We start from the raw sequence: 57,671 nt of genomic DNA, 5'->3' as shown, positions 1-57,671 counted from the left end.
TATTGGCGTATCGCTGTTTATTGAATATGGAACGATTTATCTTCGCGGTGCACAGCCAGAAGCTTATCCAAGCAATTTAGTACCATTAAAGGACCTAGATGTTTTTGGAGTAAAAATCAGCGGTCAGTCGATCTTGATTTTAGGGACTTCCATTGTCTTAATGATTCTCTTACAATTTATTGTTCACAAAACAAAGATTGGAAAAGCGATGCGTGCCGTATCACATGATATGGATGCTGCTAGATTAATGGGGATTAACGTTAATAACACCATCTCAGCTACCTTTGCGATTGGTTCTGCTTTGGCAGGTGCAGCTGGGGTAATCTTTGGAATGTACTATACAAAAATTGAGCCGTTAATGGGAATTATTCCAGGCTTAAAAGCCTTCGTTGCAGCCGTTTTAGGCGGAATCGGAATTATCCCGGGGGCAATGACCGGCGGATTATTATTAGGTGTGATTGAAGCACTCGTCAGCGCCGCAGGTTACTCATTATGGCGGGATGGCGTTGCGTTTGTAGTCCTTATTTTAATTTTAATTTTCCGTCCAGCAGGATTATTTGGTAAAAATATTAGGGAAAAGGTTTAAGGGGAGGCTTCTACGATGAAAATTTTAGGACAAGCAAAGTTTTTCTGGACATCAGTCGTTTTAGCCGTTGTTTTTGCAGTGGTCATGCAATTTCTAATTGCTGGTGGTTCCATCAACCAGTTTTATGTAAATACATTATTCTTTATTGGAATTAATATTATTCTCGCAGTTAGTCTTCATTTGATTATTGGGATTACCGGACAGTTCTCGATTGGACATGCCGGTTTCCTTGCAGTTGGTGCCTATGCTTCAGCGATTATGACGATGAAATTAAGCATGCCGTTTCCGGTCGCTTTAATTGTCGGTGGTATAGCTGCAGCAGTAGCAGGTCTTATTATTGGGATTCCAACACTTCGTTTAAGAGGTGACTATCTGGCCATTGCAACACTTGGTTTTGGTGAAATTGTGAGAATCGTGTTTTTAAACATTGACTATGTTGGCGGGGCAAGCGGTATGACGGTCTCCCATTTAACAACATGGCCTTGGTTAATCGGCTGTGTATTATTAACAATCATCGTGATTGTTAACTTCACAAATTCAACGCACGGCAGAGCTTGTATTTCAATCCGTGAAAATGAAATAGCAGCCGATGCAATGGGTATTAACACAACTTATTATAAAGTTGCTGCCTTTGCACTTGGTGCCTTTTTTGCCGGTATTGCCGGTGCTTTGTACGCTCATAACTTTTATATTATCCAGCCGACCAACTTCGGATTTTTGAAATCATTTGATATTTTAATTTTTGTTGTTCTTGGCGGCTTAGGCAGTATGTCAGGTGCGGTTATTGCGGCTATTCTTTTAACGATTATTTCAACGTATCTTCAAAGCTATCCGGAACTGCGGATGGTTATCTATAGTTTAGTATTGATAGTAATGATGCTTTACCGCCCACAAGGTTTAATGGGCACAAAAGAAATCACATCATTCTTTAAGGTTGGTAAATCGGCTAAAGGGAGGAATGCAGCATGACACAGTTACTTAAAGTAGAAAATGCCGGAATCCGATTTGGCGGCTTAAAGGCTGTTTCTGATGTGAATTTGGAATTGAAAAAAGGAGAACTTGTCGGCTTAATTGGACCAAATGGTGCCGGGAAAACAACGTTCTTTAATCTGTTAACAGGTGTGTATGTTCCGACAGAAGGAAGTATATCCTTAGACGGTGAAAAACTAAATGGCCTCGCGCCGTTTAAAATAACAAAAAAGGGTATCAGCCGGACATTCCAAAATATTCGTTTATTTAGTGAACTTTCGGTTCTTGACAATGTTAAAGTGGCGTATCATGCGCTTGCGAAGCATTCGATTTTAAGTTCGATCTTCCGCCTCCCTGCTCACTTTTCTGGTGAAAAGGAAATGGAAGAAAAGGCAATTGAATTTTTGAAAATCTTTAAGCTTGATAATGTATTACATGAGAAGGCAAAAAACTTACCATACGGGCAGCAGCGCCGTTTGGAAATTGCCCGGGCCTTAGCTGCGAATCCAAAGCTCCTATTGCTTGATGAACCAGCAGCGGGGATGAACCCACAGGAAACGGAAGAGCTGATGAATTTAATTGCCTTAATCCGCGAAAAATTCAATCTTACCATCCTCTTAATTGAACATGATATGCTTCTAGTCATGGGAGTATGTGAACGAATTTATGTGCTCGACCATGGTCAATTAATTGCCGAGGGTACACCAGAACAAATCAGAAGTAATCCAAAAGTCATCGAAGCGTATCTAGGCGAGGAGGTTTCTTAAATGCTTAAAATCAATAATATAAATGTATATTACGGCAACATCCACGCCTTAAAGGGAGTTTCCCTGGAAATCAATCAAGGGGAAATCGTTACATTGATTGGCGCAAACGGTGCTGGAAAAAGTACACTTCTGCAAACCATTTCTGGATTATTGAAACCAAAAACTGGCGAAATCATATTTGAAAATGAACATGTAGCAGGAAAAGTTGCTCAATCGATCGTAAAACGAGGAATCTCACATGTTCCGGAAGGCCGCCGTGTCTTCGCAAACATGTCAGTAGAGGAAAACCTTGAGCTGGGTGCTTACTTACGTAAAGATAAAAAAGGAATCAAGGAAGATTTTGAAAAGGTCTATCAGTTATTTCCACGTTTGGAGGAGCGCCGTAAGCAGTTATCGGGTACTTTATCCGGCGGGGAGCAGCAAATGCTTGCTATGGGCCGTGCCTTAATGGCGAGACCTCGACTTTTGCTGTTGGACGAGCCTTCCATGGGTCTTGCACCGCTATTAGTAAAAACCATCTTCCAAATTATTGAGGAAATCAATAAAACAGGAACGACCATTCTTCTTGTTGAGCAAAACGCTAATATGGCCCTGTCTATTGCTGATCGTGCCTATGTTATTGAAACGGGAAAAATTGTTGCTTCCGGATCAGCTGAAGAACTGAGCCAGAGTGATCAAATTAGAGCTGCTTATTTAGGCGGCCACTAAATTTTGAAGCTATACCAAAAATGGTATCGGAATAGAATCCGATACCATTTTAATTATTTTATTTTCTGGTATTCTGTATCAAGTTTAAATTGCTGGCGGCGTTTTGGGCTTAAAAAATGCCTGATTTTGTTAACATAATCCTCATATAGCTGTTCGATACCGACCAAAGCGAGAGAAAAAAAGTTAGCGTAATTCTTTTGTACCTCCCACTTCAATTCATTTTTTCCGCAGATACTATATTTATTTAACTCCTCGATTTCTTCCTGAATTCTGGCTAATTTAAACGCTTGCTCATCAGCAGGAAGAGACAGTGCATGGTCAATCTTCTTAATATATTCCTTTGATTTTTCAATTTTCTCCCTGATATCATAGTAGTCCTCTTTATTAATCAAGTTGTACTCTAATTTAAAGTCATTAAGACGTTCAGCTGCTTCGTAAGTGGAATTGACAATATCATCACGTGTCATATCCTTTGTTTCATAGCTTAACATATGCTTCCATGATGGCTGAGTAATCGCCTTGCGGTGGTCCTCAAGAGTGTGGCAATACTTCTTAAGCCCGTGTACTTCTGGATGCTCGAAGGCAGGGCTAGCAGGGTCAAGGAACGGCGCCAGTGGCGCTACAAAGTAAAAGATTCTCGGATCCTTATTACAGGCCAGATGAATGGTTTCACAGAAATCGATATTTTCGACAGCACTTGTGTAGGTCTGCCCTGGGATTCCTACCATGAAGAATAGGTCAATCTTTGCACAATTATGTTTTAAAGCAAAATTAAGGGTATCAATCACCTTTTGATTAGTGCAGCTAAATTTGCCATTATAGCGTCTGATTTTTTCATCATATGTTTCAAGGGTGATCTCAATACTATATTTTGGAACGCTTTCATTTATCATTTTAAAATATTCTTCATCAGTATATTGGAATAATTCAAACACAATTTCATTTTTTAAATGGAGTTCTTTTAACCGGCTGAAAAATTCTCGGACATATTCCCGCCCGCCTTGACGAAGGTCATGCAGGATAAAAATAGGGGCGCGGCTGAAACGTGAAATGAATTGAATATCACTGGCAAGCTTCTTCGGAGAACGTAATGCCAGTGAATTCCGATTACAGTTTTGGTCATATGCCTCTCTCGATCCACCGCAGATTAAGCAGTTTTGGGTACAGCCTCTCGCCGTTAACAAGGCCGTGTTAGGATACTGAAGCCAGCCATTGTATGGCAGCGGATCAAGGAAGTTGCGATATTTAAACACAGATCGAATGGTATAGCGATAGCCTGGAACATCAATGTCATCCAAGTCTCTTGGAACGTAGGTGATGGGGTTGTAACCGCATTCTTTTCCTTTTTTCCAAGTAAGATTAGGAATATCAGCATAATGGGTATTACCTGCTTCGATTTTATTCATGAGTAAAAGCATCAGCTTTTCGGTTGAGTCACCGCGCATAACAAATTCAATAAATGGATATTCGATTAGCTCCTTATGATAATAAGTGGCCGATAAGCCGCCAAAGATAATGGGCGTTTCAGGATGAAGGGTTTTTACAATCCTTGCGAGTTCAATACTTCCGTGTGCATGCGGCAGCCAATGAAGGTCGATTCCGAATGCCTTCGTTTTTATTTTTCGCAGCTTTGCTTCGACATCAAATTTGTCACTCATCAGCATGCGGTTCGCAATATTAATAATTTTTACCTTTAGGCCATACTGTTCTAAATAATCGGCAATACTTGTCAGCCCAATCGGGTACATCTCAAACACGGGTGAGGATGGGACCACATCACTAATGGGACCGGCAAGTAACGAGTTCTTTCTAAAGTCATATACACTAGGGGCATGTAATAACACTAAATCGTATTTCATCGTTTTCACCTCAGTCAATTTATGGGGGAATACTTTTTTTAAATAAAAAATTTGCGCGAGTTAAAGTAAAAATGTGATTGTTTTCACAGGGATATATATGGCTTGGTAGCGGCCATCTGCCCGATCTCAATGTAGTTACGGTATGATCTTAATTTTAGTTTACTATAATAGTTGCTTAATAGAGTGACAAACGGGTGACAGATATTGGATGATTTTGTGTATGTCAAGGTTTTTCAATCCAAAATGGCAAATGATATAATGCCAATATATAAATGGTTTAAAGGATGATGGCGATGGCACAGGCAAAAACAAATGCGATGCGGATACTTGACGCAAAAAAGGTCGAGTATGAAATGCTTACATACAATCATAAAGATGGGAAAATTGACGGAATATCGGTAGCTGAAAAGATTAGAAAGGATCCTAAGGAGGTCTATAAAACCCTTGTGGCCCAAGGTGCTAGTAAAAATATTTTTGTATTTGTCATACCCGTAGCGGAGGAACTGGATTTGAAAAAGGCCGCCAAAGCGGCGGGGGAAAAAAGCATGGAGATGCTGCCCATGAAGGATATACAAAAGTGGACAGGCTATATCCGCGGCGGCTGCTCACCGATTGGCATGAAAAAAGAGTATAGGACATTCCTTGATGAAAGCAGCAGAGGGATGGAATCAATGGTCGTAAGTGCCGGTAAAATTGGTGTTCAGATCGTGCTTGAACCAAATAAATTACAGGAAGTTACAAAGGCTGAATTTATCTCAGTGACTAAATGAACGAAGGACTGACAATCTTCCTTGAGCAATCATGTAAGATAAATTTTTTCATAGGCACTCACCTAAAAAACAAAAAAGCATAAGATAATCTGAAAAGTGAAAGCAACTGCATAAGGGTTGACTTTTAAGCTTTAGATAACCTTTGCTTGTTAGAAAACTAGTCTAATACCTCTTAAGGAAAAGGCGAAGTTGATTTGTTAAAAGGGAGTGTTGATGGGTGGCAGGAAAAATCAAAAATTATTTTGCCGGCGGTAATACTGCCAGAGGTTTTTATAGTCTTTATGACTCCAACCTACAAGGATTAGAGAGATTGTTTATTTTAAAAGGCGGACCGGGAACCGGTAAATCCTCACTTATGAAGAAAATTGGCCAGGAGTGGGTTGAAAAGGGCTACAATATTGAGTTGCTTCATTGTTCTTCTGATAATAACTCGATCGATGGTGTGATCATTCCAGCTTTAAAGGTTGGTATTGTAGACGGTACGGCGCCGCATGTGATTGAGCCTAAGGCACCCGGTGCAGTTGAAGAATATATAAATCTTGGTGAGGCTTGGGACTCCCGCGCCCTGAATGTACAAAAACATGTGATTGTGAAGCTGACCAATCAGATCAGTTACTCCTTTCAGAAGGCCTATGCAACGTTTAATGAAGCATTGGAGATTCATGATGAGTGGGAAACAATTTATATTAACAGTATGGATTTTATAAAAGCGGACCAATTGACAATAAAATTGATTGATTCCTTCTTCGGAAAAATAAAGTTAAATAAGACCCCGGATGTCCGCCATCGCTTTTTAGGGGCTGCTACGCCGCAGGGAGCCGTTGATTTTGTCCCAAATCTAACCGAGGAAATACCAAAACGCTATTTTATCAAAGGGCGTCCAGGCTCAGGGAAATCAACTATGCTGAAAAAGCTGGCAGCTGCAGGTGAAGAGCGCGGCATTGATGTAGAAGTCTATCATTGCGGTTTTGACCCGCACAGCCTTGATATGGTTATTTTCAGGGAGATGGGTGTAGCGATTTTTGACAGTACGGCGCCGCATGAATATTTCCCAAGCAGAGACGGTGATGAGATCATTGATATGTATGAGCTATTGATTGAGCCTGGTACCGATGAGCTATATGCTGATTTTATCAGTAACATTGCCGATAAATATAAAAACAAAATGACGGAAGCAACTAGTTTCTTGGCTAAAGCCAAATCACTGCATGATAAGCTGGAAGAGATTTATGTAGCCGCAATGGATTTCTCGGTTGTTGAAAAAATTCAAGCGAGAATTGCTGAGGAAATAAATGATTTGACTGCGAGTAAGGTTCAATAAAAGGATAATGCCGGGGAAATCCCCGGCATATTATTTATGCGGATTGGTCTTACTTTGCTGTCCTTTATTGCGTTTATTCCCCTTACTGTTATCACCGCTGACGAACTCGGTGCCAAATTCAGCTTCTGAGTGCCCTGCTTGCGGTGAATTTTGATTACGGCTGCCTTTATTAAATTTCTTTGTCATCTATGTATCCCCCCTATCTGCTATTATTGTGTCATCGAAACAGTGGATTATCCGGATAAAATGAAGGGAAAAATGGGAAATAGTAGAACAAGTAATGGAATGGATTTGTGAAAGGATAGATGTTGGTGTTAACAAAGATCACATCATTAACAAAGCTGTTTGAGGAAAATCGCAATGCTGGCAACGCTGAACCCATGCAAAATTATATGAAAGGCCATTTCCCTTTCTTGGGAATTAAGTCCCCGTTACGTAAGGAATTAGAAAAACAATTTTTTAAGGAAACAGGAATCTTAAAAGAGCCTTTTAATAAAGTGCTAATAGAGGAACTTTGGAATAAGCAAGAACGAGAATATCAGTATACGACCTTAACTTATATGGAAAAGTCTTTGAAGAAGCTGCAAAAAAGTGACCTGCCGTTCATGGAATGGCTGATTACGACCAAATCCTGGTGGGATACCGTTGATGCGATTGCTCCCAAACCGGTGGGGAAAATTGCTGATAATTTTCCAGAGGTGATTGAGGAAACGATTGATGGCTGGGCCATTCATGAAAATATGTGGCTGCGGAGGGCCGCGATTCTTTTTCAACTGAAATATAAAGAAAAGACGAATGAAGACCTGCTTTATCGATACATAATGGAAAATGCTGATAGTAAGGAATTTTTTATTCAAAAAGCAATCGGCTGGGCGTTGAGAGAGTATTCAAAAACAAATCCTGCATCTGTAAAGGAATTTATCGAAGCCCATAAGTTAGCTCCCCTAAGTGTTCGCGAAGGCAGTAAGCATTTGGAGTGAGCTTACCATTCTTTAAAGGCTGCTAATCTATGTTAGAATGGCAATATTGTAGGCAGAAAAAATGGAAAAGGTGGACAACATGATTAAATGTATTGCTTCAGACATGGATGGAACATTATTAAATTCAGTTCAACAAATCAGTGAAGAAAATAAACAAGCTATCCTAAAAGCACAGGCTGAAGGAATAGAATTTGTGGTGGCAACAGGCCGGTCCTATCAGGAGGCTTCCTATGTGTTATCACAGGCTGGCTTAACCTGTCCTGTAATTTGTGTGAATGGGGCAGAGGTCCGCTCAAAGGAAGGGGAAGTTTTATCTTCTACCCCGATTAGTAAACCGCTTGCGAGAGCGGTTGCAGCTAAACTGAGCGAACATGATGTCTATTACGAGGTTTATACTGATAAAGGTGCGTACACACTTGATCCAGATAAAGCCGTTTCCATCTTGGTGGACATTGTCGTCAGCGCTAATCCTGAGATGGATCCTGAAGAAATTAGACATGCAGCGGGGGCAAGGATCCGTGATGGCTTAATTCACCAAACCGACGACTATGAGCTTCTTTTTGCGGATGAAAATTATCAAATCTATAAGGTGCTGGCATTTTGCTTTGATCGCAGTAAACTCAAAGCAGCAGGTGAAGACCTTCATGAGTTGTCGGACTTGGATATTACCTCTTCAGGCCACGAGAATCTCGAAATCACCAATAAACAGGCTCAAAAAGGTCTTGCTCTAGAGGCATTTGCAAAAGCTAAAGGAATTGACATGGCTGAGACGATGGCAATAGGCGATAACTTGAATGATGTCTCCATGTTCGAGCGGGCCGGGAGATCGGTTGCAATGGGGAATGCCAGCTATGAAATTAAAGCACTTTGTGATGTGATTACCGATACGAATGATGAACATGGTGTAGCACAGGCGATTATAGAGGTTTTATAGGGAAGGAAGGGACTAATGGGGGATGAAGGACAGATCAGTACGAGTCAGGAGCCGAAGTGTCCTTCATCTGCCTCCCCGTACCCCCATCTCCTAAAGAACCTCTATCTCCAGCGCACTAACTTGTGAAATGAGCAGGTCTTCATACTCTGTTTGGGCCTGATAGTAGAGTTCGTGCTGTCCGGCATTTGGATTTTCCTTTTGGACTTTTTCCATAATGTCCTTTTGGACCTTTTGGGTAAGGACAATTAGCTTATATTGTTCTTGTTCCGTCGCCCAAAACTTATTTTCACCATACTCGCTGATTAACTTCTTCGTTCCTTCATAATGGCTATATTGTTCACGGACTTTATTGACAGCCGCTGCAACCTCAGTATTCGTGACTTTATGCCCCTTTTCCCCGGCAAGCAATGCCATCGAGCGCAGGCGGATGATTTGGGTTAACAATTGGTTTTTTTCATCACTTGCTTTTTCCTGACTTTCCAAATAAGCAAGCTCTTCCTCTAGCTGCTTTCCGCTGTATTTTTGCTTGGCGGCCTCACGGTTCATTACTAGCTGAAGTTGATTAATGATTTTATAAAAGGCAACATCCTCATTGGTAATCCATTCACCATTTATTCTTGCAACCCCTTTAGGTTGAGTCACATTTATATTAATGACTTTTTCAGTCTTCTTCCCATCTTTTTCTAACGTAAAAGCGGCCTCATATTTACCGCTCATTGGCAGTGCCACTTTTCCGTTATAGGTGCCCTTCTTTCCTTCAACGAGTTGGACATCATAGGTTCCATGATCCATAGTGGTCATCATGAATTCCATGGACACCTTTAGGCCTGTAACTGCCTTTTGATTTTCTGTTACTTGAATTTCAAAGGGCATCTTTGTTTCTTTTTGAAAATAAAGTTCCTTTGTGAATTTTACTTGATAATCAGGTTCGGCCTTGCAGCCTGCAAGCATGACAAGCAACAAGGAGAACAACAACCACACTGATTTTTTCATGCCCCGCTACCTCCTAAATGATGGGTATTCAAAAAATCTGCCACCGTATATTTCTCCATTTTTCCATCCTGTAAATAGACAACATGGGAGCAGATCTGTTTAATTTCATCTAAATGATGAGAAGAGAGCAGGATAGTTTTATCATGTAGAGACTTCAGCACTTGTAAGATTTCCTTTCTGCCCATTGGGTCAATCCCACTTGTTGGTTCATCCAAAATGAGAATGTTAGCATCCTGATAAAGAGTAATCGCAAGGCCAAGCCGCTGCAGCATCCCTTTTGAATACTTTTTTACCTGAACATCGCGGTCCTCCCATAAACGAACGGACTTCAAGACTTGCTCGATCTTCTGCAGATCGGCTGTTTTGGATACAGCCTCTGCAAAAAAGCTCATATTCTCCAATCCGGTCAGCATGGGGTAAAGCATAAATTTTTCCGGTAAATAAGCAATCGAACGCTTCCAGTCATTATTTTTTTTCTTGACCTCAATGCCATTAATGGCGATTGAACCTTGCTTTACAGGCAATAGCCCTAAAAGACTATGAATAAATGTGGATTTGCCGGCACCATTCCGGCCGACGAGTGCACAAATCTCATTCTTATTGATTTTAATAGTCACGGAATCTAATATCGTTTTTTTACCAAAGGATTGGTTTAAATGGGTGACCTCAATCATTCGTAGCCCTCCTTCCGATTAAACACGATGGCTGTTCCAACTGAAATCCCAAGCCAAATCAAAAGATTACCGGCTAAAAAGATGATCGGTTTCGTCCACATAAAGGCTTGCATTAATCTCGACATATGGCCAAAGGAATAAACACCCATCCCGGTTTCTAGGAACATTCTTACTGCTTGAAGCGGATTTAAAAAATAAATAAAAGAAAATAGCTTTACATTTTCATGAGTGACATCTGGTAAAAAAGACAGCAAGATAAAATCGTGCAAGAAGAAAAAGTAAAACCACACAAAAATCGTATAGCCAATAATTTGCATCCGTGATCGGCTGAAGCTGCCAATGGCCGCCCCCATTTGCAAGAATACAAGTGACATCACGACCATGGCGAGGACAAAAAGTAAATAGCTTTTTATATCCAGCTGGAAATTAAATTTTATTAGTAATAGATATAGGAAAAACCAGGTTACAAGCGGGACTAACACCACTATAAACAGAGCAAGGCTTTTCTTAAGAAAAAAGCTTGAATAATGGTCCTTCTTGGTTAACAGCATGATTAAGGTTTTTTGTTCTTTTTCTTGAAAAATTGAAAAAGCCCCTATAAATAAACAGAGAATCGGGATGAAGTAGATAAGTGAATCCAATAAATTGATTAAAAGAATATAAAAGCCTTGATCATATGAAAGGGCAGAGGATCGAAACAAAATGCTGATCGTTAGGATGACAATAATACTTAAAGAAAGCCAGAGCCCTTTCCCTCTTAAGTTTTCCTTCCATTCCTTCCAAATGTAATGCATAGCAGATGTCTCCCTTTTAGTAAAATCAAGCCAATCACTAGCCCAAGCCCAACAAATAGAATCGAAGAATCATTACCTTTTTTTGCTGCTAACGGGTGCAGGTCTTGAAACATGATTTCATCGTTTTTCAGCGTCTGATTTATTTTTTCATAGATTGGAATGGCAGGACTTTTTAAAAATAAGCCTGTTAGTTCTTGGTCTTCAATTAGTTGATGGAGGGAAGAATGATAGGTAACCGGGAAGTCTCCAATCCCGTTCTGATTTAAATCTGTCAGTGGAAAGGCTGCACCCCAATCATTGCCTTTTCCATTCTGGCTCCAGGTATTGTGCCCGCCTTGGCCGCCTAAGGTTACAGCTGGAATGGTGTTGTCTGTAATATGGTTTTGCGTAAAGGTTTGCCGGCTGGAGCTCGCCCACAGTTCAATCCCTATTTGGTTTTGGCTAATGTGGTTGCCCTTCAAGGTGTTTCGGGTGGCCTGATCAATGTAGAGGCCGCGCTGGTTCATGTAAAACGTATTATTTGCTATATAATTATCGTTGGCTTGTAAAAGTAAGAGGCCAAACGATTGATTTCCATAGTTAACGATAAATTGATTATCTTCGAGTTTGAGATGATTGGAATTCATGATGGCTGCGCCGCCCGTATTCATCGTAAAGATATTATTCTTAAAACTATTTTCATCGGAAAACATATAATGCAGGCCATAACGGGTATGGCTTATTTTATTTCCAATGCTGTGATTGTTGTTTGCATAGTCGAAGAACATCCCGTCACGGGTGCCTTCAATTGTGTTTTGTTCTAATCGATTGTGATTGGCGTAATAAACATGAATGCCATTTCCCTGCGAGGCAATCTCACCGTTTCCTAAGCCCGTTATCTGGTTAGAACGGATGATATTATGATGTGCCTGGCTTAAATAGATTCCGTGAAAGGAATCACGGATGGTAATATGGTCTACCACATTATGATTGCTATAAATCTTAATCGCCGCATATTCCTCTGACGAGTTCCGGTCCATACTGCTATGGCTGACTGTCAGATGGCTCAGTTTCACATGAGGAGCCTTGATGGAAATCACGTTACCTGTTCCGTCTCCTTTAATCACCGTTCTTTCTGAACCAATAATCTTCATGCTTTTATCAATAACAATATTACCTTCATAGGTTTGATCTTTAAGTTTTAATACCGCTCCCTCTTTCAGGTTGTCAATCATTGCCTGCAGGTTTTCAGCGGCGATATTTTTTTCTGGTTTGATTAGGATCATGAGCGAAAAAACAAGTAGAAAGAGAGAGAACTTTTTCATATTACTTTCGGTCCTTCCATAACGGAATCAACAATAATAAAAAGGCTGCGATCAATAGATAGGAACCTGTGCCAAGAACGCTATTGGTGACAAAATTTGCGACGGTATTATGGCCCAGAATCGGTGGAACAAATGGATCTATTTTAATAGGTGCCTGTGGGCTGAGATTGGTCCCGAAATCATGCAGGGCTTTTCTTAGGTCAAGTACACCGAGGATACCGCCCGCTGCCATAATACTAATCACCCCGTAAAGGACTGATTTTTTTCTCAGGATGGCTGTTAATAGGATGATTGCAGCCAGTCCGCCAACGAGATAGGATAAGTAGGATAATTCCGGGAAATTGGCTTTACTAAAATTAGCCATGCCGATATAGTGGTTAAGCCCGTTTACGATGTCAATTTGCCCTTCCAATTTATTAGGATAAACGATAATGTTTAACCCCTCCGGGTATTGGGGAGCAAAGAAGATCATCTTCCACCATGGGAAAAATAATGAAGCAATAAGCAGCAAGGCAGAGAGAGTAATCAGGAATGAGCTCACAACTGATAATTTTTTCGTTTTAGCATACAAGTTAATCACACCTTTAATAGTGTTTTTTTGGTTGAAGGAGGAGCGGATATCAGTCCATCCGATACCCGTTCCCAATCTCCTCAACTTATTTCTTAATTCTTCGGTTTTACCAGGAAGTAACCGTTCATTTCTTGGTGCAGAGCAGAACAGAAGTTAGTACAATACAGCGGGAACGTACCTGCTTTGTTTGCTGTAAATTCCAATGTATTGGTTTGACCTGGCTGAACTTCCATGTTTAAGTTGTAGCTATTAATCGCAAAACCGTGGGTAATATCCTCATCAAAATCAATATTGGTCAAATGGATAAAGACATGATCTCCTTGGTTGACTTCAATGACGTCAGGACGTTTTGCTTCTGAATCAAAGATAAACTTGGAACGCATCGCAATACCGTAGACATGAACTTCATTGCCTTTACGGACAATTTTCGTATCATCCTTTTTATAGACGGCGTCCTTATTCTTTTCATCTTTAGGGTAGACATTAATGGTCTTGATCTTATCAGCCTTAATCATCTGCGCATAATGCGGCTCAGGATCAACAGGTGCAGATTGGATAACTTTCATCTTGCCGCTGATATCAATTAATTGCATCGATTCAGGATGGGACGGACCGACGGATAAATAGGTGTCCTTGGCAATCTTATTCAAAGCGACGAGCCATTTGCCGTCAGGGGCAACGGTGTCACCTTCAGCAGACACTGAATGTCCTGGAGAATATTGAACTGGTACACGGTCCAATGTTTCGCCCGTTTTTGGATTCCATTTAACGATTTCAGATGAGATGAACATGGTGGTGTAGGCCATGCCTTTATCATCGAATTGCGTATGAAGCGGTCCTAGGGCATTCTCAGGGTTAACTTCTCGTTCCATGACGGATTTGTAGTTAAGAATGGGAATACTGTTGCGTTCTCCGGCAAAATCCTTATTTTCGACGGCTTTAAAGGCTTTTTCAAATGAAAATACAGTCATAGAAGGGGCAAGTTTACCAGAAGCAATAAAGTATTTGCCGTCCGGTGTAACATCTACGCCGTGCGGCGACTTCGCGACAGGGACTAAGTAAATGCCGCCTTTTTGTTTTTCAGGGTAAATCATCTTTTGGCCGCCAACATTCTCGTACTTGCCTTCCTTGACCATTTTCTCAAGCTCTTTCCAGTTAAAAAGAACAATATAATCACGGTCGGCCTGGGAGGCATTTATTTCTTGATTGGTGGTTGCTTCTTCTGTATTGTAGGTGGTCATAACGGCCCAATCGGCTGAACCTTTTTTACCTGCATCTGAAAGATCATAGGACCATGGCGGCAGGGCAACCTGATAGGCAATCCCGAGCTTTTCATTCTTTTCATCAAACGTAACAGCAGACATCACACCGCGGTACTCTTTGCTATAGTTGTCGAGCGATTCATATTTTTGACCAACTGGGACGGCAAACCGGGTTGGCAGGAACATGTACTCTGTATTTTCTGTTACAAATGCAGCGCAGTGCGGCCCTGCGGTATTCGGTACTTGAATGATGTCTTTGGTTGTAAATGTTTTAAGATCGACGACGGCTGCACGGCTGTTACCGACATCTGTGGCAAACATATATTTTCCGTTATAGTCACCGTTTGTTTCAGAGAAGGCTGGATGGTGAAGGTCACCCCATGTATAGTTCCCCAACATTTTCTTTGATTCCTCATCAAAGCCATATCCTGTTGCAGGATCAGGCGAAAAGACAGGGATCGTTCTAATTTTTCGCATGGACGGCACTCCATAAATAAACATTTGCCCTGAATGGCCGCCAGATGCAAATAGGTAATAGTCATCTTTTTCACCAAATGGTACGTAAACCTTTTCGGCATCGCTCTTGTTGCTGGCAGCAGCCTCTGTATTTGTTTTTGCTGAAAAGTCCGCAAACGAAATCGTTGCGGCAACAAAACCAGCAAGTAATCCCGATGCAATCGGAATCCATTTTTTCATTACACTACACCACCTTATAATAATTAGATAAAACAAATAACTTCGATTACTATCCAGTTCCAGCACCTAGCGACTAGTGTATTGGCCCTCTCCTCCTACGATAAGTCAACATCGAATCGACTGGAGCTCCGTGTTTCCTTTATCTCATTCGGAGCGGATCCAATCCATACGTCGCTAAACAGGCGCTTCCACTTATTTGGTTTCTGACGCTTGTTTAAGGAAATCTAATACTTGTTGGCGCTCTTCATCTGTTAATGGGTTTTTACCAATAACACCTGACATGACTGCTGAAGTAGGCGCTTTCAAGAATTCCTCAATCGGCTTGCCATGCTTTCCTTCCACGTTAATGAACGCTTGTGAAAGGTCTGGTCCTACTGCTCCGCCCTTTAAATTAAGCGATTCAACGCTGTGACAGTTGAGGCATCCTTTTTTGTTTAGTATGTTGTCCTCACTGACAGCAGAAGTAGTCGCCGCCGATTCTTTTGTCTCTTTCGATTCTGTTGTGGCTGAGTTTGTAGCATTTGTCTCTGTTTGTGCAACTTGCGGCTGTTTTTCAGAGGCACCCATTATGACACCAAAAACCAGGTAGCCAAGGCCAAACCCAATTAGTGCACAAATAACAAAGCTAATGACTGCTTTTTGCAAGATTTTCCCCCTCCTATTAATCAAATGAACATCTTCATCGTAAATGCAGGGTACAGGGAAAATTGTGACGTGGAGCACATTTTTAAATAAGTTTTTGAACGTTTTGTGAAGTGGTTGAAAAAGATGAGTGATATCGGGCTTCGAGATATTTGAACGTTTTGTGAATTTCATCACTTTTTATGGAGGGAAATTAGGAAACAAAAAAGCCCTTCGAGTGAAGGACTTTTCTTATGAGAATTTATAGGTCCAGAACCGTTCGTTGTTAAGCCAAACCATAAGCTGCGGATCCTGATTTTTTAGTTTTTTCATCGTATCTTTAAACGAATGCTCTGTTTGCGAGCGGTGTGCCTGAATCGCGGCCAGTTTCTTATCAGCTACAGGCGTAATATTATGAATGATGTCGGCTTCGCCAAGTTCATCGATGCAATTTTTGGAGAAGGCTACACAGTGTAAGGTTGGCCGTGCAGCTGCGGGCATTTTTTCAACCGCCCGTACGACCGCCGCACCAGTGGCATCATGGTCAGGATGAACCGAATAACCAGGATAGAAGGTGATAATCAAAGAAGGATTTACCTCATCAATAATGTCTGCAATCCGGTTTGTCAGTTTCTCATCATCTTCAAACTCAATCGTTTTATCACGATATCCAAGCATCCGTAAGTCTTGGATTCCTAATGCTTCCGCAGCAGCCTTTAATTCTTCTTTTCTAATTTTCGGAAGTTCTTCACGATTCGTAAACGGGGGATTTCCCATATTGCGTCCCATTTCCCCTAAGGTTAAGCAGGCATAGGTGACGGGAGTTCCGTTCTCGACATGGGTGGCAATGGTGCCAGATACCCCAAACGCCTCGTCATCCGGATGAGGGAAAACGACTAAAACATGGCGTTGTTTTTCCATAAAATCATTCTCCTTTCATGTAAATTATGAAATGTCTAGCTCCAGCGCCTAGGGGCTCTTAGGTCTAAGCCAATCCGTCAAGGAGGTTAAAGAACAACCTTCTCGCCGGCTCGTCATATGCCTGTCGCCCCTGTTCAAGGCGCTTCCGCTTTTCTATTCAAATGGTACAGCACTAATTTCTAATGCAACGGCAAGCTTTCCGTCATGGTCATGACCGGCAAGTAATAGGTGGTTTTCTTCATCAATCTCAAAATGGGTGATGCCTTCTGCGTAAATCCAGCCGAGGTTTATTTTTAAACCAACCCGATAAGGTCCGCTGCCCGTAATCTTCCCTAGTTCATAACGGACAAGGGCATTGCGAATGTAAGCTCCGGCAGAAAAGAAGGATTGGTCGTTATGGGATGCGTAGGCACCGTTGGTTGTTTCAAGGTGAATATAGACATCCTTATCGGCAAAACGGTTAATCGTTTCTTGAACCTGTTTAACATCAATGGCTTCCAAAAAAATGCTGCCTCCTTTCGCTCTTGAAAAAATGGATGATAACTAATCAGTATTGTTGTTAATAATGTATTTATCATACTAAAATGATTTGAAAAATGCGAAAAGCGTGCTTATCGAAAAAGAAAAGGCCGAACAATTCGTTCGACCTTATTAAATGGGAGTTATTCCTAGCAGTCCTCACAATACTCTGTGACTGCTTTCTTATTGCGGTAGGCACCGTGCCAGGTTGGACCTACATATTCGTTTAAAGGGAAACCTTGCTGGATACCGGCAGAAACAAATCTCTTCGCAACATCGACGGCATCATAAACGGAATTACCTTTAGCAACCTCCGCTGCGACTGCCGCAGAATTCGTACAGCCTGCACCATGGGTATAGTTTGTTTCAATCTTCTCGGATTCGTAAATCTGAAATTCTTTCCCATCAAATAGAAGGTCAATGGACTTTTCTTCTGTTTGAAGCTTGCTGCCGCCTTTAATCAACACGAACTTAGCCCCTTGATCGTGAATTTTTGCAGCTGCTTCTTTCATTTCTTCGATTGTTTTTGGTGTCTTCATTCCTGCTAGCTGACCAGCCTCAAACAGGTTTGGTGTGACCACATAGGCGCGTGGAAGAAGCAGTTCCCTCATAGCGTCAGCGGTTTCCGGATTTAACACTTCATCTTCCCCTTTACAAACCATAACAGGGTCAATGACAACATTCTTTAATTGATGTTCATCAATCTTTCGTGCTACTAGCTCGATGATTTCAACGGTGCCAAGCATACCTGTTTTCATCCCGTCAATCCCAACGGAAAGAATCGTATCCAGCTGCTTTTCCAGGATATTGACATCAATCGGGAACACGTTATGATGCCAGCCCCTTGGGTCCATGGTCACGATACAGGTAATCCCTGTCATTCCGTATACGCCAAGCTCCTGGAATGTTTTTAAATCCGCTTGAAGCCCGGCGCCGCCGCTTGAATCGGAACCAGCTATTGTTAGTACCTTTTTTATAGTCATTATGTAAACCTCCTTTTGAAAAATAACTCCTTCCTTATTATAAATCAAAATAAAAAATATAACATGAATCGACAATGGACAAATCGTTTGCAGTTAATAGTTACAAAAAAATGACAAATAGACCAATAGTACTATTAGAAACCATCCCAAGTGATAAATATTACTTTCAAAATATTGGTAGAGAAGTACGATAAATACAAAAGCAACGTAGTCTAAAAATGTAACCGTTTTCTGAGGTGAATATCATATCTAGCGACAAGAGTTAATTTGTTAGAAATCTGACACAAATAATCACAGTGTGGTAATGCCGGGATTTTTTACGGGAGTCTAAATACTTTTATTACTAATATCTCGCTTTCAATAGGCAGTTCCTCTTAATGCTGTGACTTAAATCGCTGAGTGACATGGGTCCTATTTTTACAATAATAAATACGGAAAATATCCTTGAGGAGGAGGGAATGTATGAACCGTAAGAGCTGTCCCGATGAATATCCAATATCCTTACATCTAAACAGCTGCGAAATAGCTGTTTTTCAATTAACGAAATATGACCTGAAAGATTGGGCATACGGATATTTGTTTTCTGAAGGATTTATTCAGGATGCAAACGATATTGAAGCTGTCAACATAGATGAAAATATGGGAGCAATCCACGTTACCCTTCACTCCCATTTTGATGAAGACCAATTTTTTTCGAAAAAGAAACACTATACGGCCGGATGCGGCAGAGGTGTCACCTTCTTCTCAATGACGGATGTCAAAGGCTTTGCCGAAGTGTCCTCAGGTCAAAAATATGACTTAAGTTATCTATTAAAAAAGAGAAGTGAATTTGCTGGAAAATCGTCTCTTTATCTAGAAACCGGTGGAATGCATGGCGCTTGTATTGTGGAGGAGGATGGCGCAATCACGATCCGTGAGGATATCGGCCGCCATAATGCGGTGGATAAAATTATTGGCTATGCACTAAGAAAGGGTTTACCTCCTGAACGGTTGATTTTACTTACAACTGGAAGGGTTTCATATGAAATGCTCTCAAAGGCGGCGAAATTTGGCTTTCCTGTAATCGGCTCCCGTACGGCCGCTACCAAACAGGCTGTGCAGCTGGCGAAATTTTTAAATATAGAGGTAATCGGCTATTTAAGAGGAAAAATGGCTGTCATTTATACCTCTTCAGGAAGAGTCAAAAATGATATTACCCAAGAAATAGACTTTGAGAGAACCGTTGAAGGGGGGAATTAACAAACAGAGAAAAACTAAAGGCAGAATAATAGAGAGATAAAGCGGTAAGCTGCCAGCCCAAAGGGAGAGGCGCTTTAAGCTTATAGAGGGATGTCTAATCATTTTTGGGAAGGAGAATAGTGATGGTTGAAATGAACTTAAACCGCCGGCAATTCTTAAAACTATCTGGTGCAACGGCTGCTACCCTTGCAGTAGTTGAACTAGGTTTTAATGATAAAAAAGCCTATGCAAAAACAAAAGATTTCAAGATTGCCAAAGCTACTGTAACACCAACCATTTGCTGCTTTTGTGGTGTAGGATGCGGGATACTCGTCCACACCAAAAATAATACCGTGGTTTATACGGAAGGGGATCCGGATAACCCAATTAACGAAGGTAAGCTATGCAGTAAAGGAACGACATTACGCCAAATATATACATCTGAAAAACGGCTGACAAAACCACTATATCGTGCTCCTGGGAGCAATAAGTGGGAAGAAAAAGATTGGGAATGGATGCTTGACACCATTGCCAAACGTACGAAAGATACACGTGATGCTTCATTTGTTGAGAAAGAAGCAGGCATCATCGTAAACAAAACAGAAAAGATTGCCAGCCTTGGCGGCGCGGCACTTGATAACGAAGAAACTTATCTAGTATCAAAATTAATGAGAGGGCTTGGTGTGACTTACTTAGAGCACCAGGCACGAATATGACATAGTTCTACGGTTGCCGGTCTGGCACCTACATTTGGTCGTGGAGCAATGACAAATCACTGGAATGACCTTCAGTGGACAGATTGTGCCCTCATTATGGGAGCAAATCCTGCTGAAAATCATCCAATCAGTTTTAGATGGCTGACAAAGGCGAAAGAAAAAGGCGGAAAAATTATCAGCGTGGATCCACGTTATACACGTACATCTGCGGTATCTGATCTCTATGCCCCGCTTCGTTCTGGAACGGATATTCCGTTTGTTGGCGGTATGATTAAATATGCTATTGAAAACAATCTCATTCATAAAGAGTATGTTGTGAAATATACGAATGCTTCTTTTATCGTGAAGGAGGGCTACGATTTTAAAGATGGTCTTTTCTCCGGTTATGATGAAGCAAAACGAGTTTACGATAAAACAAAATGGGTGATTGAAACCACTCCTGATGGAAAACCGGTGAAGGATGAAACGTTACAGCATCCTCGTTCGGTCTTTCAATTAATGAAACAACACTATTCCCGCTACGATGTGGATACCGTAACAGCCGTAACAGGAACACCAAAAGAAGATTACATGAAGGTTTGTAAAGCCTTTTGTGAAACAGGAAAAGTGGGTAAATCAGGTACGATTCTCTACGCGATGGGGACTACTCAGCATACAGTTGGTTCTCAAAACGTCCGAATCTTTGCCATCCTGCAGCTTCTCTTAGGTAATATTGGGCTGCCAGGCGGAGGAATCAATGCAATGCGCGGCGAATCCAACGTTCAAGGTTCTACCGATTTCGGTTTACTGTGGGATAACTTAACGGGCTACCTTGCTGCGCCAAAAGCAACGGTTCCTGAACATGCTACACTTGCCGGATACTTGAAAAAAGAAACTCCGCCATCAGGCTATTGGAGCAACAAACCTAAATTTGTTGTCAGCCTATTGAAATCTTGGTATGGCACCAATGCAACGAAGGATAATGAGTTTGGGTACCACTTCCTGCCGAAGGGGAATAAGAACTACTCACATATTAACTTATTTAAGGCCATGTACAACAATGAACTTGAGGGTGCGTTCCTTTGGGGCACCAATCCTGTTGTCGGCGGACCGAACGCCGGCAAGGAAAAGGAAGCTCTTGGTAACCTCAAATGGCTGATAGCGGTTGACCTATGGGAGACTGAAACGTCAGCCTTCTGGCAAAAAGAAGCCGGCAATGACCCAGCCAAGATCAATACAGAAGTCTTCCTGCTTCCAGCCTGTTCTTCTTTTGAAAAAGAAGGAAGTATTTCAAACAGCTCCCGCTGGATGCAATACCGCTGGAAAGCGATTGAGCCAAAAGGCGAGTCTCGTCCGGACCTTGATATCGTCCATGAGCTGGCTGTGAAGCTTAAAAAGCTATATGCAAACAGTCCAAAATCTGCTGACAAGCCATTCTTAGCACTTGATTGGAATTATGGCATGGGCGAAGCGCCAGATTTAGACCAAATTGCCAAAGAAATCAATGGCTACGATCTTAAAACTGGCAAATTATTAAAGACCTTTGGTGATTTAAAAGATGATGGCACAACTTCAAGCGGTAACTGGATTTATTCCGGCTTCTATCCCGAAGAGGGAAAAAATCTTTCCCAACGCCGTGATAATAAGGATACAGGCGGCGGAAACTTCTTAAACTGGTCCTTTGCATGGCCGGCAAACCGCCGAATTCTTTACAACCGCGCAGCAGCTGATCCTAGCGGTAAGCCATGGAGCCAGGAAAAAGCAGTGATTTGGTGGGATGCTGCTCAAAAAAAATGGGTCGGAAATGATGTCCCTGACTTTAAAGCAGTTACAGCCCCAACTGATCCAGGCGGAACAGGTGCTTTCATGATGAACAAAGACGGTGTTGCATTATTATTTGCTCCAACTATGAATGACGGCCCATTCCCAGAACACTATGAGCCATATGAAAGCCCAGTACCAAATGCATTCTCATCAGTAGAATATAACCCTGCAATTGTCATTAATGATGGAGATTTTAACAAACGCGGCTTCAAGGTGGACTACCCGATTGTTGCAACCACCTATCGGGTCGAAGCACACTGGCAGTCAGGTTCGATGACACGTAACCAAGAATGGCTGGCAGAGATTGCACGATATATGTATGTGGAAATAAGTGAAGAATTGGCTAAAGAGAAAGGCATCACAAATAAGGACAAAGTCATTGTTACCTCTGCGCGCGGCAAAATTGAAGCCTATGCATTGGTCACAAAGCGCTACAAGCCGTTTACGGTTAAAGGCAAAAAGGTGCATCAAATTGGAATGCCATGGAATTTTGGATACAAAGGGTATGCAACAGGAGCTACAGCCAACCGCCTGACTCCACATATTGGGGATGCCAACACGATGATTCCGGAATATAAAGCATTCCTATGTGACATAAGGAGGGCTTAACGATGGCTGAATACGTAAAATACGTTGACGTTACCAGATGTGATGGCTGTAAGGCCTGTATGGTTGCCTGTAAAAACTGGAATGACCTTCCGGCAGAAGTAACCGCATTCCAAGGAAGTGCTCAATCACATCCAAAGACTAGTGCTGATACATGGAATGTTCTCCAATATGTAGAGCATGAAAACGGAAAAGGCGATTTAGAATACCTCTTCCGTCACTCATCCTGCTTCCATTGTGATACGGCAGCCTGTGAAAAGGTATGTCCTGAGAACGCCATCAGCTACTCAAAATTTGGGTCTGTTGTAATTGACCATGATAAGTGCGTAGGCTGCGGCTATTGCGTACAAAACTGTCCATTTGAAGTCATCTCATTAAAGACTTACAAAGATAAGAAGGGTAAAGAATATCAAAAATCTCAAAAGTGTACGATGTGTACCGATCGTCTTGAAGAAGGTTTGCAGCCTGCCTGTGTAACAACCTGCCATACAGACGCGATGCAGTTTGGCAAAAAAGATGACATGCTTGCCATAGCACAAAAACGCTTAAGTGAAGTGAAAGACCGTTTTCCAAATGCGAATATCTATAATCCGCAGGGTGTTGGCGGCACGCATACGATCTATTTACTAGCTGAAAAACCAAGTGTATATGGCCTTCCGGAAAACCCTAAGGTTCCAACCTCTGCGGTTGTTTGGAAAGACTATGCACAGCCAGTCGGCAAAATGATGCTAGGTGCAACAACCATGGCAATTGTCGGAGCATTTATTACGAATACCATTATCAGTAAAAAAACACAAGGTCATGAAGACGGAGGTGAGGGCCATGAGTAATAATCAGAAGCATCCGAAAGCTAATGAGCAAATTCGCCGCTTCCCAAAGGCATTTGTTTGGGCACATGCCATTAATGGAATTGCCTTCTTTGCCCTATACATCACGGCCCTTCCAATGTATACCGAATTCTTTGACTGGCTGTATCCCGTTTTCGGCGGACCAGCCATGGCACGGCTATTGCACCGAATTTTCGCAGTAGCGTTCATAACGCCTACATTCATCTTGTTAATTTTTAGTCCGAAGTTCCTTTTTCTTTGGATGAAAGAATTAGTCACATGGAAAAAGCGTGATCTCGAATTTTTCGGTAATTTCGTCAAAGAATTGTTTGGCTTTAAGTTTGGGCATATAAGACAAACATTCTTTAATGCAGGTGAAAAGATTAACTCCATTTTGCAAATTTTCTGTGCAATTTTGGTTATCGCTTCAGGCTTTACGATGTGGTTTCCTGAATATTTCCCGAGAGCACTTGTTCAATGGGGTTACGTCCTTCATAACATTGGCTTTGGCTTAGGAATTGCGGTTATTGTCGGACACATTTACCTGTCTGTTGTTCACAAACACTCTAGACCAGGTTATTCCGGTGTTGTAACAGGTAAGGTTCCGGCATGGTGGGCAAAAGGACACTATGAGGATTGGTATGATGAAGAAGTGAAAAAGGGCAACTTCCCTAACTTGGATGATCCTAAGCATAAACGGGGTGCTTAATAATCGAAAAGCGGAAGCGCCTTGAGCCTCTAAGCGCTGCAGATAGACAGTAAACTAAGTATAAAAGTTAAGAAAAGGAAATGGCTGTCGGATATAAGACAGCCATTTCTTCTCACAAAAACTATTTAATATAAGAGGTGTGCAAACGATGATTAAATCCGTTGTTTCAAATGAATACCAGGAACTGCAAAAGGAAATTATCAAGCTTCAAGAACAATGGAAGCTTCAAATAGAATGGAGGCCCTTCAAAATTAACTTTGATAAAGCAGAAGCTGGGGCTCCTATAGCTGAATTAGCCGAGTTTGAGTTGGATATGCCAAGATACAAACGGTGGATAATGGAATTAATAGATTTGATGATTGAATTTAAACCCGAATTAGAATTAGAGCTATCAAAAATCCCCAGTCTGTTAACGGAAGAAACCCTAATTAATTGGTTTGGAGAGGCCTTTTTTGTTGACTATACCTATTTTAAGCGATTCGCCGAAGAACATGAAATCTTAGAATCACTCCCGCAATTCCTTGCTGAGGTTGCTCTCCGTCCCTTCCTACAATTAATTGCAGAAAAGGCTCAGCCAGAAGTTGAAAGAATGAATATAAGTGAATACTGTCCTGTTTGTTTTGAGCCGGTGAGACTTGCGACACTTGATGAGGAAGGAAAAAAGGTCATTCAATGCCCGCGCTGTCATGCCCACTGGCATGCCAAACGCTTAGAGTGCTCACACTGTGGTAATGAAGACCATACAACAATTCACTTTTTATCAATTGAGGGCGAATCTGCTATGCAAATCCAGGTTTGCGAACAATGTAACGGCTATATTAAAATTATAGATACAAAACAATTTATAACAAAGCCTTCAGTTGCTTTATTAGATCTTTTATCCATTCACCTTGACATTGTTGCTCAAGATAATGGATATTCTCCGGTAAGGGAGAAAAAAGTCGTTCATTGAGAGGGTAATTTATGAAAGCTGCAGCCATTATTCTAGCAGGCGGGAAATCCAGCCGGATGGGCACCAACAAAGCCTTGCTGAAAATAAATGAAAAAACGAATATTGAAAGAATAGCAGATAGGCTAAAACTTCTTTTTGATGATATAATTCTAGTAACGAATGATTCTGAACAATATGAATTTTTAGGTGTACGAATGGTCCCGGATCAATACCCTGGCATGGGGCCTCTCGCCGGAGTACACGCAGGCCTTATGGCGTCAGCCTACGATGTTAATTTTATTGTGGCCTGTGATATGCCGTTTGTTTCTGGAGAGCTGGCCGAAGCCTTGGTTAACAATGCCTTGCACTATGATGCGGTCATACCTGTGATTAATGGCAAACAGCATCCGCTATTTGCTGTTTTTAAAAAGCAAGCAGCGACAATTGTGGAGGAACGGATTAAAGCAGGTCAGCTGCGGATGAAACATTTGCTCGACCATTTGAACGTTTTGTACCTAACCGAAAAGGAATTAGAAACTTACAGTCATATCGAGTTAGCTAAAGTCTTTTTTAATATGAACCATCCAGAGGAATATACAGAGGCCAAAAAGTGGGCTGAGTCTGATTTTACAAACATGTAGAACTACTTAAGGGGGAGTTAGGGAACCATGCAATTTTTCAAAGTCAAAACAGTTGAAGAGACATTTACCTTGATAGATGAAAAAATTCCGGCAATCGAGCAAACAGAGATTAGAGAGCTCTCTCGTGCCCTTCATTATATTTTAGCGAGTCCGGTGACTGCCAAGGAAAATGTGCCGAGTTTTGACCGCTCGACTGTTGATGGCTACGCCGTCCGTGCGAAAGATACATATGGTTCCTCAGAATCCATGCCCGGCTTTTTGACTGTTGCTGGTGAGGTGAAAATGGGCGAGGTCCCAACAGCGGAAGTAACCCAAGGAACTGCCGTTTATGTGCCGACTGGAGGCATGCTCCCAAAGGGTAGTGACAGCGTTATCATGATTGAACACTGTGAGGATGTCGATACGCTCCTCAATACATACAGGCAGATTGCACCCGGTGAAAATGTGATTCGGGCGGGTGAAGATATTCGAGAAGGGGAGATCCTTCTAGGCCGCGGTACTAAGCTTAGGCCGCAGGAATTAGGCGCTCTTGCCTCCTTAGGTATTACACATGTGACGGTCTTTAGAAAATTAAAGGTCGGATATCTGTCTTCCGGTGATGAAATTGTCCCTTACCAAACTGAAACATTGCGAGAAGGGCAAATCCGCGATATTAACTATCTAACTATCGCAGGACTAGCCCGGGAGTGGAATGTGGAGGTTGTGTACGGCGGGATTGTCCGTGACGATTTTGACGAGTTTCAAGAGCGTGCCCGCGCTCTATATGATGAGGCCGATTGTTTAATCCTTTCGGGGGGCAGTTCTGTTGGAGCGAAGGACTATACAACAGATGTCATTCAATCGTTAGGTGATCCGGGAGTATTCGTCCACGGAGTAAGCATTAAACCGGGAAAACCTACTATTCTGGCGTTAGCAAATGGAAAGCCTGTCATTGGTCTGCCTGGACATCCTGCCAGCGCGATGATTATTTTTAAATTGTTCGGTGAACGGGTCCTCCGCAAGCTAAAAGGAGAAAAGTGCGACCGTAAACCGGAGCGGATATTTGCAAAAATAACAAAAAATATCCCATCCTCCATGGGCCGGGCCGATTACATCCGCGCCCGTCTGTTTGAAAAAGAGGGCGAATGGTGGGCTGAGCCGATTATCGGAAAATCCGGCTTGATTACCACATTGGTAAAAAGCGATTGTCTCGTCGAGATTAGTTCAGAAAAAGAAGGAGTTTCACAGGGTGAATGGATTCCTGTGATTCCATCAAGGTAAGGGGTCTTAATCAATGGAACAAAAACAATATCAACGTAAAATTTATTTAGAAGATAAACCCCGGGCGGAAGCAAGAGATGAGATTCTTGCAGCTTTTCTGCAGACCTCTGAAATGGAAATGATTCCAGCGGTTGAGACATTAGGCCGTGTGACCGCCGAGCCAATTTTTGCACATGTATCCATGCCGCACTACCATGCCTCCGCAATGGATGGGATTGCTGTTATAGCAGAAAGCACCTACCAGGCACACGAACAAAATCCTCAATACCTTAAGATTGGTGAACAATTTTGTTTTGTCGATACGGGCAATGCGATTCCTGCACCCTTTAATGCGGTGATTATGATTGAGCATGTTCATATCGTTGACGAAGAAACAATTGAAATTATTGAACCGGCCACCCCATGGCAGCATATCCGCCCGATTGGCGAGGATATTGTGCAGGAAGAGATGCTGTTTCCGCAAGGCCATTTGTTAAGACCAGCTGATTTAGGCGTGTTGTTGGCGGCACAGCAGCTGACGGTACCAGTTGTTAAGAAACCGGTTGTCACGATTATTCCAACGGGGAATGAACTGGTTGAGGCCCATTCTGAATTAGCACCTGGGAAAATTATCGAGTTTAACGGCACGGTTTTTTCCGGATTTGTGAAGGATTGGGGAGGCGAGCCGCGTCTCCTTAGCATCGTTAAGGACGAGCCTGAAAAAATTAAGGAAGTCCTATTGGAAGCAGCGGAAACCTCCGATATCATTGTCATTAATGCCGGATCTTCGGCAGGACGAAAGGACTTTACCGTCCACATCATTGCTGAAATTGGCGAAGTGTTTACCCATGGGGTCGCAGCAAGGCCTGGCAAACCTGTTATTTTAGGGAAAATAAACGGAAAAATCGTTGTCGGTGTTCCGGGCTATCCGGTGTCAGCTTATTTGGCGCATGAATGGTTTGTCCAGCCTTTAATCTGTAAGTATTTAGGTATTCCTGTTCCTAAGCGGCAAACGGTAATGGTCAAGCTTGGCCGCCGTATCGTTTCGTCGATGGGGGCAGAGGATTTTATCCGAATGAATATCGGCTATGTGAATGGACAATTTGTGGCCAACCCGCTCACACGGGCAGCAGGGGTCACCATGTCCTATGTCAGAGCAGACGGCCTGTTAATTGTTCCGCCTCATATCAGCGGTTATGAACAGGGAGATACTGCCGAGGTCGAATTATTACGACCGCTTGAAGAAATCAAGAAAGCAATAGTGTTCAACGGCAGCCATGACCTAACCATCGATTTGTTATCATCTCAGCTGAAGCGTGAACGGACAGAGATGAAAATCGTCTCCTCCCATGTCGGCAGTATGGCTGGCATCATGGCGATTCGAAAAGGTGAGGCCCACGTAGCGGGGATTCATTTGCTAGACCCAAGTACAAAACAGTACAATATATCTTATGTAAATAAATTTTTGGCAGGTCAAGATGTTGTTTTATATCCTTTTTTAAAAAGGAAGCAAGGCTGGATTCTGCCACAGGGAAATCCGCTTGGAATTGAATCCGTCACAGACTTAGTTCGGACTGACGCCAACTTTGTAAACCGGCAAAAAGGAGCTGGTACCCGCATTTTGTTTGATTTACTTTTAGATGAGGCAGGCCTTACTGCTGAGGAGATTACTGGCTATGAGCGCGAGATGTTTTCGCATCTAGCAGTGGCGGCGGAAGTGAAGGGTGATGTGTCTGTTGCAGGATTAGGAATTTATCCAGCAGCAAAGGCGATGGGGTTAGATTTTATTCCCGTTGCCGATGAAGAATATGATTTATTGATGAAACTAGAGTTTTTTGAAAGTGACAGCGGCCGGCAGCTTATAAAGCTCATCCAATCACCTGTCTTTAAAGAACAGGTCGAGAAGATTGGCGGCTACCAAGTGGTGGAGAACGCCGTGCCTAAGCGTTTAACAGAAGAGGTGAAAGAATGAAGCTGTATGAAATCTCAAAGGAACCGATTGATATTCAAGCGGTGATTGATAAAGTAATCCAACGTGAAGCCGGTGCGATTACAACCTTTATCGGGACCGTCCGGGAACTTACGAAGGGCAAGAAAACCTTGTTTTTGATCTATGAGGCATATGAAGCGATGGCTGTTAAGAAGCTGGAGCAGATTGGCCGGGAAATAGAGGAACGCTGGGAAGGCTGTAAGGTGGCGATTACGCACCGTGTCGGCCGTTTAGATATTACCGATGTGGCGGTCGTGATTGCCGTTTCGACGCCGCACCGCGCTGATGCTTATGAAGCTAACCGCTATGCGATTGAACGAATTAAAGAAATCGTCCCGATCTGGAAGAAGGAACATTGGGAGGATGGCGAAGAGTGGATGGGCAATCAGCTTGAAACGGTTGCGTATCCGAGCGGTAAACCGGAGGCGGGTGATTTAGATGAATAAGGTCTTGTTTTTTGCGCATTTGCGTGATGTTGTTGGTGAAGAGTTTTTGTCGCTAGAGGCAGCTGGAAAAACGGTTGCTGAATTGAAAGCGGAATTAGCGGCTAAATATGATTTGCCGCGGATGGACACCGTGATGACCGCTATTAATGAGGAGTTTGCCTCAAATGATGAGGTGATTCGTGAAGGCGATGAGGTTGCTTTTATTCCACCGGTAAGCGGCGGTTGATGTAAAACCAGCTCAACTAAAATGAAACTCGCCAAGTAAGGCGAGTTTTTCTTATCGATTGGGGGGAGATTTTATGAACGAGCGCTATTCACGGCAGGTCCTTTTTTCTGGAATCGGCAAGGAAGGGCAAAAAAAGATTAGTCAAAAGCATGTCCTCATCATTGGGGCAGGGGCCTTAGGCTCTGGGAGCGCCGAGGTGTTGACACGGGCTGGGGTCGGAAAAATAACCATCGTTGACAGAGATTATGTGGAAGAGAGCAATCTTCAGCGTCAACAACTGTATACCGAAGAGGATGTAGCGGAAAAACTGCCAAAAGCGGCTGCAGCGGAAAAACGGCTCCGGGCAATTAACTCAGATGTAGAGATACAGGGAATAATCGGCGACGCTACCCCGGAGCTGCTGGAAGAATTGGTTGCTGGTATTGATTTGATGATGGATGCGACCGATAATTTTGAAACCCGGATGGTTATGAACGATGTTTCCCAGAAATACAATATTCCGTGGATTTATGGTGCCTGCGTCGGCAGCTTTGGGATGAGTTTTTCGATTATTCCCGGGAAAACTCCATGTTTGAATTGTTTACTGCGGACCATCCCGCTTCAGGGAATGACTTGCGATACGGGAGGAATTATATCGCCCGCTGTGCAAATGGTCATCGCCCACCAAACCGCTGAGGCTTTGAAGATGCTGGTCGAGGACTGGGAAGCAGTCCGGACCACCTTTGTCAGCTTTGATTTATGGCGGAATCAATACACAAGCCTAAAAATGTCCAAAGCTAAATTTCACGGCTGCTTGTCGTGCGGCGAGGAGCGGTCCTATCCTTATTTGGACCAAGAAAACATGACAAAGACCTCCGTCCTGTGCGGCCGCGACACCGTGCAGATCCGGCCGTCTAGTTATGGAGATGTTTCGCTCGAGAAGCTTGCGGGACAGCTAAGTCAGCTAGGTTACCAAGTTAAAGGCAATCCATACTTGATATCGGTTGAAATGGGCGCGGAACGGATGGTTATTTTTCAAGATGGCCGCGCGCTCATCCACGGAACAAAAGATTTGATCCACGCCAAGTCAATCTATCAAAGAATATTAGGTTAAAAGGGAGCCCGGACCAGGAATGGTTCGGGTTTTAAAGTGGTTTGACAGGGAATTCTACAAAAATAAGGTTGGATTCTACAAAAGCAGGCATAATTCTACGCCAGGAACTAGTGATTCTACAAAACCCCCAACTTATTCTACAAAATATGGTATTTGGTTTCTTAATTGCCCTCAAGGGGTGGATATTCAACCTAGAATATGACATGTTTCACGTGAAACATGTCGAATAGCGGATAAGGTCTATTTTTTCGTAAAATAGCCGATAATCATGTAGAATAAATATGAGATTGAACTTAGAGGTGTCGCACATGAATATATCTGTTGAGAAATTACTGGCCAAAATAGAAGAGGAATTAAGATTAGCAAAAACAAGCGCAAAGGAAGAAAACTTGCGGGAAAAGATTTACTCTATTAAAATATTATGCGAACTCATACTAGATGAAAAGCAGGTGAGTGTGAAGCCTGCTGCAGCAACAGCTCAGCCGGTAATCCCACAGCAGGTTTATCAACAGCCATTAATGAATCAACAAGTATTTCAGCAAGGCCCGTCCATACAGCAGCATAAAAAGATCGAAATGGATGATGAGGCAAACGGAGATTCACTATTTGATTTTTAAGATGGGGGAATTTTGATATGAAAGCATTTATTATTGTTGGGGCCATTAACGCCTTTTTGGCGGTGGCGCTCGGAGCATTCGGTGCACATGGTCTAAAGGACAGACTGGATGCCCATTATTTAGAGATTTGGAAAACGGGTGTTACGTATCAAATGTTCCATGCCACCGGAATTCTTATTATTGCGCTGCTTCTCGGCAAAGTGCCAATGAGCTCCCTTTTTAATTGGTCCGGGTGGTTAATGCTCGTGGGGATTATTTTCTTCAGCGGCAGCTTGTATCTTTTAAGCTTAACAAAGGTTGGAGTTTTAGGAGCGATTACACCGATTGGCGGAGTTTGCTTTTTGGCAGCTTGGGTGTTAATGATCGTTGGAGCAGTAAAGAACTTTTAATAGGAAAAACAGGCATTGGGGAAAGCCCCAATGCCTGTTTTATTATCCAGCTTCCCGCGCCTGTTCTATTTATCTTGGCGGGTATGTTCCTAAAGAAGGTCCGGCACCGTATGGATATTCATATTCTATTTCTTCGGAGAAGGTAATATAGTCGACAGCTACCATTGGTATGAGGTATCGTGTGCCGACTTGCGGATCGCTTAAAATCACGTGGTCCCGACCAGCTGCTTCAATGATTCCTTTAAATTCTTTGGCATTCCATTGATTGTTTCCTTCAAAGGTTGCAAAAACACTTACTAATTTTCCTTTGTTCAAGCGGAGAATATTTTCAATGTATGACTGTTCGATTGGCAGCATGCCAGGTGCTGCTGCAGCGCCTTGGGGCGGTGCTGTTGGAACACTTCCGGCTCCTGCCGGCGGAAATTGTGGAAAACCTTGTTGACCAGGCATGAAACCTTGACCGCCTGCGATTGGCTGTGCACCCTGCTGGCCGGCCGCCCCTGTATAAGGCTGGAATCCTTGTGGATTGTAATATTGGCTCATCTTTTTCCCTCCTATAAAACTCATTCAATAGTATTGTGGATAGACGAATGACCTAACAATTCTATTCATACTCCTTTGAACCCAAAATCGTGACAGTTTTTTTGGCTCTTTTCTCACCTCTTTTTGATGAGACTTTCGGAGCTTAATCTTGAGACTCGCTGTTTAATAAGTATGAGAAAAAAGATTGAATTATGACTGAATGAACTGCTGTTTAAAACAGAAAAAAGTTCTCGAAGCCAAAGCCTCGAGAACTTTTTAAAAAATATAATTATTGAACCTCGGTAACAGTCTAGCTTCAGTGTCTAATCAAGGCACTGAAGTTTTCTAATTTAAACGTGAAGGAATCTTGGTACGCGTTCTTCCTCTAGCAGATTGCCAACGAAGAAGGCACCAAATTCGCCATAACGGGCGCTGACTTCATCAAAACGCATTTCGTAGACGAGCTTTTTAAATTGGAGCACGTCTTCTGCGAAGAGGGTAACACCCCATTCGTAATCGTCGAAACCAACAGAACCGGTGATGATTTGTTTTACTTTGCCAGCATATGTACGTCCGATCATACCGTGGCTGCGCATCAAGCTGCGGCGCTCTTCCATCGGCAGCATGTACCAGTTATCATTGCCTTGACGGCGCTTGTCCATTGGGTAGAAGCAGACATGCTTTGCTTTTGGCAATGTTGGGTAAAGGCGTGCAAGGATTTGTGGATTTTGGTATGGGTCCTCACCTGCTGGCAGATAGTTGCTCAGTTCAACAACGGATACATAGGAATGAGCAGGAATCGTAAACTCTGCTAATTTTGTTTTATTGAATTGGGTTTCGATTTCGTTTAGTTCCTCCATCGTTGGACGAAGGATCATCATCATAAAATCAGCCTTTTGACCGACGATTGTATATAAAGCATGGCTGCCCTCTTTGCGTGCTTGTGTCTCGTTCCAGTTTTCAACAAGACTTAAAAACTCGTGAATGGCGGCCTCGCGCTCATCACTCGGAAGCATTTTCCAAGTTGTCCAATCAACGGTACGGAAATCATGAAGGCAATACCAGCCATCAAGCGTTTGTGCTGCTTCACTCATTATAATCACTCCTAAATAATCATTCTTCTTATTTCCAATCTTAACTATATCATAGTTTGACCAAGTGCCGCCTTAATAAAACCCTAAATGTAGAGAAGTGGATATTTTTATAAAAAAGGGTAAATAGTAAGAGTGAGAGTGTAATTTTTTGAAAACAAAAACTTTTTAATGAAACCGCTACCTGTGACGTACATTGCTTGAAATTTCACCTTGGTAAAGTATGCTAGAAGAGGTAGTTTTTCTAAGGGAGGATATTGTCGTGAGTGATTTATTTGAAGGTTTAAAACAAAAGATTTCTGGCCGCAATTTGCGGATTGTTTTTCCAGAGGGATTAGATGAACGGATTATTCGTGCAGCCAGCCGTTTGGCTGAAGAAAATTTAATTACACCTATTTTGGTAGGGAACATTGAACAAGTGCAGGCAAAGGCAAACGAGGTTGGCGTTTCTTTAGAGTCTGCAGAAATTTATGACCCTGCTACATATGCAGGAATGGACGAGTTAGTAGCTGCATTCGTTGACCGCCGCAAAGGAAAGGCAACGGAAGAGGATGCCCGCAAAATTTTGCTGGACGAAAATTATTTTGGCACCATGCTTGTTTATTTAAATAAAGCACACGGTCTTGTCAGCGGTGCGGCTCATTCTACGGCTGATACGGTTCGCCCTGCGCTGCAGATTATTAAAACTAAAGCAGGCGTGAAGAAAACGTCTGGTGTGTTCATCATGGTTCGTGAAGATGAGAAATATGTATTTGCAGATTGTGCGATTAATATTGCTCCAGATAGCAATGATTTAGCGGAGATTGCGATTGAGAGTGCGAAAACAGCGGAAATGTTTGATATCGAGCCGCGGATTGCGATGTTAAGTTTTTCTACAAAAGGCTCAGCTAAATCACCGGAAACTGAGCGTGTCGCGGAGGCAGTGGCAGAAGCAAAACGCCGCGATGCATCGCTTGTATTGGACGGAGAATTCCAGTTTGATGCAGCGTTTGTTCCTTCTGTTGCAAAAAGCAAGGCACCTGGTTCTGTGCTACAAGGGGATGCCAACGTGTTTATTTTCCCAAGCCTTGAAGCAGGAAACATCGGTTATAAAATTGCACAGCGTTTAGGCGGATTTGAAGCGGTAGGTCCGATTTTACAAGGTTTAAATGCACCGGTAAACGATCTATCCCGCGGTTGTAACGAAGAAGATGTATACAAGCTTGCGTTAATTACGGCTGCACAAGGATTATAATAAAGAATGGGCTGGTCCTAGATAGGGCTGGCTCTTTTTTCGTTTAGAAAATTATAAAATTTTCGCTTGTGGATAACTGTTAATAAAAGGACTGTCGACGTCCAGCTTCAGCGCCTANNCGTCTTATGCTTGTCGGGGCTGTTCAAGGCGCTTGCGCTTTTGTCCTGGCCAGGCTGTTTAAATTCCCTTATTTTTGATAAAATAAGCCTATTAAACCATTAAGGAGTTACAAAAATGGAAGGTTTACTGCGCCAGCACGAATGGCGGATCATCGACCAGTCGGCGGTTGGGATCCATTTTCAAGCATTACAATCTTTTGGAACGGATGATACATTATGCGCGTCTGTGGGTGCAGGCAAGGCACCGGCAACGGCGCGAACGTGGGTGCACCATAATACGGTGGTATTAGGGATACAGGATACGAGATTGCCATTTTTACAGGAGGGCATTCAATTTTTGACTGCTCAGGGCTATCAGCCGATTGTCCGGAATTCCGGGGGGTTAGCGGTTGTGCTTGATGAGGGGGTCCTCAATATTTCGTTAATTTTTCCAGAGGTTGAAAAAGGGATTGATATCAATCGCGGCTATGATGTCATGTGGCAGCTGATCCAACAGATGTTTGCCGATTTTCCGCAGCCGATTGAGGCCCGGGAAATTGTTGGCTCTTATTGCCCGGGAAGTTATGACCTAAGTATCGGCGGGAAAAAGTTTGCCGGGATCTCGCAGCGGCGTTTAAAACGTGGAGTAGCGGTGCAGATTTATTTGTGCGTCACTGGGAGCGGCTCAAAGCGGGCTGAAATGGTAAGGGGATTTTACCAGCTTGCCAAAAAAGAGGTAGAAACGAAATTTGTTTATCCGGAGGTTGTTCCTGCGGTGATGGCCTCGCTGTCGGAATTATTCGGTGTTGAATTGACGATCTCCGATGTGATGCTGCGGTTACTTAAGCAGTTAAAAACGAATAGTGATTATTTGTATGCTGGGCAGCTGAATGAGTTCGAACTAAGTTTGTTTCCGGGATACTATCAACGTGTCGTTGACCGAAATGAAAAAATTGCTGAAATGGTGAATTTAAAAGGTTAATCTAGCGTTAATGGGAAATTTCCTTAATAAAAAAGCCGCAAATCTTTTCGATAGATTTACGGCTTTCTATATTAAGTGCTGCTGCGCTTTGCCTCTTCTCCCAATAATTTTCTGGAAAGATGTTTACTCGGCTACTTTTTCGAGGTTGCCGTTACGGTCCATTTTGAATTTAGTAGCGGGTCTTTCCTCTTCTTCAAATAATACAAGTTTACGGGCACGATTCATGATTTTCATCAGCGTCTCGTAATCTTCCTGAATGGTTTCAGTATTCTGCTCCAGCCCTTCGATCTTCGCGGCCATTTCCTCGTTTTGCTTTCTTAACTCAGCAATTTCTCTTTTCAATCTTTCATTCTCACTTTTTAGTGCTTCATTTTGCAGATTGGCATGATGAAAGTTTTGTAAATAAGAGATAACGGCATCAAGAGAAAGTCCTCCAGTTGGAGCTGTGGTTCGATAGCTTGGTACTGCAGGTGCAGTCGGTTTTACATAGGTTTCAGCAGCGATTTCTGTCTGCATATCTTGCATATCTGACATTTCCGGCATGTCAATGGTTGTTTCCATCGGCATTTCCACATGCAGTGGTGCTAGTGTTTCTATTTCATCTGTAGCAGGAACTGGTGGATTGTAGAGCAGCTTTTTCTTGCCGCCTTGATCTTTGCCTAACACTCTTTGTCTTTGTTTGCGTTGCTTTTTCGCTAATTGCAATGCTTTTTCATAGCGATGGCGGACGACTGCGTTCCATCTGAAGCCACAGGCTGCTGAGGTGCGGTTAAGTTTATCCCCTACCTCCTCGAAAGCATTTAGCTGGGTGCTGCCTTCTCTTACATGACGAAGAACGGTTTCAGCTAAAAGTAAGTCATTTTCATCTGTCCATGCATCTTGACGAACTTTCATATTTTTCAACTCCCTAAATGAATTTACCAATTTGTCAGCTCCATTGACTGACGATATTTTAAAGTTCTAGTCTTAGGATGGACAAGTTTTTCAGGGTTTATACCAAAATGAATACAAGGATAGTAGATTTTTTAACTAAAAGATTCAAGAGTGTTTGACAAGAGTTGCTAATGATTTCAGCTTGCATTGAAAAAAAAGAACCTGTAAAATGACCTATGGAGTTAGACGATTTGTAAGATAATTGTATTTGGCAAATTACTAATGGTGTTAATTGGATAAAATAGTGAGTAGATAATAGATTGCCGATAGAAAGGGGTGGATGAAATGTCCAATGAATTTCGCGTTTGCGATGATTGCCAGGCCGTTAATTTAAAGACATTGATCCCTCGTTTGAAAGAAATTGACCCGGATGCGGAAATCAAAATTGGCTGCCAATCCTATTGCGGCCCCGGTCGGAAAAAGACTTTTGCCTTCGTTAACAACCGCCCTGTTGCTGCATTAACAGAAGAGGAATTAATGGAGAAGGTAAATAAAAAGATTAAGTAAAGCTGCGGCTGAAGAATAGATCAAGAATAAGATAATCACCTACGTCCCCCTAGACCACAGGTGATTTTTTCTTTTTAGTGATAGTGCCTGACACCCTTTATCACCCGTTAATAGTAGAAATAGTGCCTGTCACCATTGGTAATCTCTGTGTATTGTAAATGGTGCCTGACACCTATTGATGTCGAAAAATCCTGCGGAATTTTGTTGGTTTTTGGTATATAATAGGAATAATGATTTCACTGGCCGATTGGCAGTAGGAAAGTTAGCATTTGTTTTGAGGAAGAGGGTATTCCATGCAATATTCGGCTGAAAAGTTAACGGAAGAAAAAGTGTTTAAAGACCCCGTTCATCGCTATGTCCATGTCCGAGACCGAGTGATTTGGGATCTAATCGGAACAAAAGAATTTCAGCGTCTGCGCCGGATTAAGCAGCTCGGAACGACTTTTTTAACCTTTCACGGTGCAGAACACAGCAGATTTAACCATTCTCTCGGAGTTTATGAGATTGTCCGCCGTATGATAGACGATGTCTTTGCCGGCAGACCGGAATGGAACGATGACGAACGCTTGCTCACACTATGCGCGGCGCTTCTCCACGACCTTGGGCATGGCCCATTTTCCCACTCCTTTGAAAAAGTATTTGATTTTGACCATGAAGACTTAACCCGTGCCATCATTTTAGGAAATACAGAAGTCAATAAGGTTCTTCAAAGGGTTAGCCCTGATTTTTCGACTCAGGTTGCTGAGGTCATAGCCAAAACCTCTGCGAAAAAGCTGGTTGTCAGTATGATTTCCAGTCAGATTGATGCCGACCGGATGGATTATCTACAGCGGGATGCCTATTTTACCGGTGTCAGCTACGGTCAATTTGATATGGAACGGATTTTACGGGTAATGCGCCCAAGAGAAGAGCAGGTCGTGATTAAAAAGAGCGGCATGCATGCGGTTGAGGACTATATTATGAGCCGCTATCAGATGTACTGGCAGGTATATTTCCATCCTGTCTCCCGCAGTGCGGAAGTGATTTTAACGAAAATCCTTCACCGCGCCAAGTATTTATATGAGAATAACTACTCTTTTAAGCTTGAGCCGATCCACTTCACATCGTTGTTCAAAGAGCAAGTGACATTAGAAGACTATCTAAAATTGGATGAGTCTGTGTGTTTTTATTATTTTCAGATCTGGCAGGAAGAGCAGGATCCGATAATAAGCGACCTTTGCCGCCGCTTTGTTAACCGCAATCTATTTAAGTATGCGGAATTTGACCCTGCTAAGGAATATAAAAAACTTGCTGAATTAACCGTTTTATTTGAAAAAGCAGGGATTGACCCTGACTATTATTTGGTGGTTGATTCATCATCGGACTTGCCTTATGACTTCTATCGTCCAGGCGAGGAGGAAGAACGGCTGCCGATTCATTTGTTAATGAAAAATGGGGAATTACGAGAGCTTTCCCGTGAATCAGAAATCGTCGATGCCATTTCCGGAAAGAGGAGAACGGACCATAAACTCTATTACCCGGCTGACTTCCTAGAAGACGATTCCAACCAAAGTGAACTTAAAAAGCAAATACGTGCCCTATTGGAATAGAAATGGTGCCTGACACCATTAGAGATCTTAGCATAGTAAAAATATGAGAAATGGTGCCTGACACCGATAGAGATCTGTTTAGATGGAGTAGGAGATGACGAATGTTGTTAAAAGATCATGCTAAGCTGATGCAGGCGATTTTGGTTTCTGGTGAGATTACTGGGAGAAAAAAGCTGCAGAAGATGATATATATAGCGAAGAAGGTAGATTTCCCTTTTCAGGAGCGGTTCCAGTTTCACTTTTATGGTCCCTATTCAGAGGAACTAACGACCAGAGTAGAAGAACTTTGTAATATGGGATTTTTAAATGAGGTAAAAGAGAAGAAGGGCGGATACTACCAATATCGCTATACGCTGACAGACTCGGGGAAAGAGTTTTTAAGCTTAAATGAAGTGGAGATGCCGTATTTAGAGGATTGCTTTATTGATATGAACGAGCAAAATGCTAGATTCCTCGAACTAGTTTCAACCGTTTTGTATTTTGATAATCTCACAAAAGAAGAGGTTGCCGATAAAGTGTTCACTTTAAAGGCAAGTCAGCGCTACACAATAGATGAAATTGATGAGGCCTATCAATACATTGAAACCCTAAAAGGTAAAGTTCAATAAAATTCAAAAACCGCCGGGTTCAGGTCATGATGAAGACCGAACCCAGGCGGTTTTTTTGGTGGATAGAAGAAGCGATATTGTGAAAATTTCACATGGTGCCTGTCACCGTTGCTCCTATTTCTACTAAGTACACTGTGTCTGCTTTATTTGTCGCTTGCGCGGACGCCGGCTACTGCGTAGTGGTTTTTTTTCATTTCTTCGATGAAGACGGTGATGTTTTCTTTTGGGGCACCGGTTGTTTCGCTGACGGCGTCAGTTACTTTTTCAACCAATGCGCGTTTTTGGTCTTCGCTGCGTCCTTCAAGCATCTTAACTGTTACATATGGCATCTTTCTTTCCTCCTTTTAAATGAACTACTAGTAGTGTTCCACAAACCCATGAAAAGTGCAATATTGTGCGCACTTTTGATTTTCTTTTTACAAGCGGTATCAGTTATACTTAAAGAAATACAGAAGGAAAGGTTCAAATGAACATGGTTTAGCCATTCCTCTTAACGGTTTATACTAAGGAAGGAGAAATGAAATGGATGGATTCCACTTGGCCTACCCACTGCGGTTAATTCCCTATGTGGCGATTACCCTAATTTTTGCCTTCACGTTCCATGAATTTGCCCATGCCTATGTGGCCCATAAATTTGGCGATAATACGGCCAAAAAACAAGGCCGGCTGACCCTAAATCCGCTTAAGCATCTAGATCCGATTGGAACAATCCTTATTTTCCTGGCGGGATTTGGCTGGGCACGTCCGGTACCGGTTAATCGTTTTTATTTTAAAAAGCCGCGTCTTGCCGGCATCCTAGTTTCAGCAGCTGGCCCACTTTCAAATCTTATCCTAGCCTCGCTCGGTTTTATTGTCGGATATGGCCTGATGCGTTTCAATGTAACGTCTTCTGCTCATTTTGATGAATTCCTAATGATTTTTATTAATTTAAACATCGTTCTGTTCATCTTCAATCTGATCCCACTTCCGCCGCTCGATGGCTACAGAATACTAGAGGACCTTGCGCCTCATCATGTTCGTGCGAAAATGACACAATACGAACAGTACGGAATGCTGATTTTTTTAATTCTCGTGATTACCCCGCTCGACCAATTTACCATTCAGCCTATTTTTAGCTTCGTCGTCCCAGGGGTAAGGGAAGGATTAAGCAATTTCTTCTATACACTTTTTTTCTAGGAGGTTTATTTTTCAATGGAAGAGAATAAGAAAAAACTTGGTTTTAATATTATCAAAAAAAGTGACCCGATGGATGGCCATAAAGGATTTGGAAAAGGGGCATTGAGCCTTGATAATGTATCACCGGTGTTTATTGATATTGAGGCAGGCGAGGCCGAGATTGATATCGGCGCCATGCATGCCCGCAGTGCCGTGGAAAAAGGGATTAAATTTTTGCCAAATAGAGAAGAAGTACCAAACGGCAAGCCTTATTGGCTGGTTTGGGTAACGATTGACCGCAATGAGGAAGGCCCTTATTATGCGGGTGTGACTGCTTGCTATATGACCGTTGACCGTGAAATCCGCCGTGGCTACAAATCCTTGCCGGAGCATGTGAACCGCATGGATAAATCCCTTAAGCGTCATATTATCGTCGATGTGATGGATGACCCTTCTAAAATGGTATTGGCAGATTTCCTGCGTGCACACAACGAGATATTATGGGAGAACTCTTCTGAGGAACTAAAGAAGGGACTCTTAGGAGAATAATTTTTTTAGAAAAATATGCAAGTTTAATTCTTGAAGTTTTTTCTAAAAATAAGGTAAGATATAGTCAGTGTGAAAGCACTGTAAAACTAGGACAAGAAAAGCTCCAGAGCAATCCGGAGCTTTTCTATTTTCTCATATAAGTATAGTAAAAACTTACTTCGAAAAACGTTCAGCCTAATTAAAAAGTCGCTAACCGGGCCCTTCTGCTTTTCTATTCCCAAGGCATTATTTTCTTATACCAAGGTACCTTTTTCTCCTCTGTATTCTTCTTGTTGCCGTGAGGAGCGTTCTTTAAGTGATCAGTGCAATATTCATTTGGCTCGGTGCCTTTGACGAAGTACGTAAATCGGCGGACAGGGCAATCCTTTGTCGCCAGTTTTCCGTTATCCGGATCAACGTACAGCCCGATTACACCCTCTTTTGGTGCTTTAAATGCCTTAACCGGCTTCCCTTTTAGGGCATCCTCCATAAAATTGGCCCAAATTTTCTTGGCGTATGTTTTTTCGGCAACCATTTCAATGGGCTTTCCGACGTCATAGCCTGCCCAGACAGCTGTAACCAGCTGCGGCGAGTAGCCAATCATCCAGCTGTCCGTTTCCGTTGAGCCGGATTTTCCTGCATATGGCCGAGTGATATTTTTGATAACCGTGCTTCCGGTTACCTTAGCATAGCCGTTTAACTTTGAATCAAAAACCCCCGTTAACATTTGTGTCATGACGTACGCACGAGCCGCATTTAAAACCCGTTCATGATGGTCGTCTTTTTCAAAAATCACATTTCCATTATAGTCTTCCACTTTTGTAATTAGCTCGGGATGAACTTGTTTTCCTCCGTTTGCAAGCATGCTATAAGCATTGGCCATATCAATCATACGGACTCCGGAGGTACCTAAAGCAAGTGACGGCACCTCCGCCATTTTTGTAGACAAACCGAATTTTTTTGCTGTCTCAATTAGGGTGTCTTCGCCTAAAAATAAATGTGTTTTGACGGCAAATATATTGTCAGACACGGCAAGAGCCTGGGCAAGCGTGATTTCCCCATTTGCATATTTGTTATTAAAGTTATGTGGTGTGTAATCGGCCTGACCATTATCAAAATGAAACGTTGTATACTCGCTCCGCATCGTTGACGATGGGGTAAAGCCATGCTCAAGGGCAGCATAATACAACAAGGGCTTAATGGTTGAGCCAGGCTGCCTGATTGCCTGAACGGCACGGTTAAATGGACTTTTTTCATAATCCCGGCCGCCAACCATTGCTTTGACATCGCCGGTTTTCGGATCCATTGCGACAAGACCGACTTGAATTTCAGAGGAGCTGGCTACCTTTTCTTTGATTTGCCTTTCAGCTGCTTCCTGCTGCTTTATATTAAGCGTCGTGTAAACCTTTAACCCTCCTAGGGCGATCGTTCGGTCATCTAAATGAAGCTGGTTTTTGAGCGCATTCCGGACGGCATCCTGAAAATAAGGCGCCACTTTAACTTTTTGTGTGTTGTGAACGCCGTCTAATCTAAGCGGTGCCGCAGCGGCTGCTTCTGCTGTCTTTTTAGAAATATAGCCGTTTTCAACCATTGTTTTTAAAATAATCGCCTGACGGGTTTTGGCTTTCTCCATGTTGGCAAGCGGTGAGTAGATCCCCGGACCCTTTGGTATTCCTGCAAGCATGCTTGCCTCGGCAAGGGTTAATTGGGAAGCCTTTTTTCCAAAATAATATTGGCTGGCCGCTTCCACCCCATAGGCACCGTTGCCGTAATAAATGGTATTTAAATAGCCTTCAAGAATGTCCTTTTTGGAATAGTTCATCTCGAGGCGAATGGTATAAAACGCCTCGGTCAGCTTACGCTTCCAGGTTTTATCGTGCTCAAGGAACAGATTCCGTGCATATTGCTGGGTGATGGTGCTTGCCCCCTGCACCTTGGCAAAGGCTTGAATATCGGCGACAACAGCTCCAGCAATTCGTTTAAAATCAAAGCCGTGATGATGGTAAAAGTTTTTATCCTCGACGGAGACAGTGGCATTGACTAGATCCGGCGAAATATCCTCCATGTTGACCCAGTAGCGCTTTTGACCGCTGTTACTTTCACCAATCAAGGTGCCATTGTCAGCGAAAAATAACGTCGATTGCGGGACAGCAAGTGGCGGTGCCCCTAGTATTTTTGCATAGCCAAGAACACCGGCAAAGAGGATGAGCATACAAATCATGCCTATCAAACTGATGATAATAAATGCCCGCAAATATTTGATTGTCTTTCGAAACCCTTGATCAGTCATGATTTCCATTATGTTCATCACCCCTATTTCCAGTTTTTTAAAAATTAGATAGTAATAGTATTGAAAAAATAGAGTCATTTTAAACATTCATGGAAAAATTCTTTAAATTTTGCTAGACTTTTTCTTATGTTTGTAATTCAATAGTTTGGGTAGCATAAGAGAAAAGCGGAAGCGCCCGTTTAGCGACGTATGGATTGGACCGCGCCGACTGAGATAAAGGAAACACGAAGAGCGTAAGCGATTCGATGTTGACTTATCGTAGGGAGGTGAGGGCCAATACACTAGTCGCTGGGCGCTGGAGCTAGACAAAAAGAAAAGCGGAAGCGCCTTGACCAGGGGCGACAGGCATAAGACGAGCCGGCGGGAAGGCTGTACTTTAGCCTTCTTGACGGATTGGCTTATGACCCCGAGCCCCTAGGCGCTGGAGCTAGACAAGAGAAAAGCGGAAGCGCGGGGTTCATGCGACCGCTGGACTATATGCGAAATGGAAGGAAGTTGGTCATGTCAATTTGGTTTACAGAAAAGCAAACTGAAAACTTTGGGATCACCATGAAAATCAACAAAACCTTACATACAGAACAAACTGAATTTCAAAAGCTTGATATGATAGAAACCGAAGAGTGGGGCAACATGCTGTTGTTAGACGACATGGTGATGACATCGGTTCGAGACGAATTCGTTTACCATGAAATGGTTGCACACGTACCATTATTCACCCATCCAAACCCAGAGAACGTGCTCGTGGTCGGCGGCGGCGACGGGGGAGTGATCCGGGAAGTCCTAAAGCACCCAAGTGTAAAGAAAGCAACCCTAGTGGATATTGATGGAAAGGTAATCGAATACTCAAAGAAATTCCTTCCTGAAATTGCCGGCAAGCTTGATGATCCGCGTGTCGATGTACGTGTCGATGACGGATTTATGCACATTGCAAAAAGTGACAATGAGTATGACGTGATTATGGTAGATTCAACCGAACCAGTAGGTCCTGCGGTGAACCTGTTTACAAAAGGATTCTACGCGGGGATTGCGAAGGCGTTAAAAGAAGATGGTATCTTCGTGGCACAGTCGGATAATCCGTGGTTTAAAGCGGATTTAATTCGAAATGTTCAGCGCGATGTAAGAGAGATTTTCCCGATTACCCGTTTGTATGTGGCCAATATTCCAACATACCCAAGTGGTCTATGGGCGTTTACGATCGGTTCAAAGAAATATGATCCGCTTGAGGTTAGCGAGGACCGCTTCCATGAAATTGAAACGAAATATTACACAAAAGAACTGCATAAGGCAGCATTTGTGTTACCTAAGTTTGTTGGGGATTTATTGAAGTAACAGCGCAAACAAACAGTCACAAAAGTCCTTTGTGAACTTGAAATACATAAAAGAGAGGGATAGTAGCATGCGTTTTGATGAGGCATACTCGGGTAATGTTTTTATTAAAAGTCACCCGAATTTTGAAGAAAGTCAGGTTGTATTATACGGAATGCCAATGGATTGGACGGTGAGCTACCGCCCAGGTTCACGTTTTGGCCCAGCACGAATCCGTGAGGTGTCCATTGGTCTTGAGGAGTATAGTTTTTACCTTGACCGTGAGCTGGAAGAGGTAAAATATTTTGATGCCGGTGACATTCCGCTTCCATTTGGTAATGCACAGCGCAGCCTTGATATAATTGAAGAATTTGTTGACCAGATTCTAGAGGCTGGCAAGTTCCCGCTTGGCATGGGCGGTGAGCACCTTGTATCTTGGCCGGTTATGAAGGCTATGTACAAAAAGTATCCGGATTTAGCGATTATCCATTTTGATGCTCACACAGACCTGCGCGAGGAATACGAAGGCGAACCGTTATCACATTCCACGCCAATTCGGAAAATTGCGGAACATATTGGGCCAAAAAATGTTTATTCTTTTGGAATCCGTTCCGGCATGAAGGAAGAATTACAGTGGGCGAAAGAAAACGGCATGCATATTTCTAAATTTGAAGTTCTTGAGCCACTAAAGGAAATCCTGCCTACACTAGCAGGCCGTCCGGTTTATGTGACTATCGACATCGATGTCTTAGACCCTGCACACGCGCCAGGAACAGGAACAGTCGATGCAGGCGGTATCACCTCAAAAGAACTGCTGGCATCCATCCATGCAATTGCCCGTTCTGAGGTAAACGTTGTGGGCGGTGACCTAGTAGAGGTTGCACCAATCTATGATCCATCAGAACAAACAGCCAACACCGCCAGCAAACTGCTCCGCGAAATGATCCTTGGCTGGGTAAAATAAGTGGTAACAGTGCAAACGGTGCCTGTCACCTTTTATTGTATTTCCACGGTGTTTTGATAGTTTATGGTGCCTGACACCATTGTTTTTGGTGCCTGTCCCTGTGCGGGGCGGGCATTTTTTGATTTGTTGGTTATCTAAGTTTATAATAGGAAAAGTATGCATTTATGTACTTAGGTCAATTATGATGATTAGGATGATGATTTAAAGAGGATGATAAATTCCTTTTTAATAAAGGAAGTGTTAGATTTGTCAAGTTTGTCTAGTACAGAGATTCCAATGAAGATTAATGTGAAAACGACGATTCACCAGCAAGAAGGCTCAGAGACGATTGAGCTGAAGGTGTTTGGCCGTTATTTTGAGAAAGAAGGAGCTTCATTTCTTAAATATGAGGAAGTGCTAGAAGAAGGCACAGTCCGCACCATTGTCAAGGTGGCACCGGACGAAGCACTGATTTTAAGAGGCGGAGCGGTCAAGATGCGTCTGCCATTCAAGTTACATAAAAAACTAAGAGGCAGCTATGAGATGCCGTTTGGGGTATTTGAAACGATGACAATGACAAGAAGACTCAGGGCTTCAAAGGGTCTGATTGATATTCTTTATGATTTCACGATGCAGGGCTCACCTGCCGGCACATACCATATGGAGATAACCTTTCAGGAGGATGAAATATGAATATAGTAGAACAGGTACAAACAAAACTAAAAGAAGAAATCAAAGCGGCAGTCCTGAAGGCAGGCCTAGCTTCAGAAGAACAGATCCCCGATGTCATTCTTGAGATCCCAAAGGAAAAGGCTCACGGTGATTATTCAACCAACATGGCGATGCAGCTTGCACGGGTCGCTAAAAAGGCACCTAGAGTGATTGCCGAGGCTTTGGTGGACAATTTTGACCGCACGAAGGCCTCGATTGAAAAAATTGAGCTCGCAGGCCCTGGATTTATCAATTTTTATATGAATAATGCTTATTTAACAGATTTAATTTCGACCGTTCTTCAAGCTGGAAACAACTACGGTGAAACGAAGACTGGCAATGGACAAAAAGTTCAGGTTGAGTTTGTTTCAGCGAATCCAACCGGGGACCTGCACCTTGGACATGCCCGCGGTGCGGCCGTTGGTGACTCGCTTAGCAATATCCTAGCGAAGGCTGGCTACGATGTTTCCCGTGAATACTATATTAATGATGCCGGCAACCAGATTAATAATCTAGCGATATCCGTAGAAGCCCGTTATTTCCAAGCGCTTGGCCTCGAGAAAGACATGCCGGAGGACGGCTATCACGGTGCTGATATTATCGGGATTGGTAAAACCTTGGCTGAAGAGTTTGGCGATAAATACGTAAATGTTCCAGAAGAGGAACGTTCCGAATTTTTCCGTGAGTATGGTTTGAAATATGAAATGGCCAAGCTGCAGAAGGATTTAGAAGATTTCCGTGTCGGCTTTGATGTGTGGTATTCTGAAACTTCCCTTTATAAAAATGGAAAAATTGATAAGGCACTCGAAGCGCTGCGTGAAAGCGGCTATATCTATGAGCAGGACGGGGCAACATGGCTGCGTTCAACTGATTTCGGCGATGATAAAGACCGTGTGCTTATTAAGCAAGACGGCTCTTATACCTATTTAACGCCTGATATTGCCTACCACAAGGACAAACTTGAGCGCGGTTTTGAAAAATTAATCAATATTTGGGGTGCTGACCACCACGGTTATATTCCTCGGATGAAGGCAGCCATCCAGGCCTTAGGTTATGACCGCGAGGCCCTCGAGGTCGAAATAATTCAATTAGTTCACCTTTATAAAAATGGTGAAAAAATGAAGATGAGTAAGCGTACCGGTAAAGCGGTAACGATGCGTGATTTGGTCGATGAGGTTGGCCTCGATGCGACACGTTATTTCTTTGCGATGCGCAGTTCGGATACCCATATGGATTTTGACTTAGATTTGGCTGTGTCCGAATCAAACGAAAATCCAGTATACTATGCTCAATATGCTCATGCACGGATTTCCAGCATCCTTCGTACCGGCGCGGAGCAGGGAATCAGCTTTGATGAGGATGCCGATTTTTCATTAATTGGCTCTGAAAAGGAAGTTGACCTATTAAAGAAAATTGGCGAGTTCCCGGCTGCTGTCGGTGAGGCCGCACTGAAGCGTGTGCCGCACCGGATCACAAATTATATCTTAGAATTAGCGTCGGCCTTCCACAGTTTTTATAATGCGGACAAGGTGCTTGATAGCGAAAATCCAGCCCGTACAAAGGCGCGTCTTGCTTTGGTTAAATCGGTGCAAATTACGCTTAAAAATGCGCTTGCGCTAATTGGCGTTTCAGCTCCAGAGAAAATGTAGATTGCAATAAGCCTCTAGTGTTAGGTGACTAATACTAGGGGCTTTTTATATGGGAAAAATTATAAATTTATGAGAATAGTGGAAGAGTACGGAGAGATACTAAAGCTGTTTGATGAAAACATAAATGGAGGGATCTTATATGCCACATAGAAGATTGTATCAAGCAGTTCAGCAAGCTCAACAATCACTTCAGCAAATTCATGAGGGACTTCAACAATTAACTAACATGGGAATGGGTCAGCAAGTTGGCGGCATGCAAGTTGGCGGTTTTGCCGGAGGTCCTCAATCAGTTATGCAGCCAGGCTTTGCCGGAACAGACGCTCAGCAAGTAAGACAAGACATTCAAAATAGCAGTAATAATGTTAGCATGGGTATGATGGGCATGGGCCAGCCAGGAGGCAGCATGCAATACGGCGGTTTCGTCGGAGGTCCCCAATCTAATATGCAGTCAGGTTTTTTAGGAGGAGCTCAATCGATTATGCAGCCAGGCTTTGCCGGAACGGATGCGCAACAGGTAAGACAAGACATTCAAAATAGCTCTATGGGCGGAGTTATGGGCCAACAAGGCGGCAGCATGCAATTCGGCGACTTCGGAGGAGGAGCTCAGTCGGTTATGCAGCCAGGCTTTGCTGGAACAGACCCTCAGCAAGTAAGACAAGATATCCAAAATAGCAGCAATGGCCAAATCACCAGCCGCAATGCAGGCAGCATGGGGGCTAATACGATGGGTCAACAAGGTGGGTCTTTTAATCAAATGGGAATGAGCCAACAAGGAGGCAGCATGCAAGTTGGCGGCTTTGCAGGAGGTCATTCAATCATGCAGCCAGGCTTTGCCGGAACCGATGCCCAGCAGGTAAGACAGGATATTTCAAACAATTCTGGTCAAGGATATATGCAATAATCAGTGAGAAGCCCGGCTTTTCTCTTCCCTAGTTGGGAACATTAGCCGGGTTTTAATTTTTAGGCTCTGTTAACGGGCATTGTTGTTTTTAATACTCTGTTGATTGGAGCGGAAGGCTCTTGACTCCTGCGGGATTACGGGGCCGGGGAGCCACACTGGCGCTAAAGCGACGAGGAGGATCCCCGGCACGCCCGCGGAAAGCGTGCTACTTTCGCTGCAATCAACAGCCAAATTTAACAGAGCCAATTTTTAAAAAGATGAATAGCTTCCAAAAAAATGCAAATATTAAAGATAGAAATTTGAGTAGGAGTGAACCTAGCAGATGAATGTTGGAAGAGCGAAGGAAATACTAGAATCAGCCGATATGATTAATGTCACCTATGATGGAACCCCAGTCATTATTCAACATGTCGACGAAAATACCAAAATGGCCCGTATTTATACACGACAAGATCCAGAGAATGAAAGAGATGTTCCCGTCCTCAATCTAATCGAAGAGTAAAAAAGAGTCTCCAAGGAAAACGGAGACTCTTTCACTTTATTTCAAGGCTGGCCCCGCTGATTCGCTTAAATCCACGCAATTTGCTTAAATCCTCGACTAATTTTAAGGCTGCTTGATCCTTTGCCTTGGCCTCAATCATAAAATCGATATCCCGTCCGAGTTCACGCAGTAAGTTCACAAACGGCATGATGAACTCCGGATCAACAAAATCAGCATGGGAGCGGAACTCCTTCTCATTTTTTGGTGAAGAAATATGGACTTTCGGAACAGCTTCGACAGTTGGCCACGTCTCAAAAATCTGAGGCAGCAGCTCCTCAAGTGGTACCTCACTAAGATTGGCCATATGATGATGATAATCAAACACCAACGGAATTCCCTCCTTCTTACATACCTCTAAGGTTTCTTCAGCTGTGTAAGTTTTATCATCATTTTCTAAAGTCATCACCTTTTTAATGTGTGCCGGCAAAGTGGTCAGGTTCTCATAAAACCTCGACACTGCGGCCGCCTTATCCCCATAAGCACCGCCAATATGAATATTGATTAGTGCCTGATCCACGATCCCCATCGCTTCAAACATCTGATAATGGTACGTCATATCAATTACGGCATTTTCGGTAATCGTTTTTTTGGGAGAAGTAAACAAGGTAAATTGATTCGGATGAAAACTGACCCGCAAATGATTCCGTTTTACTAAGTCGCCAATTTCCTGCCATTCTTTTAAAAAAGGAGTAGTAAAATCCCAGCGCACCTCTGGATGTGTCGCCAAGGGGACAATCGAGCTTGAGAAACGGTACAATTCAATTTCGTGGGCAAGATTATAGTAAAGCATCCTTAATGTATGCTGAAGATTTAGCTTCGTCACCTCAAGCAATTTTTCTTTGCGCTCTGCGGCAGTATGCTGCTTGTATCGAGTAAAGGTAAGAGTATGTGCAGGGGAGGCACCCCATAAACTAATCGCATGTGAAACATAGCCGAATCGAATTTTGATCATCAACACTCCCCCTTATAAAAAATTGCTGATAGCTCTTGCGAACGTTTCCTTCACAGACCGCCATAGATCTGGTTTATTAAGGTCCTCTAATGACAGCGGTATAGAATCAAGGATGTCTTTTTTAATAACCTGCCTCACACGTTCAATAAAGGCTGGATCATAGATATAACAATTAATTTCTTTATTTAAAAATAAGCTTCGTTTATCGAAATTAGCCGAGCCAATATCACAAATCTTATCGTCAATCAGGATGGTTTTTGCATGATAAAAACCGTTTTGATATTGATAAACCAGTGCACCTTCCTTAAGGAGCTTCCTCAAAAACCGGTAAGATGCCTCTTGGACAAGGATATGATCAGCCGTGTAGGGGACAATGAGCGTAATACTAACGCCGCGCTGCCGTCCTGCAAGTAATTCCTTAAAAATGGATGCGCTTGGAATAAAGTAGGGGGTGCCGATGATAATTGATTTATCGGCCTTTTTGATTAAATCAATAAAAATCCCTTCCAGCAGTCCGGCCTCGGTTGGGTTAAATTGATGGCGGATGCTGCCTTTAGGCAGTTTGGGAAAATAACTCGGTTCGTTTTGCACCTTCTTACTTGAATACTTGTTCCAATCCAGCAAAAACTCACTCTGCAAAAAATTGACGCTTTCGCCGGTTATTATTAACTGATAATCCCGCCACGGACTAAGCTTCGGGTCTTCATCGATATATTCTTTGCCAATATTAAAGCCTCCCATAAAGCCGACTTTTCCATCAATAATCGAAATCTTCCGGTGGTTTCGGACTTGTGCTGAATAAAATAGGAAGGGCAGTTTGACTCGATTACTAAACGCTACAAGGACGCCTGCATCCATTAGTTCTTTAATTTCTTTTTTCTTAATTGTAAAACTGCCAAGGCGGTCAATCAGCAAGCGGACCTCAACACCATCCCGTGCCTTTTCTTTTAAAATGGTGAAAAACTCCCGTCCCAAGCTGTCATTCTTCACGATGTAGTACAAAATATGGATATGTTTTTGGGCCTTTTGAAGCTCGGAAAAATACCTGCGGAAAAATGCCTTTCCATGCGTAAAAATGTCTAACTCGCCATGGAGGATGCCGGTCTCGATTTTGCTTGTGATCAAATGATGCTTCCTTCGTCCTAACCTAAAATCTAAGACAAGCCATATAATGATAAGAACAAGCAGTCCGCTCAAAATGAGTACAAATTTCATTGTGAATCTTTCCCCCATTCGGTTTAGTTAGTTTCTCCAAGTGCCGGAATTTCTATAAGTTGAGTAAACCTTAAAAAAACATTTGACTGAATGCTCATTCATTTTTATAATAGAGATAAGCACAATTCTGAATATTTACTATTTTCAACAAACAATTGGCGAGAATCTAAGAAAGGGGCGTTTTACTTGAATGGTCTTTTATGGGTCAATCTCATTGCGTTTCTTGCTGTAACCGTTTACGCAATTAGTCTGTTTGTTTATGTAGTCAGAACGCGGATTGAATTTATTAAGCTGGGGAAGCAAGTCGAGTTTGATAACAATGTTAAAGAAAGGCTGCAAAAAATCTGGATTAACGTGTTTGGCCAGAAGAAGCTATTAAAAGATAAAAAAAGTGGTGCCATCCATGTCATGTTCTTTTATGGCTTTATTTTAGTGCAATTCGGAGCGATTGATTTTATTTGGAAAGGGCTTGTGCCAGGCTCCCATCTGCCGCTTGGGCCATTATATGCTGGTTTCACCTTTTTCCAGGAAATCGTTACCTTAATGATTCTTGTAGCGGTTGTTTGGGCCTTTCATCGCCGGTATGTCGAAAAATTAGTCCGTCTAAAACGCAATTTTAAATCAGGTCTTGTTCTGTTATTTATTGGCGGATTAATGGTGTCTGTTTTACTTGGGAATGGAATGGGTATTATTTGGCATGGTGAAGATCCCTCTTGGACAGAACCTGTTGCGTCACTGATCTCGCTAATTTTTTCGGGAATTAATGAAACCGCCTCCATTGTTGTTTTCTACATAGCATGGTGGGCACATTTATTATTCTTGTTAACGTTCCTAGTCTATGTACCGCAGTCCAAGCATGCACACTTAATTGCCGGTCCGGTCAACGTCTACTTTAACCGTCTTGATAAACCGGGGAAATTGAAAAAGGTTGATTTTGAGGATGAATCACAAGAATCGTTCGGTGTTGGAAAAATTGAAGACTTTACCCAGCATCAAATGATCGATTTTTATGCCTGCGTCGAATGTGGACGCTGTACCAATATGTGTCCCGCCACTGGAACAGGCAAAATGCTGTCCCCAATGGATTTAATCGTTAAAATGCGCGACCACCTTACCTTTCATGGTGCTTCTGTGACCTCTAAGCAGCCATGGGTGCCGACGTTTGCTTTTGCGAATACAAAAGGAAACCAAATTGCGCTTGCGGCACAAGGTCAGGGTGCGCAGGAAACGGCGGCTGCCGCTGTTTACAACCCTAGTTTGATTGGTGATGTGATTACCGAAGAGGAGATTTGGGCGTGTACAACCTGCCGCAACTGTGAGGACCAATGTCCAGTTATGAATGAACATGTTGATAAAATTATCGACCTGCGCCGTTACTTAGTTTTGACAGAAGGAAAAATGGATGCCGATGCCCAGCGCGCTATGACAAATATTGAGCGTCAAGGCAACCCATGGGGCTTAAACCGAAAAGAACGCGAAAACTGGCGTGAGGTTCGCGATGATGTTCATATTCCAACCATAAAGGAAATGAACAAGGCAGGCGAAGAATTTGAATACCTATTTTGGGTGGGCTCAATGGGCTCGTTTGATAACCGCAGCCAAAAAATTGCATTATCTTTCGCTAAGCTCTTAAACGAAGCTGGCGTGAAATTTGCGATTCTCGGCAATAAGGAAAAGAACTCCGGCGATACACCGCGCCGTTTAGGAAATGAGTTCTTATTCCAAGAGCTTGCGGCCAAAAATATTGAGGAGTTTGAAAAGGCTGAGGTCAAGAAAATTGTCACAATTGACCCGCATGCCTATAACATTTTCAAAAATGAATATCCTGATTTTGGCTTAGAAGCAGAAGTATTCCACCATACGGAGGTCCTTTATCAGCTGGTCCGTGATGGAAGACTCGTTCCGAAGCATGCGGTTAATGAAAAAATTACGTTCCATGATTCTTGCTACCTCGGACGCTACAATGATGTGTACGATCCGCCGCGGGAAATTTTAAAATCGATTCCTGGTGTGCAGCTGGTGGAAATGGAACGCAATCGTGAAAAAGGTATGTGCTGCGGTGCAGGCGGCGGTTTGATGTGGATGGAGGAAGAAACCGGCCACCGCATCAACGTCAGCCGGACGGAACAGGCCCTTGCCGTTTATCCGTCCGTGATTAGCTCGGGCTGTCCGTACTGCTTAACGATGCTGTCTGATGGAACAAAAGCTAAAGAAGTGGAAGAAAAGGTAGCTACTTATGATGTGGCTGAGTTACTTGAAAAAGCCGTTTGTGGTGAAGTGAAAGCTGCTTCTTAAAACCAACGCAGGAGTTGAATTTTTACAAATCAAAATTTTAATAATTTTGTGTAAAATATTTCAACTTCTGCTCTTTTTTATGTAATATAGAGTTATATAATAAAACGCTTTCATTTTTATAAAAAACGTAAGTTGGAATCTGCGGTTCCTTGCTTGCGTTATATTTTTCGCTCTTTACCCGAGCGAGCGTTCAGTCGAAGCAGGCCAAGGGGAAATGGCTGTTTAGTACTAATAAGTTGAATAAGGGAGAGATTGAAATGGGCAGAACGGTTATTTTAAGCGGTGTTCGAACACCTTTTGGAAAATTAGGGGGGAGTTTAAGCAGCTTTACTGCATCACAGCTTGGCGGCATTGCGGTGAAGGAAGCACTGCTTCGTGCAGGTGTGAAGCCGGAAGAGGTGGAGGAAGTGATTCTTGGAACGGTGTTACAAGGCGGACAGGGTCAAATTCCATCACGGCAGGCAGCTGTTCACGCCGGACTGCCATGGGAAGTCAAGACGGAGACGATTAACAAGGTTTGTGCTTCTGGTATGCGCAGCGTGACGTTAGCCGATCAAATCATTCGCGCTGGTGATGAAGAGGTAATTGTCGCAGGCGGGATGGAATCGATGAGCAACGCTCCTTATATTTTGCCAAAAGCAAGATGGGGCTTTCGAATGGGCGACTCAACTGTAAAGGACTTAATGGTTCATGATGGCTTGACCTGCAGCTTTACAGGTGTGCATATGGGCACTTATGGTAATGGAACCGCTGCTGAAATGGAGATTTCTCGTGAGGCCCAAGATGAATGGGCACTTCGAAGTCATGTTCGCGCGATTGCTGCGATTGAGAGCGGGAAATTAGACAAGGAGATCGTGGCTGTTGAGGTGCCACAGCGTAAAGGTGAGCCGGTTGTGGTTTCGGTAGATGAGGGCCCGCGTAAGGATACTTCTTTGGAGCGGTTGTCTAAATTAGCACCAGTGTTTAATTCTACCGGCACGATTACGGCTGGGAACGCTCCTGGCGTAAACGACGGTGCGGCGGCCCTTGTGCTGATGAGTGAGGAGCGGGCTGAGCGAGAAGGACGTCAGGTGGAGGCCGTTATCCTGGGTCATGCAGCGATTGCAGTTGAAGCAAAGGATTTTCCGCAAACACCGGGATTGGTGATTAATGAGTTGTTAAGAAAAACAGGCCGGAGCTTGGAAGAGGTTGATTTGTTTGAAATCAATGAAGCCTTTTCGGCAGTGGCGTTAGCGAGTGCAAAGATTGCCGGGCTTGATCCGGAAAAGGTCAATGTGAACGGCGGTGCGGTCGCGCTGGGCCATCCGATTGGGGCGAGTGGGGCACGGATTATCATTACCTTGATGCACGAATTGAAGCGACGCGGCGGCGGTGTCGGGATTGCAGCGATTTGCTCAGGCGGCGGCCAGGGTGATGCTGTGATGATTGAAGTACCAAAGGCGTAGGGTGGTAAAGTTTGAGGAATGAGGCCTTTATTTGCGGATAAGTTAGTTGAATTTGCGGATAATGGCCTTTTTCTTGCGGATATGACGGATTAATTTGCAGAAGGCAACCTTACTTGCGGATAAGTTGATTTAATTTGCGAAAACCGCCTTTTAACTTGCGGATAAGGCGGATTAATTAGCGGATGGGCGCTTCTCTTACGGATAACGCTCAGCAGCGCTATTAAAAAAGGATTCGGAGGGAAAAACAATGAACGTTTCAAAAGTTATGGTAATTGGCGCCGGCCAAATGGGCTCTGGTATCGCCCAGGTTTGTGCCCAAGCCGGCTACAAAGTGGTATTAAACGACTTAAAACTGGAATTCGTAGAACGAGGGTTAGGAATCATCCAAAAAAATCTCACTCGTAACGTCGACAAAGGTCGAATGACGGAAGAACAAAAGCAGGAAATATTAGCAAGACTAACCTCGTCAACCGATCTCAACGACGCCAGCAGCGTTGACCTGGTCATCGAAGCGGCTGTTGAAAATATGGAAATCAAGACAAACATCTTTTCGCAGCTAGACAAAATCGCTCCAGCACATACCATCCTAGCAAGCAACACCTCATCATTGCCTATCACAGAAATCGCTGCTGCCACCAACCGTCCGGAAAAGGTAATCGGCATGCACTTTATGAATCCAGTCCCAGTTATGAAACTAGTCGAAATTATCCGCGGTCTGGCAACAGGCGATGAAGTCTATCAGGTGATTGAAGATATGACCAAGACTTTGGGCAAAGTGCCTGTTGAAGTAAATGACTTCCCTGGCTTTGTCTCGAACCGCATCCTGATGCCGATGATCAACGAAGCCATTTACACGCTTTACGAGGGCGTGGCCACAAAAGAAGCGATTGATGAAGTGATGAAGCTTGGCATGAATCACCCAATGGGGCCGTTAACGCTAGCTGATTTTATCGGCTTAGATACATGTTTATACATTATGGAAACACTCCATGAAGGCTTTGGCGATGATAAATACCGCCCATGCCCGCTTTTGCGTAAATATGTGAAAGCCGGCTGGCTCGGTAAGAAATCAGGGCGCGGTTTTTACAGCTACGAATAAAATAGAAAAGCGGAAGCGCCTTGAACAGGGGCGCAAGGCTACAGTCGAGCCAGCGAGAAGGCTGCTCTTTAGCCTTCTTGATGGCTTGGCTTAGACCTAAGAGCTCCTAGGCGCTGGAGCTGGACAATTAAACAAAACCAGGTGGATCACGCCGTCATTACATAATCGAAGATTCCCCTGGCACAAAGCATCCGAAATATTCATCCTCAGGAAGGGGAGACATATTATGAATCTATCATTTACAGAAGAGCAAGAAATGATGCGGAAAATGGTTCGTGATTTTGCTCAGAAGGAAATCACACCCTTTATCGAAAAAATGGAAAAAGGGGAATTTCCTCGTGAAATCCTTCGTAAAATGGGTGAACTTGGCCTGATGGGGATACCAGTTCCCGAAAAATACGGCGGAGCGGAGATGGATTTTACCTCTTACATTATTGCGATTCATGAACTGTCAAAAGTAAGCGCTACAGTGGGAGTGATCCTGTCTGTGCATACCTCGGTATGTACAAACCCAATATTGTATTTCGGAACAGAGGAACAAAAGCAAAAGTATATACCCAAGCTAGCTTCGGGCGAGTATTTGGGGGCCTTTTGTTTAACCGAGCCAAGCTCTGGTTCGGATGCGGCCAGTTTAAAAACGCGGGCGGTGAAAAAAGGTGACCATTACGTTCTGAATGGCTCCAAGGTGTTTATCACAAACGGCGGTGAGGCCGATGTGTATATTGTGTTCGCTACAACAGACAAAACCCTTGGTACAAAAGGGATTGCCGCCTTTATTGTTGAAAAAAACACGCCTGGTTTTATCGTCGGCAAGGATGAGAAGAAAATGGGGCTGCACGGCTCAAGAACGGTCCAGCTAACCTTTGAGGACATGCATGTCCCAGCGGAGAACATGCTTGGCCAAGAGGGGGAAGGCTTTAGAATAGCGATGGCAAACCTAGATGTCGGCCGGATTGGCATTGCCACCCAAGCTCTGGGAATTGCAGAAGCAGCAGTTGAAGCAGCCACGGCCTACGCGAAAGAACGCCGTCAATTTGGCAAGCCAATCGCTGCCCAGCAGGGGATTGCTTTTAAGCTGGCCGATATGGCGACAAGTGTGGAGGCGGCGAAACTATTAGTCTATCGGGCGGCTGATTTGCGGAGTAAGGGTTTGAAGTGCACGTTAGAGGCATCGATGGCGAAGTTGTTTACGACACGGACGGCGGTGGAAGTGACAACAGAGGCAATCCAGGTCTTTGGCGGCTACGGTTATACAGAGGACTATCCGGTCGAGCGCTATTTCCGTGATGCCAAGGTGACGGAGATTTATGAGGGCACGAGTGAGATTCAGCGGATTGTGATTAGTAAACATCTATGATTTGGGTGTGAAATGTTAATATATACAAAAATTTGTTA

57 protein-coding genes and 1 pseudogene (1 of these 58 running past the window's edge) are annotated in these 57,671 nt (G+C 43.1%); 39 read left to right on the top strand and 19 right to left on the bottom strand.

Annotated elements, in window-relative coordinates:
• The 4 genes in view from COD92_RS21415 to COD92_RS21400 are tightly spaced (at most 15 nt apart) and all read left to right on the top strand, a layout consistent with a single transcriptional unit that may run on beyond the window.
• Positions 1-586, top strand: partial view of a branched-chain amino acid ABC transporter permease gene (locus tag COD92_RS21415; protein WP_098527688.1) — the 3' portion only. 293 nt of this gene lie to the left of the window's left edge; 586 of the gene's 879 nt are visible here — the last part of the coding sequence; the start codon falls outside the window, past its left edge; the stop codon is at positions 584-586.
• Positions 587-601: 15 nt separating this feature from the next.
• Entirely contained in the window at positions 602-1,555 is a 954-nt protein-coding gene (locus COD92_RS21410; RefSeq protein ID WP_098527689.1) for a branched-chain amino acid ABC transporter permease, read from the top strand.
• Entirely contained in the window at positions 1,552-2,322 is a 771-nt protein-coding gene (locus COD92_RS21405; protein ID WP_098527690.1) for an ABC transporter ATP-binding protein, read from the top strand. Before COD92_RS21410 ends, COD92_RS21405 begins: the two co-directional genes overlap by 4 nt.
• Entirely contained in the window at positions 2,323-3,030 is a 708-nt protein-coding gene (locus COD92_RS21400) for an ABC transporter ATP-binding protein (protein WP_098527691.1), read from the top strand.
• Positions 3,031-3,083: 53 nt separating this feature from the next.
• Here the strand turns inward: COD92_RS21400 and COD92_RS21395 are convergent, their stop codons facing one another.
• On the bottom strand, positions 3,084-4,889 hold the full coding sequence (locus tag COD92_RS21395) for a TIGR04190 family B12-binding domain/radical SAM domain protein (RefSeq protein ID WP_098996517.1): 1,806 nt from the start codon (positions 4,887-4,889) through the stop codon (positions 3,084-3,086).
• A gap of 293 nt (positions 4,890-5,182) precedes the next feature.
• On the opposite strand from COD92_RS21395, the gene ybaK reads away from it, so the two are divergent.
• Both ybaK and COD92_RS21385 read left to right on the top strand, forming a co-directional pair.
• The gene (gene ybaK / locus COD92_RS21390; RefSeq protein WP_098996516.1) at positions 5,183-5,659 is read left to right on the top strand and encodes a Cys-tRNA(Pro) deacylase; all 477 of its coding nucleotides are present in this window, start codon (positions 5,183-5,185) and stop codon (positions 5,657-5,659) included.
• A 217-nt stretch (positions 5,660-5,876) separates the two neighbouring features.
• Positions 5,877-6,980, top strand: a complete 1,104-nt coding sequence (locus tag COD92_RS21385) for a PRK06851 family protein (RefSeq protein ID WP_098996515.1) — start codon at positions 5,877-5,879, stop codon at positions 6,978-6,980.
• Positions 6,981-7,010: 30 nt separating this feature from the next.
• On the opposite strand, the gene COD92_RS32175 is transcribed toward COD92_RS21385, so the two are convergent.
• The gene (locus COD92_RS32175) at positions 7,011-7,166 is read right to left on the bottom strand and encodes a hypothetical protein (protein WP_176541052.1); all 156 of its coding nucleotides are present in this window, start codon (positions 7,164-7,166) and stop codon (positions 7,011-7,013) included.
• A 125-nt stretch (positions 7,167-7,291) separates the two neighbouring features.
• Between COD92_RS32175 and COD92_RS21380 the strand changes: the two genes are divergently transcribed.
• Both COD92_RS21380 and COD92_RS21375 read left to right on the top strand, forming a co-directional pair.
• Positions 7,292-7,960, top strand: coding sequence for a DNA alkylation repair protein (locus tag COD92_RS21380; RefSeq protein WP_480253974.1), 669 nt, complete (start codon positions 7,292-7,294; stop codon positions 7,958-7,960).
• 79 nt (positions 7,961-8,039) lie between these two features.
• On the top strand, positions 8,040-8,894 hold the full coding sequence (locus COD92_RS21375; RefSeq protein WP_098996514.1) for a Cof-type HAD-IIB family hydrolase: 855 nt from the start codon (positions 8,040-8,042) through the stop codon (positions 8,892-8,894).
• Between the two features lie 90 nt (positions 8,895-8,984).
• On the opposite strand, the gene COD92_RS21370 is transcribed toward COD92_RS21375, so the two are convergent.
• The 10 genes from COD92_RS21370 to pdxK form a co-directional block, all read right to left on the bottom strand.
• Positions 8,985-9,887 carry a FixH family protein gene (locus COD92_RS21370; RefSeq protein ID WP_098527697.1) on the bottom strand — a complete coding sequence of 301 codons (903 nt, stop codon included), beginning with the start codon at positions 9,885-9,887 and terminating at the stop codon, positions 8,985-8,987.
• On the bottom strand, positions 9,884-10,561 hold the full coding sequence (locus COD92_RS21365; protein WP_098996513.1) for an ABC transporter ATP-binding protein: 678 nt from the start codon (positions 10,559-10,561) through the stop codon (positions 9,884-9,886). The genes COD92_RS21370 and COD92_RS21365 overlap by 4 nt, the downstream gene beginning before the upstream one ends.
• A complete protein-coding gene (locus COD92_RS21360) occupies positions 10,558-11,355 on the bottom strand; it encodes an ABC transporter permease (RefSeq protein WP_098527699.1) in 798 nt (265 codons plus the stop codon). The genes COD92_RS21365 and COD92_RS21360 overlap by 4 nt, the downstream gene beginning before the upstream one ends.
• The gene (nosD, locus tag COD92_RS21355) at positions 11,319-12,659 is read right to left on the bottom strand and encodes a nitrous oxide reductase family maturation protein NosD (protein ID WP_098527700.1); all 1,341 of its coding nucleotides are present in this window, start codon (positions 12,657-12,659) and stop codon (positions 11,319-11,321) included. Before nosD ends, COD92_RS21360 begins: the two co-directional genes overlap by 37 nt.
• A gap of 1 nt (position 12,660) precedes the next feature.
• Positions 12,661-13,230 (bottom strand): hypothetical protein, encoded by a 570-nt coding sequence (locus COD92_RS21350; protein ID WP_098527857.1) that lies wholly within the window; start codon positions 13,228-13,230, stop codon positions 12,661-12,663.
• A gap of 92 nt (positions 13,231-13,322) precedes the next feature.
• Positions 13,323-15,188 carry a Sec-dependent nitrous-oxide reductase gene (nosZ, locus tag COD92_RS21345; RefSeq protein WP_098527701.1) on the bottom strand — a complete coding sequence of 622 codons (1,866 nt, stop codon included), beginning with the start codon at positions 15,186-15,188 and terminating at the stop codon, positions 13,323-13,325.
• Positions 15,189-15,380: 192 nt separating this feature from the next.
• Complete coding sequence (locus COD92_RS21340; protein ID WP_098527702.1) at positions 15,381-15,833, bottom strand: cytochrome c family protein; 453 nt, start codon at positions 15,831-15,833, stop codon at positions 15,381-15,383.
• 228 nt (positions 15,834-16,061) lie between these two features.
• On the bottom strand, positions 16,062-16,730 hold the full coding sequence (gene bshB2 / locus COD92_RS21335) for a bacillithiol biosynthesis deacetylase BshB2 (RefSeq protein WP_098996512.1): 669 nt from the start codon (positions 16,728-16,730) through the stop codon (positions 16,062-16,064).
• A gap of 153 nt (positions 16,731-16,883) precedes the next feature.
• Positions 16,884-17,231, bottom strand: coding sequence for a YojF family protein (locus COD92_RS21330; protein WP_098527704.1), 348 nt, complete (start codon positions 17,229-17,231; stop codon positions 16,884-16,886).
• Positions 17,232-17,398: 167 nt separating this feature from the next.
• Positions 17,399-18,232, bottom strand: a complete 834-nt coding sequence (gene pdxK / locus COD92_RS21325) for a pyridoxine/pyridoxal/pyridoxamine kinase (RefSeq protein ID WP_098996511.1) — start codon at positions 18,230-18,232, stop codon at positions 17,399-17,401.
• Between the two features lie 462 nt (positions 18,233-18,694).
• On the opposite strand from pdxK, the gene fdhD reads away from it, so the two are divergent.
• From fdhD to COD92_RS21255, 14 genes and pseudogenes are all read left to right on the top strand, one after another.
• Complete coding sequence (fdhD, locus tag COD92_RS21320) at positions 18,695-19,471, top strand: formate dehydrogenase accessory sulfurtransferase FdhD (RefSeq protein ID WP_098527706.1); 777 nt, start codon at positions 18,695-18,697, stop codon at positions 19,469-19,471.
• 122 nt (positions 19,472-19,593) lie between these two features.
• Positions 19,594-20,166 carry a twin-arginine translocation signal domain-containing protein gene (locus COD92_RS33645; protein WP_098527707.1) on the top strand — a complete coding sequence of 191 codons (573 nt, stop codon included), beginning with the start codon at positions 19,594-19,596 and terminating at the stop codon, positions 20,164-20,166.
• Positions 20,167-20,178: 12 nt separating this feature from the next.
• A pseudogene (gene fdnG / locus COD92_RS21315) lies at positions 20,179-22,578 on the top strand (formate dehydrogenase-N subunit alpha); the annotation flags it as partial.
• 2 nt (positions 22,579-22,580) lie between these two features.
• Positions 22,581-23,405 carry a 4Fe-4S dicluster domain-containing protein gene (locus COD92_RS21310; protein ID WP_098527709.1) on the top strand — a complete coding sequence of 275 codons (825 nt, stop codon included), beginning with the start codon at positions 22,581-22,583 and terminating at the stop codon, positions 23,403-23,405.
• Entirely contained in the window at positions 23,398-24,111 is a 714-nt protein-coding gene (locus COD92_RS21305; RefSeq protein WP_098527710.1) for a formate dehydrogenase subunit gamma, read from the top strand. Before COD92_RS21310 ends, COD92_RS21305 begins: the two co-directional genes overlap by 8 nt.
• 148 nt (positions 24,112-24,259) lie before the next feature.
• The gene (locus COD92_RS21300) at positions 24,260-25,063 is read left to right on the top strand and encodes a formate dehydrogenase accessory protein FdhE (protein WP_098527711.1); all 804 of its coding nucleotides are present in this window, start codon (positions 24,260-24,262) and stop codon (positions 25,061-25,063) included.
• A gap of 11 nt (positions 25,064-25,074) precedes the next feature.
• Positions 25,075-25,683 carry a molybdenum cofactor guanylyltransferase gene (mobA, locus tag COD92_RS21295; RefSeq protein ID WP_098527712.1) on the top strand — a complete coding sequence of 203 codons (609 nt, stop codon included), beginning with the start codon at positions 25,075-25,077 and terminating at the stop codon, positions 25,681-25,683.
• A gap of 27 nt (positions 25,684-25,710) precedes the next feature.
• Positions 25,711-26,943 (top strand): molybdopterin molybdotransferase MoeA, encoded by a 1,233-nt coding sequence (locus COD92_RS21290; protein ID WP_098996510.1) that lies wholly within the window; start codon positions 25,711-25,713, stop codon positions 26,941-26,943.
• Between the two features lie 13 nt (positions 26,944-26,956).
• Positions 26,957-28,894, top strand: a complete 1,938-nt coding sequence (locus COD92_RS21285) for a molybdopterin biosynthesis protein (protein ID WP_098527714.1) — start codon at positions 26,957-26,959, stop codon at positions 28,892-28,894.
• Positions 28,891-29,358 (top strand): molybdenum cofactor biosynthesis protein MoaE, encoded by a 468-nt coding sequence (locus tag COD92_RS21280; protein ID WP_098527715.1) that lies wholly within the window; start codon positions 28,891-28,893, stop codon positions 29,356-29,358. The genes COD92_RS21285 and COD92_RS21280 overlap by 4 nt, the downstream gene beginning before the upstream one ends.
• On the top strand, positions 29,351-29,584 hold the full coding sequence (gene moaD / locus COD92_RS21275) for a molybdopterin converting factor subunit 1 (protein WP_098527716.1): 234 nt from the start codon (positions 29,351-29,353) through the stop codon (positions 29,582-29,584). Before COD92_RS21280 ends, moaD begins: the two co-directional genes overlap by 8 nt.
• Positions 29,585-29,657: 73 nt before the next feature.
• Complete coding sequence (locus COD92_RS21270) at positions 29,658-30,677, top strand: thiazole biosynthesis adenylyltransferase ThiF (RefSeq protein ID WP_098527717.1); 1,020 nt, start codon at positions 29,658-29,660, stop codon at positions 30,675-30,677.
• 308 nt (positions 30,678-30,985) lie between these two features.
• Entirely contained in the window at positions 30,986-31,294 is a 309-nt protein-coding gene (locus COD92_RS21260; protein ID WP_098527719.1) for a YwdI family protein, read from the top strand.
• A 17-nt stretch (positions 31,295-31,311) separates the two neighbouring features.
• Positions 31,312-31,683, top strand: a complete 372-nt coding sequence (locus tag COD92_RS21255) for a DUF423 domain-containing protein (RefSeq protein WP_098527720.1) — start codon at positions 31,312-31,314, stop codon at positions 31,681-31,683.
• 69 nt (positions 31,684-31,752) lie between these two features.
• Here the strand turns inward: COD92_RS21255 and gerQ are convergent, their stop codons facing one another.
• Together gerQ and hemQ are read right to left on the bottom strand one after the other, a co-directional pair.
• Positions 31,753-32,226, bottom strand: coding sequence for a spore coat protein GerQ (gerQ, locus tag COD92_RS21250; RefSeq protein WP_098527721.1), 474 nt, complete (start codon positions 32,224-32,226; stop codon positions 31,753-31,755).
• Positions 32,227-32,555: 329 nt separating this feature from the next.
• Positions 32,556-33,299 carry a hydrogen peroxide-dependent heme synthase gene (gene hemQ, locus COD92_RS21245; protein WP_098527722.1) on the bottom strand — a complete coding sequence of 248 codons (744 nt, stop codon included), beginning with the start codon at positions 33,297-33,299 and terminating at the stop codon, positions 32,556-32,558.
• Between the two features lie 259 nt (positions 33,300-33,558).
• Here hemQ and pta point away from each other — a divergent pair, with 259 nt between their 5' ends.
• Both pta and lipL read left to right on the top strand, forming a co-directional pair.
• Positions 33,559-34,530, top strand: coding sequence for a phosphate acetyltransferase (gene pta / locus COD92_RS21240; RefSeq protein ID WP_098527723.1), 972 nt, complete (start codon positions 33,559-33,561; stop codon positions 34,528-34,530).
• A 234-nt stretch (positions 34,531-34,764) separates the two neighbouring features.
• Positions 34,765-35,610 carry an octanoyl-[GcvH]:protein N-octanoyltransferase gene (gene lipL / locus COD92_RS21235; protein ID WP_098527724.1) on the top strand — a complete coding sequence of 282 codons (846 nt, stop codon included), beginning with the start codon at positions 34,765-34,767 and terminating at the stop codon, positions 35,608-35,610.
• A gap of 123 nt (positions 35,611-35,733) precedes the next feature.
• Here the strand turns inward: lipL and COD92_RS21230 are convergent, their stop codons facing one another.
• Positions 35,734-36,504, bottom strand: a complete 771-nt coding sequence (locus COD92_RS21230) for an RsfA family transcriptional regulator (protein WP_098527725.1) — start codon at positions 36,502-36,504, stop codon at positions 35,734-35,736.
• 324 nt (positions 36,505-36,828) lie between these two features.
• Between COD92_RS21230 and COD92_RS21225 the strand changes: the two genes are divergently transcribed.
• The 3 genes from COD92_RS21225 (at position 36,829) to COD92_RS21215 (ending at position 39,247) form a co-directional block, all read left to right on the top strand.
• Entirely contained in the window at positions 36,829-37,050 is a 222-nt protein-coding gene (locus COD92_RS21225) for a YuzB family protein (RefSeq protein WP_007087472.1), read from the top strand.
• Between the two features lie 293 nt (positions 37,051-37,343).
• A complete protein-coding gene (locus COD92_RS21220) occupies positions 37,344-38,639 on the top strand; it encodes an HD domain-containing protein (protein ID WP_098527726.1) in 1,296 nt (431 codons plus the stop codon).
• Positions 38,640-38,743: 104 nt separating this feature from the next.
• The gene (locus COD92_RS21215) at positions 38,744-39,247 is read left to right on the top strand and encodes a YwgA family protein (RefSeq protein WP_098527858.1); all 504 of its coding nucleotides are present in this window, start codon (positions 38,744-38,746) and stop codon (positions 39,245-39,247) included.
• 143 nt (positions 39,248-39,390) lie between these two features.
• Here the strand turns inward: COD92_RS21215 and COD92_RS21210 are convergent, their stop codons facing one another.
• Entirely contained in the window at positions 39,391-39,576 is a 186-nt protein-coding gene (locus COD92_RS21210) for a 2-hydroxymuconate tautomerase (RefSeq protein WP_098527727.1), read from the bottom strand.
• A 193-nt stretch (positions 39,577-39,769) separates the two neighbouring features.
• Here COD92_RS21210 and COD92_RS21205 point away from each other — a divergent pair, with 193 nt between their 5' ends.
• Complete coding sequence (locus tag COD92_RS21205; protein WP_098527728.1) at positions 39,770-40,423, top strand: site-2 protease family protein; 654 nt, start codon at positions 39,770-39,772, stop codon at positions 40,421-40,423.
• Positions 40,424-40,438: 15 nt separating this feature from the next.
• Positions 40,439-40,951 (top strand): YwhD family protein, encoded by a 513-nt coding sequence (locus COD92_RS21200; RefSeq protein ID WP_098527729.1) that lies wholly within the window; start codon positions 40,439-40,441, stop codon positions 40,949-40,951.
• 211 nt (positions 40,952-41,162) lie between these two features.
• Here COD92_RS21200 and COD92_RS21195 read toward each other — a convergent pair whose 3' ends face one another.
• Complete coding sequence (locus COD92_RS21195) at positions 41,163-43,229, bottom strand: transglycosylase domain-containing protein (protein WP_098527730.1); 2,067 nt, start codon at positions 43,227-43,229, stop codon at positions 41,163-41,165.
• A 492-nt stretch (positions 43,230-43,721) separates the two neighbouring features.
• Between COD92_RS21195 and speE the strand changes: the two genes are divergently transcribed.
• The 6 genes from speE (at position 43,722) to COD92_RS21165 (ending at position 49,231) form a co-directional block, all read left to right on the top strand.
• Positions 43,722-44,549 carry a spermidine synthase gene (gene speE / locus COD92_RS21190; protein ID WP_098996509.1) on the top strand — a complete coding sequence of 276 codons (828 nt, stop codon included), beginning with the start codon at positions 43,722-43,724 and terminating at the stop codon, positions 44,547-44,549.
• A gap of 67 nt (positions 44,550-44,616) precedes the next feature.
• Entirely contained in the window at positions 44,617-45,489 is an 873-nt protein-coding gene (gene speB / locus COD92_RS21185) for an agmatinase (RefSeq protein ID WP_098527732.1), read from the top strand.
• A 246-nt stretch (positions 45,490-45,735) separates the two neighbouring features.
• Positions 45,736-46,161: a YwiB family protein gene (locus COD92_RS21180; RefSeq protein ID WP_255286530.1), complete on the top strand. Its 426-nt coding sequence runs from the start codon at positions 45,736-45,738 to the stop codon at positions 46,159-46,161.
• Positions 46,158-47,828, top strand: coding sequence for an arginine--tRNA ligase (argS, locus tag COD92_RS21175; protein WP_098996508.1), 1,671 nt, complete (start codon positions 46,158-46,160; stop codon positions 47,826-47,828). The genes COD92_RS21180 and argS overlap by 4 nt, the downstream gene beginning before the upstream one ends.
• A gap of 139 nt (positions 47,829-47,967) precedes the next feature.
• Positions 47,968-48,729, top strand: coding sequence for a hypothetical protein (locus COD92_RS21170; RefSeq protein WP_098996507.1), 762 nt, complete (start codon positions 47,968-47,970; stop codon positions 48,727-48,729).
• A 322-nt stretch (positions 48,730-49,051) separates the two neighbouring features.
• On the top strand, positions 49,052-49,231 hold the full coding sequence (locus COD92_RS21165) for an H-type small acid-soluble spore protein (RefSeq protein ID WP_098527736.1): 180 nt from the start codon (positions 49,052-49,054) through the stop codon (positions 49,229-49,231).
• A 31-nt stretch (positions 49,232-49,262) separates the two neighbouring features.
• Here the strand turns inward: COD92_RS21165 and uvsE are convergent, their stop codons facing one another.
• Together uvsE and cls are read right to left on the bottom strand one after the other, a co-directional pair.
• On the bottom strand, positions 49,263-50,219 hold the full coding sequence (uvsE, locus tag COD92_RS21160) for a UV DNA damage repair endonuclease UvsE (protein ID WP_098996532.1): 957 nt from the start codon (positions 50,217-50,219) through the stop codon (positions 49,263-49,265).
• Between the two features lie 15 nt (positions 50,220-50,234).
• Positions 50,235-51,437: a cardiolipin synthase gene (gene cls, locus COD92_RS21155; RefSeq protein ID WP_098527737.1), complete on the bottom strand. Its 1,203-nt coding sequence runs from the start codon at positions 51,435-51,437 to the stop codon at positions 50,235-50,237.
• Positions 51,438-51,623: 186 nt separating this feature from the next.
• Here cls and COD92_RS21150 point away from each other — a divergent pair, with 186 nt between their 5' ends.
• The 4 genes from COD92_RS21150 (at position 51,624) to COD92_RS21135 (ending at position 57,633) form a co-directional block, all read left to right on the top strand.
• Positions 51,624-53,732 carry a (Fe-S)-binding protein gene (locus tag COD92_RS21150; protein ID WP_098996506.1) on the top strand — a complete coding sequence of 703 codons (2,109 nt, stop codon included), beginning with the start codon at positions 51,624-51,626 and terminating at the stop codon, positions 53,730-53,732.
• A 257-nt stretch (positions 53,733-53,989) separates the two neighbouring features.
• Positions 53,990-55,177, top strand: coding sequence for an acetyl-CoA C-acetyltransferase (locus COD92_RS21145; protein WP_098527739.1), 1,188 nt, complete (start codon positions 53,990-53,992; stop codon positions 55,175-55,177).
• 247 nt (positions 55,178-55,424) lie between these two features.
• Positions 55,425-56,276 carry a 3-hydroxybutyryl-CoA dehydrogenase gene (locus tag COD92_RS21140; RefSeq protein WP_098527740.1) on the top strand — a complete coding sequence of 284 codons (852 nt, stop codon included), beginning with the start codon at positions 55,425-55,427 and terminating at the stop codon, positions 56,274-56,276.
• Positions 56,277-56,502: 226 nt separating this feature from the next.
• Positions 56,503-57,633, top strand: coding sequence for an acyl-CoA dehydrogenase (locus tag COD92_RS21135; RefSeq protein ID WP_098996505.1), 1,131 nt, complete (start codon positions 56,503-56,505; stop codon positions 57,631-57,633).
• Positions 57,634-57,671 lie beyond the last annotated feature (38 nt).

This window comes from Bacillus sp. AFS037270, assembly GCF_002585305.1.
Note: the sequence above shows the minus strand (reverse complement) of the source record. Positions and strands in the feature narration are given on the sequence as shown.

What these genes read in the sequence shown, in the direction of transcription:
- COD92_RS21410 (WP_098527689.1), top strand. Translation starts at nt 602, where the DNA reads ATGAAAATTTTAGGACAAGCAAAGTTTTTCTGGACATCAGTCGTTTTA.
- COD92_RS21405 (WP_098527690.1), top strand. Translation starts at nt 1,552, where the DNA reads ATGACACAGTTACTTAAAGTAGAAAATGCCGGAATCCGATTTGGCGGC.
- COD92_RS21400 (WP_098527691.1), top strand. Translation starts at nt 2,323, where the DNA reads ATGCTTAAAATCAATAATATAAATGTATATTACGGCAACATCCACGCC.
- COD92_RS21395 (WP_098996517.1), bottom strand. Translation starts at nt 4,889, where the DNA reads ATGAAATACGATTTAGTGTTATTACATGCCCCTAGTGTATATGACTTT.
- ybaK (WP_098996516.1), top strand. Translation starts at nt 5,183, where the DNA reads ATGGCACAGGCAAAAACAAATGCGATGCGGATACTTGACGCAAAAAAG.
- COD92_RS32175 (WP_176541052.1), bottom strand. Translation starts at nt 7,166, where the DNA reads ATGACAAAGAAATTTAATAAAGGCAGCCGTAATCAAAATTCACCGCAA.
- COD92_RS21375 (WP_098996514.1), top strand. Translation starts at nt 8,040, where the DNA reads ATGATTAAATGTATTGCTTCAGACATGGATGGAACATTATTAAATTCA.
- COD92_RS21370 (WP_098527697.1), bottom strand. Translation starts at nt 9,887, where the DNA reads ATGAAAAAATCAGTGTGGTTGTTGTTCTCCTTGTTGCTTGTCATGCTT.
- COD92_RS21365 (WP_098996513.1), bottom strand. Translation starts at nt 10,561, where the DNA reads ATGATTGAGGTCACCCATTTAAACCAATCCTTTGGTAAAAAAACGATA.
- COD92_RS21360 (WP_098527699.1), bottom strand. Translation starts at nt 11,355, where the DNA reads ATGCATTACATTTGGAAGGAATGGAAGGAAAACTTAAGAGGGAAAGGG.
- nosD (WP_098527700.1), bottom strand. Translation starts at nt 12,659, where the DNA reads ATGAAAAAGTTCTCTCTCTTTCTACTTGTTTTTTCGCTCATGATCCTA.
- nosZ (WP_098527701.1), bottom strand. Translation starts at nt 15,188, where the DNA reads ATGAAAAAATGGATTCCGATTGCATCGGGATTACTTGCTGGTTTTGTT.
- bshB2 (WP_098996512.1), bottom strand. Translation starts at nt 16,730, where the DNA reads ATGGAAAAACAACGCCATGTTTTAGTCGTTTTCCCTCATCCGGATGAC.
- pdxK (WP_098996511.1), bottom strand. Translation starts at nt 18,232, where the DNA reads ATGACTATAAAAAAGGTACTAACAATAGCTGGTTCCGATTCAAGCGGC.
- fdhD (WP_098527706.1), top strand. Translation starts at nt 18,695, where the DNA reads ATGAACCGTAAGAGCTGTCCCGATGAATATCCAATATCCTTACATCTA.
- COD92_RS33645 (WP_098527707.1), top strand. Translation starts at nt 19,594, where the DNA reads ATGGTTGAAATGAACTTAAACCGCCGGCAATTCTTAAAACTATCTGGT.
- COD92_RS21310 (WP_098527709.1), top strand. Translation starts at nt 22,581, where the DNA reads ATGGCTGAATACGTAAAATACGTTGACGTTACCAGATGTGATGGCTGT.
- COD92_RS21305 (WP_098527710.1), top strand. Translation starts at nt 23,398, where the DNA reads ATGAGTAATAATCAGAAGCATCCGAAAGCTAATGAGCAAATTCGCCGC.
- COD92_RS21300 (WP_098527711.1), top strand. Translation starts at nt 24,260, where the DNA reads ATGATTAAATCCGTTGTTTCAAATGAATACCAGGAACTGCAAAAGGAA.
- mobA (WP_098527712.1), top strand. Translation starts at nt 25,075, where the DNA reads ATGAAAGCTGCAGCCATTATTCTAGCAGGCGGGAAATCCAGCCGGATG.
- COD92_RS21290 (WP_098996510.1), top strand. Translation starts at nt 25,711, where the DNA reads ATGCAATTTTTCAAAGTCAAAACAGTTGAAGAGACATTTACCTTGATA.
- COD92_RS21285 (WP_098527714.1), top strand. Translation starts at nt 26,957, where the DNA reads ATGGAACAAAAACAATATCAACGTAAAATTTATTTAGAAGATAAACCC.
- COD92_RS21280 (WP_098527715.1), top strand. Translation starts at nt 28,891, where the DNA reads ATGAAGCTGTATGAAATCTCAAAGGAACCGATTGATATTCAAGCGGTG.
- moaD (WP_098527716.1), top strand. Translation starts at nt 29,351, where the DNA reads ATGAATAAGGTCTTGTTTTTTGCGCATTTGCGTGATGTTGTTGGTGAA.
- COD92_RS21270 (WP_098527717.1), top strand. Translation starts at nt 29,658, where the DNA reads ATGAACGAGCGCTATTCACGGCAGGTCCTTTTTTCTGGAATCGGCAAG.
- COD92_RS21260 (WP_098527719.1), top strand. Translation starts at nt 30,986, where the DNA reads ATGAATATATCTGTTGAGAAATTACTGGCCAAAATAGAAGAGGAATTA.
- COD92_RS21255 (WP_098527720.1), top strand. Translation starts at nt 31,312, where the DNA reads ATGAAAGCATTTATTATTGTTGGGGCCATTAACGCCTTTTTGGCGGTG.
- gerQ (WP_098527721.1), bottom strand. Translation starts at nt 32,226, where the DNA reads ATGAGCCAATATTACAATCCACAAGGATTCCAGCCTTATACAGGGGCG.
- hemQ (WP_098527722.1), bottom strand. Translation starts at nt 33,299, where the DNA reads ATGAGTGAAGCAGCACAAACGCTTGATGGCTGGTATTGCCTTCATGAT.
- lipL (WP_098527724.1), top strand. Translation starts at nt 34,765, where the DNA reads ATGGAAGGTTTACTGCGCCAGCACGAATGGCGGATCATCGACCAGTCG.
- COD92_RS21230 (WP_098527725.1), bottom strand. Translation starts at nt 36,504, where the DNA reads ATGAAAGTTCGTCAAGATGCATGGACAGATGAAAATGACTTACTTTTA.
- COD92_RS21225 (WP_007087472.1), top strand. Translation starts at nt 36,829, where the DNA reads ATGTCCAATGAATTTCGCGTTTGCGATGATTGCCAGGCCGTTAATTTA.
- COD92_RS21220 (WP_098527726.1), top strand. Translation starts at nt 37,344, where the DNA reads ATGCAATATTCGGCTGAAAAGTTAACGGAAGAAAAAGTGTTTAAAGAC.
- COD92_RS21210 (WP_098527727.1), bottom strand. Translation starts at nt 39,576, where the DNA reads ATGCCATATGTAACAGTTAAGATGCTTGAAGGACGCAGCGAAGACCAA.
- COD92_RS21205 (WP_098527728.1), top strand. Translation starts at nt 39,770, where the DNA reads ATGGATGGATTCCACTTGGCCTACCCACTGCGGTTAATTCCCTATGTG.
- COD92_RS21200 (WP_098527729.1), top strand. Translation starts at nt 40,439, where the DNA reads ATGGAAGAGAATAAGAAAAAACTTGGTTTTAATATTATCAAAAAAAGT.
- COD92_RS21195 (WP_098527730.1), bottom strand. Translation starts at nt 43,229, where the DNA reads ATGGAAATCATGACTGATCAAGGGTTTCGAAAGACAATCAAATATTTG.
- speE (WP_098996509.1), top strand. Translation starts at nt 43,722, where the DNA reads ATGTCAATTTGGTTTACAGAAAAGCAAACTGAAAACTTTGGGATCACC.
- speB (WP_098527732.1), top strand. Translation starts at nt 44,617, where the DNA reads ATGCGTTTTGATGAGGCATACTCGGGTAATGTTTTTATTAAAAGTCAC.
- argS (WP_098996508.1), top strand. Translation starts at nt 46,158, where the DNA reads ATGAATATAGTAGAACAGGTACAAACAAAACTAAAAGAAGAAATCAAA.
- COD92_RS21170 (WP_098996507.1), top strand. Translation starts at nt 47,968, where the DNA reads ATGCCACATAGAAGATTGTATCAAGCAGTTCAGCAAGCTCAACAATCA.
- COD92_RS21165 (WP_098527736.1), top strand. Translation starts at nt 49,052, where the DNA reads ATGAATGTTGGAAGAGCGAAGGAAATACTAGAATCAGCCGATATGATT.
- cls (WP_098527737.1), bottom strand. Translation starts at nt 51,437, where the DNA reads ATGAAATTTGTACTCATTTTGAGCGGACTGCTTGTTCTTATCATTATA.
- COD92_RS21145 (WP_098527739.1), top strand. Translation starts at nt 53,990, where the DNA reads ATGGGCAGAACGGTTATTTTAAGCGGTGTTCGAACACCTTTTGGAAAA.
- COD92_RS21140 (WP_098527740.1), top strand. Translation starts at nt 55,425, where the DNA reads ATGAACGTTTCAAAAGTTATGGTAATTGGCGCCGGCCAAATGGGCTCT.
- COD92_RS21135 (WP_098996505.1), top strand. Translation starts at nt 56,503, where the DNA reads ATGAATCTATCATTTACAGAAGAGCAAGAAATGATGCGGAAAATGGTT.